Source organism: Marinobacter alexandrii, from assembly GCA_039984955.1.
In the GTDB taxonomy this organism is placed as follows: Bacteria; Bacteroidota; Bacteroidia; order Cytophagales; family Cyclobacteriaceae; genus Ekhidna.
The window spans coordinates 230,687-288,357 of the sequence record JBDWTN010000005.1 but is presented as its reverse complement, the minus strand read 5'-3'; the positions used below and the strand labels follow the sequence as shown (position 1 = coordinate 288,357).

33 protein-coding genes (2 of these 33 running past the window's edge) are annotated in these 57,671 nt (G+C 38.8%); 27 read left to right on the top strand and 6 right to left on the bottom strand.

What is annotated here, in order from left to right:
• The 23 genes from ABJQ32_02000 to ABJQ32_01890 all read left to right on the top strand — a co-directional run.
• Window positions 1-18 carry the 3' end of a serine hydrolase gene (locus ABJQ32_02000; protein MEP5288391.1) on the top strand. Its footprint begins 1,266 nt before the window's first position, so 18 of the gene's 1,284 nt are visible here — the last part of the coding sequence; the start codon falls outside the window, past its left edge; its stop codon occupies window positions 16-18.
• Window positions 19-211: 193 nt separating this feature from the next.
• Complete coding sequence (locus ABJQ32_01995) at window positions 212-1,468, top strand: cytochrome c3 family protein (GenBank protein MEP5288390.1); 1,257 nt, start codon at window positions 212-214, stop codon at window positions 1,466-1,468.
• A gap of 28 nt (window positions 1,469-1,496) precedes the next feature.
• Complete coding sequence (locus ABJQ32_01990) at window positions 1,497-4,595, top strand: TAT-variant-translocated molybdopterin oxidoreductase (GenBank protein MEP5288389.1); 3,099 nt, start codon at window positions 1,497-1,499, stop codon at window positions 4,593-4,595.
• Entirely contained in the window at window positions 4,595-5,977 is a 1,383-nt protein-coding gene (gene nrfD / locus ABJQ32_01985; GenBank protein MEP5288388.1) for an NrfD/PsrC family molybdoenzyme membrane anchor subunit, read from the top strand. The genes ABJQ32_01990 and nrfD overlap by 1 nt, the downstream gene beginning before the upstream one ends.
• A 3-nt stretch (window positions 5,978-5,980) precedes the next feature.
• Window positions 5,981-6,508 carry a DUF3341 domain-containing protein gene (locus tag ABJQ32_01980; GenBank protein ID MEP5288387.1) on the top strand — a complete coding sequence of 176 codons (528 nt, stop codon included), beginning with the start codon at window positions 5,981-5,983 and terminating at the stop codon, window positions 6,506-6,508.
• 2 nt (window positions 6,509-6,510) lie between these two features.
• Window positions 6,511-7,137: a cytochrome c gene (locus ABJQ32_01975; GenBank protein MEP5288386.1), complete on the top strand. Its 627-nt coding sequence runs from the start codon at window positions 6,511-6,513 to the stop codon at window positions 7,135-7,137.
• 9 nt (window positions 7,138-7,146) lie between these two features.
• Window positions 7,147-8,493: a hypothetical protein gene (locus ABJQ32_01970; GenBank protein MEP5288385.1), complete on the top strand. Its 1,347-nt coding sequence runs from the start codon at window positions 7,147-7,149 to the stop codon at window positions 8,491-8,493.
• 19 nt (window positions 8,494-8,512) lie between these two features.
• Window positions 8,513-9,601, top strand: coding sequence for a cytochrome c oxidase subunit II (locus ABJQ32_01965; GenBank protein ID MEP5288384.1), 1,089 nt, complete (start codon window positions 8,513-8,515; stop codon window positions 9,599-9,601).
• 6 nt (window positions 9,602-9,607) lie between these two features.
• Window positions 9,608-11,473 (top strand): cbb3-type cytochrome c oxidase subunit I, encoded by a 1,866-nt coding sequence (locus ABJQ32_01960; protein ID MEP5288383.1) that lies wholly within the window; start codon window positions 9,608-9,610, stop codon window positions 11,471-11,473.
• Window positions 11,457-12,476, top strand: a complete 1,020-nt coding sequence (locus ABJQ32_01955) for a COX15/CtaA family protein (GenBank protein ID MEP5288382.1) — start codon at window positions 11,457-11,459, stop codon at window positions 12,474-12,476. The genes ABJQ32_01960 and ABJQ32_01955 overlap by 17 nt, the downstream gene beginning before the upstream one ends.
• A complete protein-coding gene (gene cyoE, locus ABJQ32_01950) occupies window positions 12,473-13,363 on the top strand; it encodes a heme o synthase (GenBank protein MEP5288381.1) in 891 nt (296 codons plus the stop codon). The genes ABJQ32_01955 and cyoE overlap by 4 nt, the downstream gene beginning before the upstream one ends.
• A complete protein-coding gene (locus tag ABJQ32_01945) occupies window positions 13,360-13,929 on the top strand; it encodes a cytochrome c oxidase subunit 3 (GenBank protein MEP5288380.1) in 570 nt (189 codons plus the stop codon). Before cyoE ends, ABJQ32_01945 begins: the two co-directional genes overlap by 4 nt.
• Window positions 13,930-13,948: 19 nt before the next feature.
• Window positions 13,949-14,695 (top strand): cytochrome c oxidase subunit 3, encoded by a 747-nt coding sequence (locus tag ABJQ32_01940; protein MEP5288379.1) that lies wholly within the window; start codon window positions 13,949-13,951, stop codon window positions 14,693-14,695.
• 20 nt (window positions 14,696-14,715) lie between these two features.
• Complete coding sequence (locus ABJQ32_01935) at window positions 14,716-15,045, top strand: cytochrome C oxidase subunit IV family protein (GenBank protein ID MEP5288378.1); 330 nt, start codon at window positions 14,716-14,718, stop codon at window positions 15,043-15,045.
• Between the two features lie 206 nt (window positions 15,046-15,251).
• On the top strand, window positions 15,252-15,476 hold the full coding sequence (locus tag ABJQ32_01930) for a hypothetical protein (protein MEP5288377.1): 225 nt from the start codon (window positions 15,252-15,254) through the stop codon (window positions 15,474-15,476).
• Window positions 15,454-16,035 carry a DUF420 domain-containing protein gene (locus ABJQ32_01925; protein ID MEP5288376.1) on the top strand — a complete coding sequence of 194 codons (582 nt, stop codon included), beginning with the start codon at window positions 15,454-15,456 and terminating at the stop codon, window positions 16,033-16,035. Before ABJQ32_01930 ends, ABJQ32_01925 begins: the two co-directional genes overlap by 23 nt.
• A gap of 5 nt (window positions 16,036-16,040) precedes the next feature.
• Window positions 16,041-16,295: a hypothetical protein gene (locus tag ABJQ32_01920; GenBank protein ID MEP5288375.1), complete on the top strand. Its 255-nt coding sequence runs from the start codon at window positions 16,041-16,043 to the stop codon at window positions 16,293-16,295.
• Between the two features lie 358 nt (window positions 16,296-16,653).
• Window positions 16,654-20,070: a HAMP domain-containing sensor histidine kinase gene (locus tag ABJQ32_01915; GenBank protein MEP5288374.1), complete on the top strand. Its 3,417-nt coding sequence runs from the start codon at window positions 16,654-16,656 to the stop codon at window positions 20,068-20,070.
• A complete protein-coding gene (locus tag ABJQ32_01910) occupies window positions 20,024-23,452 on the top strand; it encodes a hypothetical protein (GenBank protein MEP5288373.1) in 3,429 nt (1,142 codons plus the stop codon). The genes ABJQ32_01915 and ABJQ32_01910 overlap by 47 nt, the downstream gene beginning before the upstream one ends.
• 274 nt (window positions 23,453-23,726) lie before the next feature.
• Window positions 23,727-34,427: a DUF6443 domain-containing protein gene (locus ABJQ32_01905; protein ID MEP5288372.1), complete on the top strand. Its 10,701-nt coding sequence runs from the start codon at window positions 23,727-23,729 to the stop codon at window positions 34,425-34,427.
• Window positions 34,428-34,859, top strand: coding sequence for a hypothetical protein (locus ABJQ32_01900; protein MEP5288371.1), 432 nt, complete (start codon window positions 34,428-34,430; stop codon window positions 34,857-34,859).
• 38 nt (window positions 34,860-34,897) lie between these two features.
• Complete coding sequence (locus ABJQ32_01895) at window positions 34,898-38,725, top strand: hypothetical protein (GenBank protein ID MEP5288370.1); 3,828 nt, start codon at window positions 34,898-34,900, stop codon at window positions 38,723-38,725.
• A 13-nt stretch (window positions 38,726-38,738) separates the two neighbouring features.
• Window positions 38,739-39,971, top strand: a complete 1,233-nt coding sequence (locus tag ABJQ32_01890; protein MEP5288369.1) for a hypothetical protein — start codon at window positions 38,739-38,741, stop codon at window positions 39,969-39,971.
• Between the two features lie 52 nt (window positions 39,972-40,023).
• On the opposite strand, the gene ABJQ32_01885 is transcribed toward ABJQ32_01890, so the two are convergent.
• The 5 genes from ABJQ32_01885 to ABJQ32_01865 all read right to left on the bottom strand — a co-directional run bounded on the left by ABJQ32_01885 (window position 40,024) and on the right by ABJQ32_01865 (window position 49,101).
• Window positions 40,024-41,055, bottom strand: coding sequence for a PorP/SprF family type IX secretion system membrane protein (locus tag ABJQ32_01885; protein ID MEP5288368.1), 1,032 nt, complete (start codon window positions 41,053-41,055; stop codon window positions 40,024-40,026).
• A complete protein-coding gene (locus ABJQ32_01880) occupies window positions 41,055-44,906 on the bottom strand; it encodes a PKD domain-containing protein (GenBank protein ID MEP5288367.1) in 3,852 nt (1,283 codons plus the stop codon). The genes ABJQ32_01885 and ABJQ32_01880 overlap by 1 nt, the downstream gene beginning before the upstream one ends.
• A 130-nt stretch (window positions 44,907-45,036) precedes the next feature.
• Entirely contained in the window at window positions 45,037-47,499 is a 2,463-nt protein-coding gene (locus tag ABJQ32_01875; GenBank protein ID MEP5288366.1) for an ABC transporter permease, read from the bottom strand.
• Between the two features lie 112 nt (window positions 47,500-47,611).
• Window positions 47,612-48,361, bottom strand: coding sequence for an ATP-binding cassette domain-containing protein (locus tag ABJQ32_01870; GenBank protein ID MEP5288365.1), 750 nt, complete (start codon window positions 48,359-48,361; stop codon window positions 47,612-47,614).
• Window positions 48,358-49,101 carry an ABC transporter permease gene (locus ABJQ32_01865; protein MEP5288364.1) on the bottom strand — a complete coding sequence of 248 codons (744 nt, stop codon included), beginning with the start codon at window positions 49,099-49,101 and terminating at the stop codon, window positions 48,358-48,360. Before ABJQ32_01865 ends, ABJQ32_01870 begins: the two co-directional genes overlap by 4 nt.
• Before the next feature lie 168 nt (window positions 49,102-49,269).
• On the opposite strand from ABJQ32_01865, the gene ABJQ32_01860 reads away from it, so the two are divergent.
• The 4 genes from ABJQ32_01860 (at window position 49,270) to ABJQ32_01845 (ending at window position 54,128) form a co-directional block, all read left to right on the top strand.
• Window positions 49,270-49,983: an SDR family oxidoreductase gene (locus ABJQ32_01860; GenBank protein ID MEP5288363.1), complete on the top strand. Its 714-nt coding sequence runs from the start codon at window positions 49,270-49,272 to the stop codon at window positions 49,981-49,983.
• Window positions 49,980-51,926, top strand: coding sequence for a (E)-4-hydroxy-3-methylbut-2-enyl-diphosphate synthase (gene ispG / locus ABJQ32_01855; GenBank protein ID MEP5288362.1), 1,947 nt, complete (start codon window positions 49,980-49,982; stop codon window positions 51,924-51,926). The genes ABJQ32_01860 and ispG overlap by 4 nt, the downstream gene beginning before the upstream one ends.
• A 139-nt stretch (window positions 51,927-52,065) precedes the next feature.
• Entirely contained in the window at window positions 52,066-52,818 is a 753-nt protein-coding gene (locus ABJQ32_01850; protein ID MEP5288361.1) for a hypothetical protein, read from the top strand.
• Between the two features lie 134 nt (window positions 52,819-52,952).
• Window positions 52,953-54,128 carry a hypothetical protein gene (locus ABJQ32_01845; protein ID MEP5288360.1) on the top strand — a complete coding sequence of 392 codons (1,176 nt, stop codon included), beginning with the start codon at window positions 52,953-52,955 and terminating at the stop codon, window positions 54,126-54,128.
• A gap of 21 nt (window positions 54,129-54,149) precedes the next feature.
• On the opposite strand, the gene ABJQ32_01840 is transcribed toward ABJQ32_01845, so the two are convergent.
• Window positions 54,150-57,671 carry the 3' portion of a LamG-like jellyroll fold domain-containing protein gene (locus tag ABJQ32_01840; GenBank protein MEP5288359.1) on the bottom strand. 1,326 nt of this gene lie beyond the right edge of the window, so the window shows 3,522 of its 4,848 coding nt (coding positions 1,327-4,848); its start codon lies beyond the right edge, outside the window — the gene reads right to left on this strand; the stop codon is at window positions 54,150-54,152.

Here is a 57,671-nt window from a genome sequence, read left to right as displayed (position 1 = left end):
GTCGAAAACACCAAATAAACAATGACATATAATTATTTAAAATCATTCTAAATAAGACTATTTTTGGCTTTTTAAATAATTGTAATTAGTTGATAAACTGATACTTACGAATGTTTTGGGTAGGGGTAGGAATTAGTTCATTAGCTACCTTTGAAAAACAACAACCCAATGTTACTTTTGTACGCGTTTGATCTCAAGCCCATCGGAATACATGTTTAAAACAACACCGAAACTAACCAGAATACTACTAAGCTTAGCGCTAGCTGTATTCGCCACTCTGAGTCTAAAAGCTCAGGAAATTCCCACAGACGAAAGCGTTATATCCGCTGGAGAGTCTACATTCAAAGCCAACTGTACTCAATGTCATCAGATATGGGAAGTACGAATAGGGCCTGCGCTGAACAACGTATATGAGCGTCGTTCTGTTGAATGGATAACATCATGGATTAAAAATTCTCAAGCGATGATTGCCTCAGGAGATGAGCAAGCAGTTGCACTTTGGGAAGAATACGATAAAACGGTCATGGCGGCTTACCCATTCTCAGATGGTGAGATAATGGAACTGTTAGCTTACATCCAAGCAGAAACTGTTGCTGGACCACCGAAACCTCCTACTCCCGAACCAGGAGTGACTGGTGAAGCACAAGGAGACTCGATATCTTCTTCTTACTTAATGGCAGTGATCATCATATTGGTTGTTGTTTTACTGTTAGCTGTTATAGCGCTGATTATAGCTGCAAAAACATTGGTTAAGCATCTCAAGGATGTTAAGGGACTGAATGAAGCAGAGCAAGAAGTGGTATCACAGCAATTTGATGTTGCTGCATTTTTGAAGAGCAACAATTTCGTTGGCTTGGTGATTTTCATCTTTACTGTAGTTGTATTGAAGACATTGATAGATGGAGCCTTTACCATAGGTGTTCAGCAAGGATATCAACCTACTCAACCGATTGCCTTTTCGCACGAGATTCATGCAGGACAGTATGAGATAGACTGTCAATATTGTCATACTGGAGTAAGAAAATCTAAATCTGCTAACATTCCTTCGCCTAACATATGTATGAATTGTCATACACAGGTAAAGACAGAATCAGAAGAAATTCAGAAAATATATGCTGCGATCGATTATGATCCAGACACAAAAACTTACGGTACAAATACTAAACCTATTGAGTGGGTAAGAATTCATAATCTTCCTGATTTAGCATACTTCAATCATTCTCAGCATGTAAAAGTTGCAGAATTAGAATGTGAAACTTGTCATGGACCTATCAAGGAAATGGAAGTGGTATATCAATACTCAAGCTTAACAATGGGATGGTGTATTAATTGCCATAGAGAAACCGATGTAAATACAAAAGGAAACGAATATTATGACAAACTTGTAAAGCTTCATTCAGAGCAAAGCAAGGAGCCAATGAAAGTTGAAGACATTGGAGGGTTGGAATGTGCTAAATGTCACTATTAATATTCGAAACAGCTGATCTAAAAGTATAATGAAAGAAACCAAGAAATACTGGAAAGGGTTAGAGCAACTGGAAAACACTCCTGATTTCCAGACTAGAGCTTCAAAAGAATTTCCTGAGTATCTGCCAATAAACGGTGGAGAAAATGGAGAGCCATCACGTAGAGATTTTCTTAAATTGATGGGCTTTGGTGTTGCTGCAGTTTCATTGGCAGCATGTGAAGCGCCTGTTAGAAAGGCAATTCCATATGTAAATAAACCAGTAGATATAGACCCAGGCGTAGCTAACTATTATGCTTCTACCTATGCAATGGGCAATGATGTCGCATCTGTAGTAGTAAAAACGCGAGAAGGTAGACCAATTAAAATAGAGGGTAATGATCTTTCTATGATTAGTCAGGGAGGAACGACCACACAGGTTGAATCTTCAGTTCTCTCCTTGTATGATGGAGAAAGACTTCAGAACCCTAAGATAGGAGGAGAGGATACAGATTGGGATACTATAGATAATAGAATCAAAACTGAACTTGCTGCAAATGGAGGTAAAATTTCAATTGTATCATATTCTAATTGTAGTCCAAGTACAAGAAGGGCGGTTCAGGTACTAGCTGATAAATATGGAGAAGTAGAGCATATTCAGTACGACCCAGTCTCGATGAGTGGTTTGTTGGATGCTTATGGAGAGGCTACTGGTACGCGAAGCTTCCCGATGCATGATTTCTCAAAAGCAAGTACAATCGTTTCGATTACAGCAGATTTCCTTGGGACTTGGCCAAATCAGGCTTTGAACAATAAGCAATTTGCCGCAACTAGAAAATTGGGTCCAGACAAGAAAGAGATGTCCAGACTTTATTCTTTTGAGTCCAACCTTTCATTAACAGGATCAAATGCGGATTATAGACAACCTATCAAGCCTTCGCAAGAAGGATTGTATGTTGCCAATCTTTATAACTTGATTTCTCAGAAAGCAGGAGCTGCTTCGATTGGCGTTGGCAGATTAGAGGATTCTGTTACACTTGAAAAAGCTGCAAATGACCTCTGGAAGTCTAGAGGTAAATCTTTAGTGGTTAGTGGATCAAATGATAAGAATGTACAGTTATTGGTAATCGCTATCAACGACTTGCTTCAAAGTTTTGGTACAACAATCAATCTTGATAAAAGTATAAATACACGTCAAGGAAGCGATTCAGCCTTCGCTAAATTGGTAGATGATGTGAAAGGTGGAAGTGTAGGAACCGTATTATTCTACAATTGCAACCCTGCATATGATCATGTAATGGGACAACAATTGGTCAGCTCATTGGGAAAGGTTAAAACAACCATTTCTACTTCTGATAGAATGGATGAGACCAATAGTTCTGTTAAGTACATTGCTCCAGATCATCACTATCTGGAATCTTGGAATGATTTTGAGCCAGTTACCGGCCATATAACTCTTTCACAGCCGACGATAAACAATATATTTAATACCAGACAAGCTCAGGAATCTTTCCTGAAATGGTCTGATAATCCAGTAGCATACTACGATTTTCTTAGAGAAGGATGGCAGTCATTCGCTTCTGGGGATTTCAGCGGCTTCTTCGATAAGTGTCTTCATGATGGTTTTTATAACATAGAAGAAACTGGTGATCAGAAAGCTGTATCAGTTGATGCGGTAGTTGTAGCTGGAAACTTGAAAGGCTACTCTGCAAAATCTGATGGACTTGAACTAGTTCTGTATACAAACTATTCAGTTGGAGATGGAACACAAGCCAATAATCCTTGGCTTCAGGAGATGCCGGATCCAATCACAAAAGCATGTTGGGATAACTACTTCACTGTATCTCCACGTCAGGCCAGAGAGAATGATTGGTTTGTCAAAGATGGAGATATGGACTACCAAGTTGCGACAATGACTGTCAATGGTAAATCCGTAATAGCTCCAATTATCCCTCAACCAGGTCAAGCCTATGGAACTGTTGGATTGGCCATGGGATACGGTCGAACAAACGCCGGTCAAGTTGCTAATGGCGTTGGTGTAAATGCTTATCCATTGATTGCTAGTACAGCTAATGGATTAAGATTCACCGCGAAAGCCACGCTTGAGCTAAATGGAGAAGAACGTAAGGTTGCACAAACTCAGACAGCACAAACCTATGCAGGTAGAGAGACGGTAATTCAAGAGTCCACACTAGGCGAGTATCAAAAAGATCCTCAAGCAGGAAGAAGCTTCCCGATGATCTCAAAGGCTGACGGAACAAAAGTCAGACCTCATGCGGTATCTCTTTGGAAAGGGCATGAATATCCAAATCACCATTGGGGAATGATTGTGGATCTTAATTCATGTACAGGTTGTGGGACATGTACAGTAGCATGTCAGACTGAAAATAATATTCCTGTAGTAGGTAGAGAGGAAGTTCTGAATAGAAGGGAAATGCACTGGATCCGTATTGATAGATATTACAGTAGCAGAGAAGAGAGTGAAATAACGGAAAAAGATTTAGACTCAAATATTGTGAGTAAAGCTGAAGTTGCTTCGGATAATCCTGAAGTCACTTTCCAGCCAATGATGTGTCAGCAGTGCAATAATGCGCCATGCGAAACAGTATGTCCTGTGGCTGCAACAACACACAGTACTGAGGGATTGAATCAAATGACTTATAACAGGTGTATTGGTACAAGATATTGTGCTAACAACTGCCCTTATAAAGTGCGTAGGTTCAACTGGTTTAAGTACCATGACAATGCACAGTTTGATAAGAACACAGCAATGAATAACGATCTTGGTAAGATGGTATTGAATCCGGATGTAACTGTGAGAGCAAGAGGGGTTATGGAAAAATGTACGTTCTGTGTGCAGCGTATTCAGTCAGGAAAACTTGATGCTAAGAAAGAAGGAAGAAGACCTGTAGATGGTGAAATTCAAACAGCTTGTGCAAAATCATGTCCTACAGATGCATTAGTGTTTGGAGATATGAAAGATCCTGAAAGTAAGATTTCTCAAACTTTGAAACTTAGGTATAGTGATAAGAGCGTGGAAGCTACAGAAGATAGAGCTTATCATGTACTTGAGGAGCTTAGAGTTATGCCAAATGTTTGGTACTTGACCAAAATCAGAAATAAAGACAAAAACGATAAATTAGACGCATAATGCACGCAGAATCAGAAGTAAGAGTACCCCTCATTACTGGTGGCAAGACGCTCCATGATGTTTCTGAGGATATTGCTGGAAGAGTAGAGCAGAAACCTACGGTAACATGGATGTTGGCAATGGCTGTCTCTTTAGCACTTCTTCTTGCTGGAGGGTATGCAGTAGCAATCACTCTTTGGGATGGAATCGGAATGTGGGGACTTAATAAAACTGTTGGTTGGGCATGGGATATTACCAATTTTGTTTGGTGGGTAGGTATTGGTCATGCAGGTACGTTGATATCTGCAGTTCTTCTACTTTTCCGTCAGCGTTGGAGAATGTCTATCAACCGTGCGTCTGAGGCGATGACAATATTTGCTGTAATCTGTGCAGCAATGTTTCCAGTGCTTCACATGGGGCGTCCTTGGTTAGGTTTTTACTGGGCATTACCGCTTCCAAATACATTTGGCTCTTTGTGGGTGAATTTTAACTCACCGCTACTTTGGGATGTTTTTGCTATTTCAACTTATTTCTCAGTCTCGCTAGTATTTTGGTACATTGGGTTGATTCCTGATTTTGCCACAATCCGTGACAGAGCAAAGAATAAAATTTCTAGAGCCATTTACGGAGCTTTAAGCTTTGGATGGACTGGTGGAGCCAAAACATGGGCTCATTATGAGACCGTATCATTGGTATTGGCAGGTTTGGCAACACCGCTTGTACTTTCTGTACACACCATTGTATCATTTGACTTTGCCACATCGGTAATCCCCGGATGGCATACGACAATTTTTCCTCCATATTTTGTGGCTGGAGCAATCTTCTCAGGATTTGCTATGGTATTAACACTTCTACTTGTGACCAGGAAAGTTTACAAGCTTGAAGATTATATCACAATTCAACATGTCGAGTTGATGAACATTGTCATTATTGTGACTGGGTCAATCGTTGGGATTGCATATATAACAGAGTTTTTTATTGCATGGTATTCAGGCGTGGAAGCTGAACAATATGCATTCATAAATAGAGCAACTGGTCCTTACTGGTGGGCATATTGGTCAATGATGACTTGTAATGTGATCTCACCTCAGCTTTTCTGGTTTAAGAAAATTAGAACGAACCTGGCGGCTACTTTCGTCATTTCTATTATTGTAAATATTGGAATGTGGTTTGAGCGATTTGTAATTATTGTTACTTCCCTTCATAGGGATTATTTGCCGTCTAGTTGGGCAATGTTCTACCCTACGATGTACGATATAGGAGTTTATGTCTTCACTTTTGGATTGTTCTTTACAGCATTCTTCCTTTTTGCGAAGTTTTTCCCTGTGATTAATATGGCCGAAGTGAAAAGTATTATTAAAGCAACTGGAGAAAAGCCGGCACAGTCGGAAATAAAAAAATAGATTATGTCTCAAGGAACGAATTACGTACTGGGCGTCTATGAAGATGAAGATGTTTTGATGGACGCTATCAAAACAGTAAGGGAGTCAGGTGTAAAAATCGAAGAGGTTTATTCACCATTTCCTGTACACGGACTCGAAGATGCATTAGGGTATAAACGAAGCTGGCTATCCATAGCCGCATTCCTTTTTGGTATTACCGGTACCACGCTTGCATTAACTATGCAAATTGGTATGATGGGTGTTGATTGGCCAATGATCATTGGAGGTAAGGATCACATTCCTTTTCCTTCTTTCGTACCAGTGACGTTTGAACTCACTGTTCTACTAGCTTCATTTGGAATGGTAGGCACCTTTTTAGGTATTTCAAATCTTAAGCCATGGGGTAAGCCAAGAATCTACGATATCCGGATTACTGATGATAAACATGTGATGGCTATTGATTTAGATAGCAATGACAAAACTGAAGCGGATATAAAAAGCGTATTGAACGGTAGTGGAGCCACTGAGGTGAATAACAAAAAGTTTGATTGATAATGAAACTAAAGACATTAAGATATTTAGGGATTATCACATTAGGGACATTAGTTGCCTCTTGTGCAGCTGGTGTTGATGACACAGGACTGGAGTATGCTCCTCAAATGTATCATTCTACTCCTTATGAGCCATTAACACAGATTACCAATGAAGATGCTGGTACTTGGCTAGATTCCAATGATGAGGATGAACATGGAGAGTTTTATAACTCTAATCCATATAACCAATTCAAAATGAATATGCGTAAGCCTGTGGCTAATACAGTTAGAAGAGGTCAACCACTACCTGTTCGTTTGACAAAAGATGAATTAGAAATTGCTGCTACCACTTTGGTAAGCCCATTTGCCTTAGATGCTGAAGGGGTAGTGAAAGATGGAAAAGCACTATATGATAGCTATTGTCAACATTGTCATGGTGAAAAGGGAAATGCAGATGGAAAAGTAGCTGAAGCTTATGCAGGAGTTGCCAATCTAAATGGAGCGGCCTACTTAGAAGTTACAGAAGGCCATATATTTCATGTTATCACTTATGGTAAAGGACTGATGGGAGCACATGGATCTCAGGTAAGTTCCCAAGATCGTTGGAGGATAGCTCGATACGTTAAAGAATTGCAAAAGAAGAATTAAAATCTACTCATGGTATCAGAAGAAAGATTTGAATTTACTGCCACTGCAAAGAAGCGCTTGCTAATAACCTTAGTTGTAGGTTTAGTGCTTTCTGCTGTAGGATATTTTACATTAGGATCAGGAGATCACGGGGAAGACCATGGAGGTGATCACTCGGAAGTAGTGTCTGATGGTCACGGAGAGGAGCCATACGGTGAAGAAGATCATGCAGAAGAAGGTCATGGTGAAGAAACTCATCATGGAAGTAGCTCTTCTGTCAAAAGACTTTTATCTAACCTATGGATTAACAATGTGTTTTTTGCTGGTCTAGCGGTTATTGGCGTATTCTTCTTTGCTATCCAATATGCAGCTCAGGCGGGCTGGACAGCAGGAGTAAAACGAATACCTCTGGCTTTTGGTAACTGGCTCCCAATCGCATTTGTTCTAATGTTGGTTGTCTTCTTTTTTGGAGCTGGTGATATCTTCCATTGGACCCATCATGATTTATATGGAGAGAATGGTGACGAAATAATAAAAGGTAAAGCTCCATATTTTTTCTGGCCTTTAGAAGGAGGCTCGATACCTGTATTTTGGATAGGGAGAATGGTTGTTTTCTTCGGTGTATGGTATCTATTATTTAGAAAATTGAGATCTCTGGCATTCGCTGAAGATTTAGAGGGAGGTACTGCAAAATGGTATCAGATGAGAAAGACATCTGCTGTCTTCCTTATATTCTTCGCAGTTTCTTCATCTATGTCAGCTTGGGATTGGATCATGTCAATTGATGTTCATTGGTTTAGTACCATGTTTGGTTGGTATGCATTCGCTAGTTGGTGGGTAGCCGGTTTGGCATTGACATTGTTCATTGTAGTAATGCTCAAGGATAAAGGATATCTAGCCGTGGTTAATGAAAACCACATTCATGATCTAGGAAAATTTGTTTTTGCTTTTAGTATTTTCTGGACGTATATATGGTTCTCTCAATTCCTTCTAATATACTATGCACATATTCCTGAGGAAACAGTGTATTTCTTGGAACGATGGAAGGATGACCACTATGCTCCAGTGTTTTATATCAATTTAATTTTAAACTTCTTCTTTCCTTTCTTGTTTCTTATGACAAGAGATGCGAAGAGACATACACGGATTTTAAAAGTTGTTTGTCCTGCTGTTGTATTTGGTCATTGGCTAGACTTTTATATGATGGTTTCACCAGGTACGGTAGGAGACAATGGAGGTTTTGGATTCCTTGAGATAGGGTTAATTCTTGTATATGTTGGTGCTTTCTTATATGTGACTTTAAATGCACTATCAAAGGCGCCTTTGTTCGGGAAAAATCACCCAATGTTAAAAGAAAGTTTGCATCATCATATTTAATAAGTGAGGGATAGAGATTATGCTTAATTTAATCATTGTTGTAGCGGTCGTTTTAATCATAGCTGTGATATTCATAGCATACCGTGTTACTACGTTAGTTGATGTTGTAAAGAAGGACAAGAAGAAGACTCATGTGCCATCTGGTAATAATTTTCAAGGTTTGCTAATGATGGTATTCCTGATTGCAGGAATTGCGGGATTCTTTTACTTTTCGATGACTGAGTACAACACTTACAATTTGCCAATTGCATCTGAGCATGCTGTAGTTACTGAAAATTTATTTTGGATTACAATGGCGGTTACCGTTTTTGTATTCATTGTTACTCAGATTTTCTTATTCGGTTTTGGTTGGAAGTATCGTTATAAAGAAACGAACAAAGCCCACTATTATCCACACAATAATAAGTTGGAGATGATTTGGACAATTGTTCCAGCAGTCGTTCTGGCATGGTTGATTATTTCTGGTTTGAAGCAATGGAATTTAGTTACAGGCCCAGCTCCGGAAAATTCTGAGGTCATAGAGGTAATGGGATATCAGTACGCTTGGGCATTCAGATATCCTGGAAAAGATGGAGCATTAGGAAAATATGATTTTAGAAAAATCGATGCAATTAATTCAATGGGTATCGATTTAGAAGATCAAAGTGGTCATGACGATTTTATGCCTACTCAACTTGTCTTACCAAAAGGCAAGCCAGTGCATCTTCAAATTCGTGGTAGAGATGTAATACATAGTGTTTATAATCCACACTTCAGAATGCAGATGAATGCAGTTCCTGGAATGCCTACACGTTTTTGGTTTACACCTACTGTAAGTACAGAGGAGATGCGAGAAATAACTGGAAACCCTGATTTCAATTATGAACTTGTATGCAATAAAATTTGCGGTAAGAGTCATTATGGTATGAAAGGAATTATCACGGTACTTGAACAAGATGAATATGATTCATGGTATAAGGAAAGTCAGGAAAATACTTTCCTTAAACAAAATCCAAGTTATATAAGTCAGGTTCCGGAAGATTTGAAAGAAGCTGCAAAAATTGCTGCGGGAATCGAAAACATTGAGAGTCAACAAAAAGTTACAACTGCTGCGAGTAGTTCAAAATAATTCAATATGTCAGTAACAGATATACAACTTCAAGAAGATTTGGCACATGATGATCACCATGACGATGAACATCACGAACAGGGGTTTATAAGCAAGTATATATTCACGACTGATCACAAGACAATCGCGAAGCAATTCTTGATTACAGGTATTTTCTGGGCATTGATAGGAGGCGGACTCTCTATCATATTCAGACTTCAGTTGGGATTTCCGGAAATGAGCTTAGAGTGGCTAAGACCTCTATTAGGGCAATGGATTACTGAAACAGGCAAATTAGATGCTGAATTTTATTTGGCTCTGGTTACTATGCATGGTACCATTATGGTATTTTTCGTGCTGACAGCTGGCTTAAGTGGTACATTCTCTAATTTCTTAATTCCGTTACAGATTGGAGCAAGGGACATGGCTTCAGGCTTCATGAATTTGCTGTCTTACTGGTTCTTTTTTGCATCCAGTGTTGTTATGTTCATTTCTCTTTTTATCGAAACTGGACCAGCCGGCGGTGGATGGACTGTCTATCCGCCATTGAGCGCACTACCTCAAGCAATTCAAGGATCAGGCCTTGGAATGACCTTATGGTTGGTTTCAATGGCATTATTCATCGCTTCTTCTCTCTTAGGTGGTATTAATTATATCACTACTATCATCAATATGAGAACACAAGGGATGTCGTTTGCACGAATGCCTTTAACTATTTGGGCATTTTTTATTACAGCAATCTTAGGATTGTTGTCATTCCCAGTTTTATTATCGGCAGCATTGCTCTTGATATTTGACCGATCCTTCGGTACTAGTTTCTATTTATCAGAAATCTATATACAAGGTGAGGCTTTGCCTAATGTAGGTGGAAGTCCAATTTTATACCAGCATTTGTTTTGGTTCCTGGGACACCCTGAAGTATACATTGTAATACTTCCAGCACTGGGTATTACATCAGAAATTATTGCAACCAATTCACGGAAACCAATATTTGGCTATAAGGCAATGATTGGCTCAATGTTAGGAATTGGCTTCTTATCGTTTATTGTATGGGCTCACCACATGTTTGTGACTGGCATGAATCCATTTTTAGGTTCAGTATTTACCATATTGACATTGGTGATAGCAGTTCCATCCGCTATTAAGGCATTTAATTATATCACGACATTGTGGAAAGGCAATATCATATTCACTCCAGCCATGTTGTTTTCGATAGGTTTAGTGTCTTTCTTCATATCAGGAGGATTGACAGGTATTTTCCTTGGGAACTCAGTTCTTGATATTAATCTTCATGACACATATTTCGTTGTTGCTCATTTTCACCTTGTAATGGGGAGCGCATCGTTTTTTGGTCTTTTGGCTGGTGTGTATCATTGGTTCCCTAAGATGTTCGGAAGAATGATGAATGATAAGCTAGGCAAGTTGCATTTTTGGCTATCTTTTGTAGGTATCTATCTGGTGTTTTTCCCATTACACTATATAGGAATAGCAGGCTTTCCGAGAAGATATTATTCATTCACTTCATTTGAAACGTTTAGTATTTATGGAGATTTGAATGCACTGGTAAGTATTGCAGCTATTTTGACCTTTGCAGCTCAGTTTATATTCCTATTTAACTTCTTCTATTCTATATATAGAGGCAAATTAGCACCTGCTAATCCATGGAAGTCAACAACGCTTGAATGGACGACACCTCGATTCCCAGGACATGGTAATTGGATAGGAGCAATACCTAAGGTATTTAGATGGCCTTATGATTACAGTAAGCCAGAAGCGAAAGATGATTTCATTCCTCAAACGGTACCTTACTCGCACACTTCTGAATCTAACCTTGAGCACGAAAATGAGCTAACTAAGGATGAAGATTTGACTGGAGTTGAGAAGAATAATTAATCAAAAGAATTTTCTAAGAATAAATGCAATTACACTAGTATCAGTATTTGTACTGATACTAGTGGGTAGCATTGTTCGCGTAATGGGTGCTGGAATGGGCTGCCCGGATTGGCCTAAATGCTTCGGTTCATACATTCCTCCAACCACTTCTGAAGTTTTACCAGATAATTATCAAGATATATTTCTTGAGCAAAGGATTGCTAAAAATAAGCGTCTTGCTAAGATGTTTAGCCGCCTTGGATACAACGATTTGAGTAATAAAATCACCAATGATCCGGCAGTTCTTGTTGAACAGGAATTTGATGTAACCAAGGCCTGGATTGAATACATCAATAGATTAGTTGGTGTATTGATTGGATTATTTGTTTTTTTTAATATGATTTTCTCATTCGCTTTCAAGAAAAAATCGATATGGATTCCTATTGTCGGTGTGATGATTTTTATTTTAACAGGATTCCAAGGATGGGTAGGATCACTGGTTGTCTCTACAAATCTTCTACATGGTTTTATCACGTTCCATATGCTGTTGGCTTTGGTGATCGTAGCTATGTTAATATGGATGAACGTAAAAGTTCGAGAGCTTCCAATCTATAGACATAATCCGCTTTTTATAGTCGGTTTAGTGACTACATTATTATTTATACCTCAAATAGTACTTGGAACAGAAGTACGTGGTGTAATTGATGATTTATTGATATCTCCAATAGGAAAAGAAGACTGGAGTACACATCTATCGACTTCTTTTTTTATTCATAGATCTTATTCATGGTTGATTCTTATTGGGTCTGTTTTAATAGCATATTATGCTAGAAAGACTAAACAAGTCTGGATCATCAATACCTCTGTGAGATTGGTTTTTCTAGTTTTTCTAGCAATGATAGCAGGAATAGGAATGACTCGATTTGCGTTTCCTTTTTGGTTACAGCCACTTCATTTAATTCTTGGTGTTAGCATTTTTAGCATGCTCTTTTACTTAACTTTACGTCTCAAACTAGTCAGGTGAACTCTTCTGTATCTCATATCGATATTAATACCGCAACAAAAGTTAAGGCGTATTATGAATTGCTCAAACCAAGACTGTCTTTTCTAGTAGTATTCTCCTCTGGATTTGGTTATGCATTGGCAAATCAATCATCCATTAATTGGATTAATTTCTTTTTCTTTTTAGTCGCTGGTTTTTTAGTTTCAGGATCTTCTGTAACGATCAATCAGGTCATCGAGCAGAAGTATGACGCGATTATGAAAAGGACTAAGAACAGACCTCTTCCATCGAGTAGAATAACTGAGACTGAGGCTATTTGGTTTAGTCTTTTGACTGGTATAGCTGGATTAGGGTTAATGCTCGTTGCTGCAAATTTTTTAGCCACAGCTTTATCACTTTTATCTTTAATTCTATATGCTTTTGTATACACACCATTGAAGCGTGTAGGTTCTATTGCCGTTTTTGTTGGTGCTATTCCTGGAGCTTTGCCTCCATTAATTGGATGGGCAGCTGCTAGTGGGTTACTTACTTATGAGGCTATGATCATCTTCGGAATCCAATTTATCTGGCAGTTTCCACATTTTTGGGCCATTGCTTGGGTATCCGATGAAGACTATAAAAAGGCTGGTTTTAAACTATTACCAGGAGGGGGAGCAAAAGACCTTAATACCGCTATAAACATAATGGTGTATACATTGTTTTTATTACCGTTAGGTCTGTTGCCAACTTATTTTGGTTTGACAGGTCTTACTAGTGGGGTGGTAGCTACTGTTTGCGGAACACTCTTTCTTGCGCAGACTTTTAGTTTGATGAAAGATACTTCAAATCAAAAGGCACGGCGGATCATGTTTGGATCTTTTATCTATTTACCAATTGTGCAAATAACTTTTTTAATAGATAAGCTATGACAGGAGAATTAGAAGCGAATAAAGTACGATCAATGCATCCTAAAAAGTTTGCAATGTGGTTGTTTCTTGTTTCTGTAGTAATGGTATTTGTCTCATTATCAAGTGCCTATATCGTTAAGAAATCAGTTGGTGATTGGGTTTATATCGATTTTCCGCCACTGTTCAAGTTTACTACAGGGATCATAATACTAAGTAGTGTGACGATGCATCTCGCTTATATTTTTGCTAAAAGGGATGACATTAATAAAATACGCATTGCTCTGACATTAACTGCGATATTAGCAATCGTATTCATAGTAGGTCAAATTCAAGCTTGGGGTCAGCTAGTTGAGGGAGGGTTTCACTTTGTTGGAAACCCGGCAAGTTCTTTCATTTATGTATTTACAGGACTACATATAGCACACCTAATCGGAGCGATTGTTTTCCTATTGATTGTTCTGAATAAAGCATTTAGATATCAAGTTCATTCGAAGAGTTTAGTTCGAATAGAGATGTGTACCACATTCTGGCATTTTCTTGGTGGACTTTGGTTGTATTTATACTTATTTTTGATTCTCAATAATTAACCTACAAAACTGATAAAGTATGGCTAACACGGCTGTAATAGTTGACGAAGAAAAGAAGAACATCTGGGGCGGTGGAGTATCACCGATGAAATCCAGTTATGGAAAGTTGATGATGTGGTTCTTCTTGTTATCTGATGCCTTCACTTTTTCTGCTCTACTAATCACGTATGGCTTAATAAGATTCAGTCATCCAGCTTATGCCGGTACAGTTGCCGACTTTAAATTCTCCCAAGAATACTGGCCAATACCTGAAAAAGTTTTTGAAGCAGTTCCATTCTTACATGGAGTTGAGTTGCCTTTGGTGTTTGTAGGAATTATGACATTTATTTTGATCATTAGTTCTGTTACAATGGTTTTGGCAGTTGAAGCTGGTGAGCGTATGGATAGAAAAGCGGTTGAGAAGTGGATGCTTTGGACGCTTCTTGGTGGTATTACGTTCCTCGGATGTCAAGCATGGGAGTGGAGTCATTTTATCCATGGGGCTGATATGTCCATGAATGAAGTTGGTAATTTTTTCCAAGGAGCAGGACTCTCTTCTAATCAATATGGCCCTCCAAACTTTGCTGCGCTATTCTTCTTTATTACTGGATTTCATGGATTCCACGTTTTTAGTGGAGTCTTAATAAATTTTATCATATTCTATCAAGCGACTGTCGGTATCTTTGAAAAGAGGGGACATTATGAAATGGTGGAAAAAGTTGGTCTATACTGGCACTTTGTCGATTTGGTATGGGTCTTTGTATTTACATTCTTCTATTTAGTATAATCGCATAATTATCAAGTAAAATGGATCAACAAACTCCACAAATTGAAGTAAAGCCTGTAGATAAGGCGAAGGTTAAGAATTTTCTTAAGGTGATGTGGTACTTGGCCTTGATAACTGCAATAGAATTTGGAATTGCTTTTACCGTGCCTCACGAGCATAAATGGATCAGGATAGTTGTTTTTATCGCCTTGACCATTGTAAAAGCGTATTACATAGTGGCGGAATTCATGCACTTAGGCCATGAAAAAAAATCACTTAGGATGTCAATTGTACTTCCCATGCTGTTCGTTGTATTCTTCATCTTCATTATGATTTATCAAGGTGGGGCGATTTTAAATGCGCTTAGCTAGGTCTATTGCAAAGTAAGGGACTCAAAAGATTCTTAATTTTCGTAGTATTTCTGATACCTGTTGCCTGGTATCTATTCTTACAGTTATTCGGGAGTAATAATTTCTCACTGACTTTGCTAGGAGAGGTATCTTCCGCGTGTGGGAATTATTCTGAAATAACAATTGTATCGAAAAACGACTCACTATCCTTAGTTGAAACAAACTATATGAATAGAGTCATTTATGCTACTGATAAACGTGGTGCTAATCTTGTATATGAATCCTCCGATTTTTTTGAATGTATTGATCAACCTAATACCAATTTAATTTTGGTTAATGAAGAAGGACTTTGGGGAGCCTATGATCTAACCAGAGATGGTGTAGATCAGTTATTAACTGAATTGGATATTCTATTGCTGCAAAAGTCATATGGAAAAGGAACGAGCAGATAACAAGACTTACTTAAGAATCATTTATTTGATTTCTATACTTATCCCGCTTGTGGTTGCTTTCTTAATATTTTTTCCCTCTAAATTAGGTATAGCAGGAGATTGGGTTAAAATTTTACCAGCAGTACATGCCACAATTAATTCATTGACCGTCTTTACCTTAGGAGCAGCGCTCGTTTCGGTTAAAAAAGGGAATGTGGGAATGCATAGATCCTTCATGCTTGCTTCATTGTTTCTTGGGATTCTTTTCCTTATTTCCTATATCCTTTATCATTCTAGTGTAGACTCTGTGAAGTTTGGAGATTTGAATTATGATGGAGAATTGAATGAAAGTGAGTTGTTGGAGGTAGGAACCAATCGGGTCGTTTATTTGGTTATTCTAGCAAGTCATATTTTACTTTCTATTTTGGTAGTTCCGTTTGTCTTGTTTGCGTTCTATTTTGCACTCACAGGTCAGATTGCTCGACACAAGAAGATGGTGAAATTTACTTATCCGGTTTGGATGTATGTTTCGATCACAGGAGTGATTGTCTATTTTATGATCAAACCGTATTACTTCTAATAAGGATGAAGAAAATACTCATAGCATTATCTTTCATTTCAGCCCCTTTGATCAATTGGGCTCAATGCGCAATGTGCAGAACTCAAATAAAAAACAATGTAAGTGCTGGAGAAACTTCGATGGCTGAGGGTTTGAATAATGGTATTATGTTTCTATTCTTTACTCCATACATCGTTGTATTCCTTTTGATTTTTCTTTGGTACAGATATAGTAGTAAATCCACAACACGTGTCAGTCTTAACGAGCGTTTTAAAAGCTAAATGTCCCAGATGTAGGGAAGGGGAGGTTTTCACCGATTCAGTTTTGAATCTCAAGAAAATGTCTTCGATGCATGCAAATTGCCCCAATTGTAACCTAAGATATGAAAAGGAACCTGGTAATTTTTATGGAGCGATGTACGTTAGTTATGGATTCTCTACGGCTATATTTCTGATTACCGCATTTATACTTTACTATGTTTTTGATGACCCGGAGCTTAATGTCTATCTCATTTCTATTTTAGTTGTAGCGGCGGTTTTGTTTCCATTCAATTTCCGTTATTCTCGTGTCATATTCCTGTATCTGATTTGGAAGAGCTAGTAGGTCTCTAAAGGCCTGATTATTGTATCTTTCGCTATTGTGAATCACAAACTATCCATTGTTTCTTTAATAGGTGGCATTCTGCTGCTGTTAGGCAATCACTTTATTGTCGACTGGGAAGGTCGTTCACGAGAAAAAGTTGAAACAAACTTTGATGCAATCATTGCTGAACAATATGAAGATCTGAAAGCATGGAGTAGAGGAAACTCCATAAATGATAAATTTAGAAAACGGACAATATGTAAGGGTAGACTTGAAGAATGGAGTGATAATAAACCATTTGTATCCAATCAATTTGATGATTCTATTCGTGTCATTAGCAACGAACTTGGAATTTTTCTGCTTCAGCAATTTGAAAATGAAACATGTACGTATTTATCGTGCTTACAATTGCTAGAGACCTATAGTATAAAAAATCAGTATTTGACCGAAGGGAGAAGCATTGAACTCTCTGAAAGTATTGATTACCTATCAACGAATAGTGGAGAATATGAATACAGAGATTTAATTCACTATAGCATAAATGGTATGCCAGATGGACTGATTGATGCGATCTTATCTATTGTAATTCTATTGGTTCTGCTGATCGAATATTGGAAATATTGTCAGATAAATATTAAATCTTTTTGGATAGCAACAGCTATACTGTTTTTCCTAAGGTACCTAACCCTTGAGTTTGAGGCATTCAGATTTCTTTTTAGGTATGAATTATTTAATCCAATTAAGTACACTTCTTCTATTGTAAACCCTACCCTTGGGGATTTATTTATCAATTGCTTGTTGTTGCTATTGATAATTATTTCTAGTGCAAAGTATGTTTTGATGCTCAAAAGATCTGTTAGAGGAGTTATAGTTATGAGCGCCATCAATACTATTCTTTCGGGGGTTGTGCTCCATGTAGCCTGGAGTATAATTAGTAATTCACAACTTTCTCTCGATGTAGGTCAGTCGATTCAATTTGATTTGCTGAGAATATCAGCCTACGCATGTATTCTACTCGCATGTATTAGTTACTTCTATTTTACCTACCTGACACTGAAATTGATGAGAAGAAGCACACAGGTTAGTCAGACCATCATTGGAGCTTTAATGGCGGCATGTTTGATGGGAATGTTGGATCTTTTGTCTATTACATTTAGTGTTGTTCACATTGCGATTCTTTTGGTATCAACTCGCTATAGATGGGGTAAATCATTTAAAGAATTCACCTATTCAAACCTACTTTTTATCCTCATGGTGAGTTTGGGAATATCTGCTGTTCTAGCTTTTTGCATATACAAATATGAAGAAGGTGCAGAACTGGATTCAAAAAAGAAGTTCGCAAACTATTTATTGCTTAAGCGTGATGTATTGGGTGAATTCTATCTGGATCAAACAATTAAAAAACTTTCTGAAGATGATAACCTGGCCATGGTGGCAAGTGAGAGAAGTAGGTCGGTTTTAGAGGATCGTATTCGAAGCGAGTTTTTGACCCCATACTTTAATAAGTATGACTTGGAGATCGTTTTTCAAGATTATCAAAAACTACAACTGAACACACGATTTACAAGAGAGTACAGTCTACTATCATTAGACAATCAATCTGATTATGAGAATATCTATTTTATAGATGAAGGAACAAACTTCAAGTATATCTGCAAAATCAATGTCGGTGAGCTAGTGGGGTTAATAATTTTGAAAATCAAGAAGAGAGTCCCCTCCAGTGTTTACCCAGCTTTACTGACTGACAATAAATACTTCTCCGTTACAAATGATTTTGATTATGCCGTATTTGCAGGAGACGATATACTATTTCATCGTAGCAAATTCGGACAAGGTGAATGGCCACAAAGGGAAGACTTTGAAATAGAAGCTTTATATATCCGTGGGATTGAAAAAAATGGAAAGCATTACTACGGCGTTAAAACAAATGACGGAAGAACAATCCTAATCATTTCTAAAAAATATGAAGCCAGAGACAGACTCACTAATTTTTCATTTTTCTTCTTGCTACTACTTTTTGCTTTGGGCACTTTTAGCATTGTTAGTTCTATAATAGAATTTGGATTAAAGTTGAATTTCACAAGTAAGATTCAACTTTATCTAAGCATGGCGTTCATGATACCTCTTTTGATTGCGGGATTTGCTCTTCTAAACACGTTGAATACTTCTTATCGTGAAGAAATCAATCGGAGCTATCTAAAGCAGGCACTTTATATTTCTGAGATACTCTCAAATGAGATTGATGAAATTAACAATGAAACGGCTGCAAGAAGACTAGCTGAAATAAGTAGCTATATCCAATCTGACTTAAGTTTCTATAATGAGTCTGGTTATTTAATAGCTACAAGTCAACCTGAGATTTTCAATTTGGATTTACAGAGTAGCCTGATCAATCCATTAGTTTTTGAAGAGTTAATTGCGAAAGAAAACCAAAGCTTTATTGCAGATGAGTCGGTTGGCAATCTGGATTATAAAGTTTGCTATGCTGTAGTAAATACGATAGATAACCAAATTTCTGGCTTTATCGCTATGCCATTTTTCGACTCAAAAAATCACCTCAGGAGACAACAAATAGAGGTATTTGGAAACCTAATAACCATTTTTGGATTTATATTCATAGTAGCAATTGTGTTTGGAAACACAGTACTTAATAATCTTTTGCAGCCACTTAGGATGGTCGCAGACAAAATTAGAAGAATTACTTTGCAGGAAGTAAATAAGCCCATTGAATACGAATCGACTGATGAGATTGGTTCTTTGGTAAAAGACTATAATCAAATGCTGTTGAAGTTAGAAGACAGTAAACTTGCCTTAGCAAAAAGTCAGAAAGAAACGGCTTGGAAAGAAATTGCTAAGCAGGTTGCTCATGAGATCAAGAACCCATTAACTCCCATGCAGCTAAAAATCCAGCAAATGCTTAGAAGGCATCAGTCTGGTTCCAAAGAGCATGAAACGCTTACTTCTCTTCTCACTCAAGTGGATACGTTGAGTCAAATCGCAGAATCATTTTCAGCATTTGCGGAGATGCCAGCACCAGATAATCAATTGTTTGATTGGGGACAGCTGGTCAAGGAAGTTGCAGAACTCTATAGGGCAGAGGGAGTAGATATATCTTTAGAAATGGATGGTGCGCCGAATATTGATGCAGACAAAGATATTTTTAGAAGGATTCTCAATAATATTGTTTTAAATGCTATTCAGTCTGTAAATAAAGATTTGGCGCACATTGAAATTAAACTTCAAACAAAAGCAGGAAAAGGGATACTATCTGTAAAGGATAATGGAAAAGGTGTACCTGAAGAACTTAAGGATAAGATATTCCTGAACTATTTTAGTACTAAAACAACAGGAAGTGGAATAGGGCTTGCTTTGGCAAAAAAAGGAATTGAAAACGCGGGAGGTAACATATGGTTTGAATCTAAACAAGGTGAAGGAACCACGTTCTTTATTTCAATGCCAGTGGCTGATCGTTAGTCTTTTGTTCCTTATTGCAGGGACTTCTTATGCTCAAAACCTGAGGTGTAAGAGAATACCATCGAATAGACCAATTCAACTAGATACACTCCTTATAGAGCCTGGATCTATAGATGTATCATCTGACTTTTTTTGGAATGATTCCACACAAGCTATTATTGTTAATGATGAAAAGGATAGTGTCGAAGTATGCTACCGTGTCATTTCATCAGTATTAACAAAGTCGTATCAAAACAGAAGTTTATCTACTTATGATGATTCTGGAGATCCTCGCATCGTGATTCAAAACAGTCCTCCTATTGAAAAAGAGGAGTTGTTTGAATTTGGGGGAGTTGATAAATATGGAGCAATTACAAGAGGAGTCTCTTTTGGCAATCGTCAAAACCTCTTTGTCAACTCTAGTCTGAACCTTCAGATGGAAGGAAAATTAGATGAGAACCTTAATATATCTGCTGTGATTACAGATCAAAATGTTCCCTATCAACCAGAAGGAAATACGCAGCAGATTAGAGATTTTGACAATGTCTTTATCAAGCTTTACAATGACAAGTTCGATTTGACTGTGGGAGATATTGTTTTAAGACAGCCTGATTATTCGGGGTACTTCTTACGATACCTTAAGAATGTTCAAGGACTACAAGCAAGCTATAGGAGTAGCTCAGATAAGTGGAAATACGAATCAAGAATATCAGGTGCTTTATCAAAAGGGAAGTTCAACTCTGCGATTGTAACTCCAATAGATGGATTATCCGGCCCTTATAAACTTAGAGGTCCCAATGGAGAACGTTTTATTATCGTACTAGCAAATTCAGAAAAGGTATTTGTCGATGGTAAGTTGATGGAGCGTGGATTTGATCGTGACTATGTTATTGATTACAACCTTGGTGAGATTACTTTTAATAATCACATCATCATCACTCAGTTCACCATTATACGAGTTGATTTCGAATATGCAGAGCAATTTTACAGTCGATCCAACTTGTCAGCTTATCAAAGTATATCAAATGAAAAAGTTAAGTTGTTTGCTAACTATTACCGTGAGAAAGACAATCCCAATTCTAGTTTCGGTTTCAATTTGAGTGATGATGATTTAAATCAACTAAGAGGAATAGGAGATAATATTGATCAGGCATTCATCACAGGTTTTGACTCAGTCCGATTTTCGGAGAACAGAATTCTATATATCAAAAAAGATACCGTCGACCTTGATGGCAATACACAATCCATCTTTGAATCATCGAGTAACTCAGATGAAGAATTGTTTAATGCTACTTTTTCAGATGTAGGATTTGGGAATGGAGATTATGTCTTAAGTCAAACGACAGCAAATGGAAGAGTGTATGAATGGGTTTCTCCGCAGGGTAGTGAATCTCAGGGCAACTATGAGCCAGGTGCATTTATTCCACTTCCAAATAGTAGACAGATGATAACACTAGGAGGAGAGGTGAAATTATCAGTATATGAAACAGCTAGTATAGAGGTAGCTTTTTCAGACACAGACAATAATCTTTACTCTACACTTGACGATGGGGATAACATTAGCCGAGCTTATTCTACATCTTTAACTACGCAAGGAAGAGAATCTATTTTTGAAGGATATCAGTGGGTTGGAGGAGTTTCTATGGAATATGACCAATCGAATTTCACTTTTATAGATAGATATAGACCTATCCTCTTTGATCGAGATTGGAATTTTGATCTGAGCAATTCTGAAAGTTCTGAAGATTTATTACTATTTGTTAAAGGAGGAATCAGAAAGGATCAAAACAATCGATTTGAAGCTTCTCTCAATAGAAGAAAGAGGTCTTCTATGATTGACGGCTGGCAACAGCAAGTGGACTTTAATGAAGAATTTGGAGACGTTAGATTAACATCATCGCATTTTAGGCTTTCAAATAATCAACAAGCATCAGAAACCATTTGGATTCGATCAAAGTCTGACCTTAGCTATAGGAAATGGAGAGTGGCGCCAGGTTACATATATGAAATTGATCAAAACAAGGTATCTCTACAAGATAGCGTGATCACATCTTTGATGAACTTTAAATCGCATGAAGTGTATTTGGCTAGTACAGATTCTTCAAAATCTACTTATCGAATAGGCTATAAAATAAGAAGGGATAAATTGCCTGTAGAAGGGGAGTTGAGGGACTATCTACTTTCGAAAAATTTTAATGCTTCTTTTGAATCTAGAGGAGATAAAGGAAGTGTGTCTGGAGATTTTAATTACCGAAAAGTGGATGATAAACTTGGCTTGAATATAGGTCAAGATGAAGTGATAAACGGTCGAGTTAACTGGATTCAATCTTTTTTTAACCGCAACTTGAGATCGAATTTTTCTCTTTCAACTGGTAATAGCCGCGAGTTAAGAAGGGAGTTTATCTATCTACCAGTAAGTACAGGAGAAGGGACGCATACATGGAGGGATACGAATGAAGATGGAATTCAAGACTTGAATGAGTTTTTTGAAGCTATAAATCCAGACGAAAGAAATTTTGTTAAAATATTCACTCCTACAGACGACTATATTACCTCATTTCAAACTTTTTATTTACATACAATTGATGCAAGAATGCCACGGAGTTGGAGCAGTCAAGGAGCGGTTAAAAAATTTGCATCAAGGCTTTCTGCTAACATCAACTTCAATGTCAATTTTAAAACGACTTCTGAGTTGTATCAAAATCGATTAAACCCTTTTGGCTTAAGATTATCCGACGAGGATTTGATTTCTTCTCAGGATGGTAAACGATACACACTGTTTTTTAATCGCAATGGTAGAGGATTTGCAGGTGATTTCACATATCAAGAATCGGACAATAAGCAGTTGCTCGTTCAAGGTTTTGAAACTCGAGAAAAAGATGAGTGGATTGCAAATGCAAAGGTTGATTTGTCAAGTGAATATACGTTTAGACTTACATCAACCATCGGAAGTTTGCTAAATAGATCTGACTTTCTTGATTCAAGAAATTTTGAAATTATCATTGACTCATATCGCCCTCAGCTAATATGGCAGCCTTCTAATGTCATTCGGGTGATTGGCAGTTTTGAAAGAAAGAGTAAAAGAAATCAATTTAGTGAAGCATCTGAAGAATCATCAGTATCTCAAATATATAAGACAGAACTTACTTGGAATCAAGCAGGAAGAGGATCTCTCCGTGGCGCTTTTTCCGTATTGAAGATTGATTTTAATGGAGACCCTGCATCTTATCTGGGATATTTACTCTTAGATGCTCTGCAGCCTGGTACCAACCAAACATGGCAAATAAATTGGCAACAAAAGGTATCTAAGGGAATGCAACTTTCACTTCTCTACAATGGAAGAAAGTCTGAAAATGCTCCATCTATTCATACAGGAAGTGTGCAGGTGACAGCTTTCTTTTAATGGCTCGTTTTTAAGTTCATTCGTCAATCATTAAAAACAGCTTGTCTTTCAGATCATAGCATTCATTCATTGGATTATAGATTTCTTTTATCTATCGGTTTTTCATGTAATCTTCAACAAGTGAGAATTGAATACGCAGCACGGCTTTTTATGAAAATCTGAGTATGAATTTCGTTTTTAATTTTATCATACTTATTTTTAGTGGTGGTAGCCCAGTGATTTATTGCATTAAAGTCATTGAGTTATTAGAAAAATAACCTAACCGATCTCGCCAATGAACCACCAGATATCAGGACCTTTATCTAAGGTAAAGTATGCAATCACTTTTGCATGTTTGATACTAATCGGATTTAATGGATACGCCCAGAGAAGACCAATTATTGGTGATGATGATGATTTTCCTGTCAGTACTTCCGTGACAATTACAGGCTCAGCGAGTGCATCAGTTAATAGTACTAAAACGTATACTGTTAGAGCCAACGGAGGGTTTCATTCCTCTTCTAACTATCAGGTATCCGGTGGTACTATCACTTCACAGAATAAAACATCAGTTTCTGTACGGTGGACATCAGCAGGTTCAGGTCGATGGATACGAGTAAACGCAAATGTTAGTGGACAATTGAGATCAGCAACAAAATATGTCTCTGTCACAGCACCTTTGGCTGGAGGTAATATTTCTGCTTCCACAGCTACTTCCATATGCAGTGGTACCGATCCTGGCACGATCAATAATTCATCCTCTGCATCAGGAGGAAGCGGATCTTTTAGCTATCAATGGCAAATTCTTTCAAGCGGAGGGCCGGGTTTAATTGAAAACGATGGCTTGCCAATAGATGGTGGAGGAGGACAACTCACATGGACAAATGTAAATGGAGCCAGAAGTTCCAGCTATAATCCCCCCAAGCTATACGCAGCTACTTCTTATCGTAGAAGAGTGACCTCAGGTGGGCAAACATCCTACAGCAATACCATTTCTTATAGCATATCCGAAGTTACTGCTGGAAGCATAAGTTATAGCGGAGGTAATGTTAATGCCGGTGGTAATCCAAGTAAAATCACTGGTACTACAGTAAGTGGAGCTAGTTATCAATGGCAAAGAAAGACGACTGGAGGTTATTCGAACATTTCAGGAGCTACAGGTCGAGAATATGATCCAGGAACACAGAATGTAACTACGCGATACCGAAGACGAGTTATTAAATGCGGGCAGACAAAGTACTCGAATGAGATCATGATACGTGTGAATCTGCATGCAGGAGCCATTGCAGTTTCTACAGCCACGACAATTTGCTATAGTGGTAATCCAGGTACGATAAATAATAGTACTTCCCCAAAGGGAGGCACAGGCTCCTTCAGCTATCAGTGGCAACAAAGTGTGTATTCAGGCGGATCTTACGGATCATTTACAAATATTTCTGGAGCAACAAGCTCCACATATAATCCTCCAGCCCTGAATGCTAATCGTAGGTATCGTCGCAGAGTACAATCCGATGGGCAGACGAAGTATACAAGTTACATTACGTACACTGTCAGGTCAAACTTGAATCAAGGTTCTATTTCGTATTTAGGCGGGACGACTATTAGTCCTGGTAGTAATCCTTCCACCATTTCAGGCTCTACACCCGCAGGAGGTACCGGGTCCTATACCTATCAATGGGAGAAGAAAACAACAGGAGGATACTCAAATATTAGTGGAGCTACGGGTAAGAGCTATGACCCAGGTTCTCTAAATGTTACCACTACATTTAGAAGAAGAGTAGCTTCTTGTCAAACGAAATATACGAATGAGATCAAGTTTACGGTTTCATTAACGGGTGGAACGATAACAGCATCAACCGGAACATCTATATGTAGTGGTTCAGATCCTGGAGCAATTAATAACTCTGTATCACCAAAAGGAGGCACAGGATCATATAGTTATCAATGGCAGCAGCTTTCATCGTTGACATTGGATGGACCATCAGGCGGAGAAGAGACAATAGATGGAGGATTGGGAGGTAACGGGTGGACTAATGTTTCAGGAGCTACAGGCAGTACGTATAACCCACCTTCCGTGTCTCAGGCAAAAAGTTACAGACGAAAAGTTACTTCAGGTGGACAGACTGCTTATAGCAATACTGTCTCCTACAGTATTTCAGCAGTAAGCGCTGGAAGTATTAGCTACAGTGGTGGTAATATCAATCATGGGGGTAATCCAAGTAAGATTACTGGTACTACAGTAAGTGGAGCTAGTTATCAATGGCAAAGAAAGACGACTGGAGGTTATTCGAACATTTCAGGAGCTACAGGTCGAGAATATGATCCAGGAACACAGAATGTAACGACACGCTATCGAAGAAGAGTAGTTAAATGTAGCCAGACAAAGTATTCAAATGAGATCACGATACGAGTTAACCTACATGCGGGGGCTATTACTGCATCTACTGCAACAACGATTTGTTATAATGGTAATCCGAGTACGATAAGTAATGGCACATCTCCAAAAGGAGGGACCGGCTCATTCAGTTATCAGTGGCAACATAGAGTTTACAGTAATGGGGCATACGGAGGTTGGTCTAATGTCAGTGGAGCAACAGGATCCGCATACAATCCACCTGCATTGACATCCCATAGAAAATATCGACGTAGAGTTCAATCAGATGGTCAGTCAAAGTATACGGGTGAGATTACTTATACGGTCAGGTCTAACTTGAATCAAGGTTCTATCTCTTATTCTGGAAGTAGAGCAATTAATCCTGGAGGCAATCCATCTACTATTTCAGGCTCAACACCCACAGGAGGTACAGGTTCTTACAGTTATCAATGGGAGAAGAAAACAACAGGAGGATATACAAGTGTTAGTGGAGCTACCGGCAAGAGCTACGACCCAGGCTCTCTGAACGTTACCACCACATATAGAAGAAGAGTAGCTTCTTGCCAAACAAAATACACAAATGAGATCAAGTTTACAGTTAATCTAATTGGTGGTACCGTTACAGCATCTACTGGAACATCCATATGCAGTGGTTCAGATCCAGGAATAATTAATAGTACCGCTTCAGGAGCAGGAGGAGTTGGATCTCATAGCTATCAATGGCAGTACTTAGTAGGAGAGGGCATTGAACCAACAGACCAAACCATTGACCAAATTGATGATGGAGATGGCTTAGGTCCTATAGGTTTTAATTGGCAAAATATAACAGGGGCAACTTCAGCAACATTTAATCCGCCAGCATTAACCACAAATAAAACCTATAGAAGAAAGGTGTCCTCTGGATCAGAAGAAGCTTACAGTAATGTCATTAACTATACGATAGCTGCAGCTGTTAACAAGGGCTCAATTAGCTACAGTGGTAGTGCGGTTAACCCTGGATCTACTCCAACAAAAATTTCAGGGACAAGTGCAACAGGCGGAACTGGAATATCATACAGATGGCAGTGGAAAAGAGGCACAGAAACTTCGTTCACTAATATTCCATCAGATTTAGGGTCCAGCGTAACATCACGAGACTATCAGCCGCAAGGTTTAAATACCAATACCATCTTTAGAAGAAGAGTTTCATCATGTGGACAAAATCACTATACCAATCAGGTTGTAGTTAATGTAAACTTAATTGCAGGATCCATCAGTGGTAATCAAACCATATGCGCTGGTTCTGATCCATCTAATATTTCAAGTTCTTCATTAGCATCTGGAGGAAATGGAAGTTATAACTACAAGTGGGAAAAACGTGAATACAAACCCACTCAGATTTCTCCTATTGATTCAGGTCCTGGAGATCAAGAAATCATCGATGATGGCAATGGAGGCGGAATTGATTCTCCTATTGATACAGAAATAGTATATGTCTGGACAGGTTGGACGGAAACAGCATCTGGAACAAGCCATAATCCAGGTCCGATATCCTATAAAACTGAATATCGTAGAAAAGTGACTTCAAATGGAATATCTAGAAACACATCAACGGTCACAAAAAACGTGTATGATCTCATAGATCCTACCACGATCTCTTACCCAGGAGGATCTATAAACTCGGGCGGGACTCCAGCTAAGATATCAGGAGAAGCTGCAACAGGCGGAACATCGATTAGCTATCAGTGGATAAAAAGAACAACCGGTGGCTATTCCAATATCATTGGAGCAACGAATCGAGAACATCAGCCTGCACCACTCATAAATACAACCACCTTCCAGCGTTTAGCCATAAGTAATTGTGGAGATACAAAAGCATCTAATGAGGTGACTATTACAGTCAACCTTCATCCAGGGACAATAGCTTCGGGAAGTGAAACTATCTGTAGAGCTTCAGATCCGACAGTTATTAACAGCATGTCTCCAGCAAGCGGGGGATTAGGAAATTATAATTATCAATGGCAAGTACGGACTGAGTTAGGGCCAGATTCAGATGGTGGTCCTCAAACGTTGGATGATGGTATAGATGGGGAGTTGACCGGAGATAGCTGGTTTGATATTCCAGGTGAAACAAATGAAACATTTGACCCTTCCATTCTATACACAAATACAACCTATAGACGTAGAGTAAAGGCGGGTAGTGCAGAGGCATTTACGGCTGCTAAAATGTACACAGTTGCAGATCCGCTTGCTGCAGGCTCAATAAACTATTCAGGAGGAGTAGTAAATGCAAATGGAAATCCACCTTCAATTACAGGAACTTCAGCAACAGGGGGCATATCACCAGATTATCAATGGCAAAGGAAGGTTGGCAATGCAGCTAACTTCAGTAATATTTCTGGAGCCACAAACAGAGACTATAATCCACCATCAGGCATACAATTTACAACTGTTTACAAACGAAGAGTTAAATCCTGTGGAGAAACCAAATACACATCACCAGTTACAATCAATGTAAACTTCAGCGCAGGATCTATCAGTGGTAATCAGGTGATTTGTGTTGGTGGTGATCCAGATATAATTTCCAGTACTTCTGCTGCTAAAGGCGGTATGGGTGGTTTTGATTATCAATGGCAGAGAAATGTATATCAACCAGTGGATATTGGACCAATCGAACAAACTGGTGATAGTGAAACGATAGAAGGTGGAGGGAGTACAATTGCGATCGATTCTCCAATAGAATATCAATGGTCAGGGTGGCAGAATATTGCAGGTCAAAAGAGTGTTTCACTCAACCTTTCTACACAGACCTTTGTAACGCAATATAGAAGGAGAGTTGTTTCTGGCGGTGTGACCAAGCAGAGTAACGTGGTGACAATTGATATCGAAGAATTACCTGAGCCAGGCACTATTACATACTCTGGCGGGACAATCACTGCTGGCACCAATGCGGCACAAATTGTAGGTTCTGATGTTACTTCTGTGTTCAATATACAGTACAAATGGATGAAGAAAGTGAACGGCGGATTTGTAGTTGTTCCAAACTCAAATACACGTAACCTGAATCCAGGACAGCTTGACTTTTCAACCACCTATATCCGATTAATTGAAAATGATTGTGGTCAAGTCGTCGAGTCAAATACAGTAAAGGTTCCAGTAAGACTTGTAGCCGGCAATACATCAACCACCAGTTTCAATGTGTGTCATGATTGCGCAAGACCAACTTTAAGCCCTGCAGGTTCAATAGGTGGAAGTGGCCAGTATTCGTACCAATGGCAAATCGAAGGTTCAGTACTTATTGAGAGCAATAATCAAACGATTGAGGATGTGAACCAACTTCCGATTCCCGTTGGAGAAACAGAATTTACTGATATAGGATTTGCTAAGGATGCTGAATATAAACCTGAAATGTTGTGGATTGGAACACGCACTTTTAGAAGAAAAGTAACATCTGATGGACAAGTTTCTTATTCTCAGCCAATATCAATTACTATTTATCCTGCGCTAAACCCTGGAATTATTACATATAACTCAGCCGACCCATGTCAGGGTAACAATGTTGGAACTATTTCTGGAGCAAGCGCTTCTGGAGGAAATGACAATTACGAATTTCAGTGGCAGTATTATAATGGATCTGGATGGATCACATTTAGTAATTCCGATTCAGAGTCTTTCAATCCAGATTTCACTTTGAATTCTGATACAAAATTTAGGAGAAGAGTCAGATCAGCAGGCAGTACATGGAAAAAATCAAATGAGATAACAATATCAATTTATGATATCATAACCAATATTGGCTCTTTAAGTGCAACTACTGATATGATATGCGATGGCTCAATCGTTAATTTTTCTTATTCTCCAGCGGAGAATGTAGATACGGATAAAACAAGGCTCTATGGTAGCAAAGAGGGCGTTGAGAAAGACTTTGGTGTAATCAAATCAGTTTTATCCATCCGAGTAAATCAAGGATATAATTACTATGTCAAATATTTACAACGTTGCACACCAACGAGATACCAATCAAACAACGTTTCTCTCAATTATTTCGAAAACTGTAATCTTCCTCCTTCACTTGATCAAAACTTTGTTCGAGTTGAAGTGCCAAAAGTACCTATTAAGCTAGAGCATGAATTGGGTGCGTTAGGTCCGCAAGATCGATCAGTTACCTATTCCTATAACGATGGATTAGGAAGACCTACCATGACCGTGGCAGTTCAAGCTGGACAAGATTATGAAGATCTCATTCAATTCAATGAATTTGATGATAATGGGAGGATTACGAAAAACTATATGCCTTATTATACCAAGTCTGAAAATCCAGGTGAATTTTTAGAACTTGATCAGAATAAAGGTTTACAAAAAACATTTTATGAAGATTCGAAATATGGAGCTGACTCTTATGCGTACTCCTTAAGCAGTTTTGATGAAAGAGGAAGAGTAATATCTGTGGTTGCTCCTGGCGAAAATTATCAAGGTAAAAGCACTGAAACTTTTACAGATATCTATGATCCTTCGTTATTTGACGAAACGGATGATTCTAAGTTGCTTCATGATTTAGTCGGACATTGGGCTATTCAAGATGGTAAACCTGTGAATGATGGCGCGTATGAAGCAAAAGAGCTTACTGTTTCAATGGTTAAAGACCTTGAGGGTAAACTAACAAGACAAGTAACGGATGGAAGAGGGTTGTCTATCACCTCACAATTATATGATTCAGACTTACAAAAGTGGATAGGGTCATATAATGTATATGACAAATTGGGAAGACTAAGGTTTATCGTTCCACCTGTCATAACTCAAAATCTTAATAATAGAGAACCCATAAGAATTTCAAATGAAGAATTCCAAGAACTTATTTTTGAATACACCTATGATAATAGAGGAAGACTATTCAAAGAACGGGCTCCAGGTTCAGGATGGACTTACTACTTATATGACAAATGGGATAGAGTAGTCCTTAAGCGACATGATGAACAAGTTAAGGTAATTGATGAATCTAGTACTTTACCAGCATGGACTTTTTATAAGTACGATGCTTTAAATAGATTGGTTATTTCTGGCCAATTTGGCACTCAACTTTCACTTAGTGAGCTAAGCGAAAAAGCAAAGACTTCAGGTATTCGATATGAGACAACCTCAGATGGATCAATTGGCTATACTGTTACTCGTTCATTCCCAGAATTTGGGTCTAGAGGTTTAGGGAATAACTATCTTCTTGAGACTATTAACTATTATGATAACTACAATTTCATTACTTCTGGATGGGGGAATAGTGATCTATCCCTAAATGTGCCAGATGATTTTGATGGATTTGGATGGGCACCACCTAACTATACGTTAGTAACGGAAAATTTGGTAATTGAAAATAAAGGACTGATATCAATAGAAGGTGAAGAAGGGCCAACTGGCACTTTGACTGTTAATGGTAAATATGCTACTAGACCCGGAGTAACGGTTACACTTGGCCAAAACGTAGTAGCAGGACCAGAATTTGAAGTCATTGATGCAAACGAACCTTTCACTCAAGTAGTTGATCTTACAACTGGCAGTAAAGTACGAGTTCTCGGAACGGATGATTGGTTACATTCTGTGATCTATTATGATGAAAGAGGAAGAGTGATACAAAGTGTAGGAGAAAACCATAAAGAAGGCGTAGACAGAATTTCTAGTGAAATTGACTGGAAAGGAGAGTTACAAAAAATGTTACTCGAGCATTCAAGCTACGAAGGAGATTCGTTCGATGAAGGAGTTCAGGTGCTTAGTGAGTATCAATACGCTCACAATGGGCAGGTTGAGGAAGTTTATCAAACTATTAATAAAACTAATCAAAATGGGGTAGAAACTGTTAGTGGGGATAGAGTTCTTGTTGCTGACTATAATTATAATGTTCTTGGAGAACTCATAGAGAAAAACCTACACTCTGAAGATGGTGTTAGCTTTCTTCAGTCTGTCGATTACAGCTATAACCTCCAAAGATCATTAACCAAAATCAATGATCCGAATAAGCTGGGAGGTTTAGATAATGACCTCTTCGGAATGAAATATTATTATGAAGAAGGAATCGATGTAGAAGGTGTAAGCGTTGAAGGTAGATACGATGGCATGGTCAGCGCCATTGAATGGAAAGCTTCCAATGCAACACCTACTATAGTGCCTACTGATGGACCGAAGGGCACGAATAAATATGCCATACTGTTTGATTACGATCAAAGAAACAGGTTAAACGCTACTAACTATGCATCGGCACCTACGGGCCAAAGATTAGCTCCTGATAGTGATCAATTTAATATTAGTGTAGATCAATATGATGACAATGGGAACATCATGAAATTAAGTAGGGAGGAAGAAGGGAATAAGATCGATGATCTGACTTACGATTATTATTCCAATTCGAATAAGCTGCGGAGAGTGACAGATGCCGAGGATTCCGAAAAAGGATTTAAGGATAAGCAGTCATCTGCGACCGATTGGGAATATCAATACAATGATATGGGTAATATGACAGCAGACCTTAACAAGGGGATTGCGTCAATTGAGTACAACCACTTACAGCTTGTCACCCAAATTGAGTTTGATGATGAAGTCAAGATTAAATACACCTATGATGCGGTTGGTAACAGACTTTCCAAAGCTGTAATAGATGCTGATGAAAACGAAATTGCTCGTGTAGATTATATGGGACTGATTGAATATTTAGATGATGATATAAATCAAATATTCACAGAAGAAGGTCGAGCCTATGCTCAAAATGGTGAATTCCATTATGAGTATTTCATCAAAGATATTCAGGGTAATAATCGCATGGCGTTCGGTGAGTTGCCTGATCGAAATATCTATACAGCTTCCATGGAAGCTAAGAATAAATCCTATGAAGAAAGTGAATTTGCATTCCCGAATCAGGCGATTCGAACAGATAGGGAAAATCATACGCCTCTTGGAGATAGCAGTATCTATTTAAATGGAACTGTAGGGAATCGAAGATTAGGTTTAGCTAAGGTGCTATCCATTGAGTCGGGAGACGAGGTTGAAATAGAAGCCTGGGCAAAATACACGCCGGCAACTGGATCTGGCCCACCACTTGGTGATATTGTAAACACGGTAATGACTGCATTTGGTGCTGTGCCAAGCGATGGCGGCAGTGGTGAAGCATTATCAAATGCAATAGCAGAGGGTGGACCTGGAGCATATTTACCTATAAGTGATCCAGGCGATCCTAATGATGCTCCGGATGCCTACATCGCTTACTTGTTTTTTAATGAGAACAATGAGTTTGTACCTGCCTATTCCAGTTTTATTCCAGTAGGTGATGATTCATTTGAGCGATTCAGTAAGCTCGAAATGGATTCGAAGATGAGAATAAATCAACAAGGTAGTCTACTGATTTATATGGCTAATGAGACCGATGAAAATCAAGAAGTGTATTTTGACGACTTGAAGATTATTCATAGTTCTGGGGAGCAAAGCTTTAGAGTTTCACAGGTCAATGATTACTATCCGTTTGGAATGGCGACTTCTGCGTCATGGAAAGCCAAAGGCTATATAGACCCGGGACTATTGTATCAAAGCTCTTTCAGCACGCTCGATAGCTTAACTGGTTATTACGATTTCTTGAGTAGAAACTATGATCCGGCATTGGGACGATTCTTTGCAGTGGATCCGGCAGCATCAGTGATGCCGTACAATTCACCATATGCAGGTATGATGAATGCCCCTAATGTCTATGTCGATCCAAATGGTGAGTGTCCTGTTTGTTGGGCTGTTGGTACAGCGATCGTTGGTGCGTTAGTTCCTGCTGCAACACAAGCACTAGTTCAAACTTTAAACGGAGAAGGTTCCTTTAGTGATAATCTCATAAATAATGGGATAAGCTTTGGTGGCGGGTTTACTCCTGGATCTTCTTTTAGTAACGGTGGATATATTGCAGGTGGAACACTTGCAACTGGAGGTCCAGGCTATGGATATAGCGGCTTAGACCTAAATCCAATACCTAATGTATATGAAATGGATGGGTCAATAAGGGATCCTTCTATCTATAGTCCATGGGCAGGTGAATGGGTCTCAGCATCAGAAGTTGTTGCTTGGGATCCAACCAATCAGAGAAGTTCGTATAGACAAGAAGCAGTAGATGCTTTATATCAGTATAATAATGATGAATGGGATTACTCTTCATTTGCTTCCGCAACGGCTTTTAGTCTAATTCTTTTAGGAGATGATGTTACAGGTGTTGGTGTGGTCGATGATGTATTAATACCAGTTGCATATGCTGCTGCTGCAGTTTGGTTTACTTATGAAAACCGTGATTTAATTGCTAAAAAGACGAGGGAAGTAGAGAGAATACTTGCCAAAGCGGCTGGTCCTCCTGGATTTCAATATTCATTAAGAGCTACTGTGCCAGGATATTATCCTGATGTAAGAACTGGCGTTAAATGGCTTGATACTGGAGAAGTTTGGAAATATGGAGAAACTACTCAGGGTATGACTAGATATTCTCAAAGCTATTTAGATGGAATTGGAGCAGGTGTCACCATGGTTCCTGAATTTTTCGGAACTCAAGTGGAAATTAAAGTTGCAGAGAAGACCAAGATATATGGGTATTATTTCAGAAACGGTACCTTGCCTCCAGGTAATAAAATATTTAGATAGATGAAATTTTCCATCACACAAGAGTCGAACTTAGATCAGAGTAAGGTTACTCAAATACATTCAATAGGTATTGAGATTGATAATTATATAAAAAATGAAAATTTTGGATCTTCTATTGAAAAAATCATTATTGGAGTCGTCTGTGTAAAGCCTGAATTTGAACAGTTTTTTAAGGTAAGAAAGCCAAAATATGTAAAGGAGAAGACGGAAACACATAGTGGAACTTCAGTGTCAATTTCCAAGGTCTTTACTTTTGATGTTAAACTTGATTACAATAGTTATTTAGCTCTTGACGGAGATGACTTAAGGAATAGCCTATTAAAAAAAATAATTGAATCATTATCTAATTTGAATAACCTGCCAAAGCAAATAGTAGATTTTAATAAAGTGGATTTTATAGAGAAGTTGAAAGGTTTATCTGGTATTAATTGAAAGATTTTTGAAGTGCTACTGACAATAGAAATATTAAGATGAAATTAATTAAGTTTTTTTTACCTCTCCTGGTTTTTATTAGTGTTACTGCTAGTGCCCAAATAGCTCCATCACCTGATGCGACTTCATATATGCATAATAACACTGCGGAGGATTTATATCGTGGATATATTACAGAGTCCATTCCTCTATGCAATGTGGAGGCCAATAATAGTTATAATGTACCTATAGTACTGAGTTATCAAACAAGAGGAATTAAAGTAAGGGACATTGCTTCTTCGGTGGGCTTAGGCTGGGATCTTAGCGCCGGAGGTGCCATTACACGTGTAATGAGAAGTCAACCAGATGATAATTCACTCTTTTATAATGAACTCAATTCATCAATTGTTAAAGAAGCGATTGATAATTCTAAAAAGGGATATGACTTTGAGAAGGATATTTTCTACTACAGCTTTCCCGGAGGTTCTGGAAAATTTGTGAATCTAAGTAATTCTATGGGGTATGCTGGAGCTCCTACTGCTACCCTTTTTTATGGCCTTCCCTATACAGATAATAAAATCGAGTTCAATTACGGAGGAACCACCGCTTCAAGTTGGGTAATTACGGACACGAAAGGAATAAAATACTACTTTGGGACAACTGAAGAATCTAGAGAGATAACTCATTCCATGTCCTATGAAGAAGGAAAGTCACCAAAGGCGAATGCAGATCTTACGTATATCTCCACCTGGTACCTAACAAAGATTGAATTTCCGGATCTTCCATCAACTGATGATATCACATTCATATATGAAAGAAATGAAGAGAAACTAATAAGCTCGGAAACATCCATTACAAAAACGTATGATTTAGTTGAAGATCATGTTGTAGTAAGAACTTGGAAAACTGATCAAACAAGGGATTTCACCTTTGAGGCTCTTGTTCATGATGAATATGGAAGCACAGCGTTGGATATTTATGGATGGTTTACACTTTCTATTTGGTCGTCTATTGATCTAAGTGGGGGATCCAGCGGGCCAACTGTGGGTTACCCTTATGTTAACGGAGGTTGGTCAAAAGACGAAACTATTTTAGAAAGCCCGTGTTCTGAGGTATATCCTTGTGATCAAAGAGCAAAGCAACTCATTGCACCGTATTCTGGAGTATCTTACTATAGAGATTTTCGAATTCGTGACTTTGCAACAGTAGGTGACTTTCAGGTACGATCACATCAAATTTATCGCAAACCAGATAGTCCGGTTACTAAAAAATTTATTTCTGATTTAGAAATGACGACTTCACGTATTTCTACGATAAAGTCAAAAAAGAGTAAAGTCAATTTCTTATGGGGATATAGGCAAGATTTTAATGAAAAATTGGATCAAATACAGGTATTAGATCATTCTAACGAAATTGTCCATACATTTCAAATGTCTTATGATTATTTCCAATCTAGTACCTGTACTGGAGATTATCAGAATTGTAAAAGGTTGAAACTTACCTCGGTTTCTAAGAATGGGGCAAACCTTGCATCTTTTGGGTATTTGGATGAGGAGTCTTCAAGCTATAACCTTCCTGAAAGGACATCCAGTAAACTTGATAAGTACGGATATTACAATAGTTCTGTAGGAGGCTTGTTTCCTGGAATTTCATTCAGCACTATTCAAAAAATTGAATATGATCCAAAGTCCCCAAATTACAATGCTGCCTTATTAAATTATCCACCTGCTAAAATAAATATTGGTGGAAGTACTAGAAATGAAAGTGATAAGGCAAAAGCTAATATTTTGTGGAAAATCAATCTACCACAAGGTGGTAAGAAGGAGTTTACCTATTCAGCTAGATCTGGTGGTGGAGTTAAGATTGATAATGTTTCTATTTACGATGAAGCTAATAACTTAGTAACCAGCAAAAGTTACACTTTTGAGTCTCCTAAAAGGCCTTCAGCAGCATTGAATTCACCATTATTTGGTATTTCAGTCACCTTATACTCTCATTCACCATATTTATATTATGATTATGCCGAAAATACCGGGTATGGCAAGGTTACTATTACAGATGATATTCTTGGATCTCAAATCATTCATGAATCATATTCGGGATCCTTTAAGGATTATAGTAGAAAATCTCTTAGGAAAAGCAATTGGGAAAAAGAAGAGGACCTTAAGGAGTCTGTTTTTCCTTATTTGCCACCTGTTTTCGATCCAAGGTTTGGATTGCCCAAAATGACTACCTATAAGGATGAATCTGGGAAAACCTATAAAGAGGATGTGTATAGCTACGAATTTGGAGAATCAGACTATACGTACAATGAACACAGTGTTTTCAGGGCAGACAATGGCAAATACGCCATGGCTCAGTCAACCCAACAATTGAGACCGTTTTACCTTAGGACTGTAAAGAATACTTCAATCGAAAATGGTGTAACTAAAAGCTCAAAGACAGAATTTGGATATCATGATACTCATAAAACATTACTTTCTTCTAAAGAGACATATGAAATTGATGAGGAGGATAATAAGGTTGACAGACAAGAAATCAATAGTTCCTTGGTAAAATACTATTATCCAATGGATAAGACATTCTTAAAAAGAATTTATAGCCAAAGTGTCCTGAATGAGATGGTTTCCGAGAATATTATTGGTGCTCCCATTCAAACGGTAAATGCCGTTAAGTATCCAGGAAAGTTAGTGTTCGATATGGTTGGTGCAAGTGTGACTACCTTTAGAAAGCAGCATACGTTCATAAAGCCATATGAAGTTTATGAACCTGTAATAACAGCCCCACAAAATATAGTTCTTTGGGGTAATGATCTGGATTTGGTGAATACGTTAGGATATAACGAGCAAGGTCTATTGGCAAACGAAAAGAGGCGAAATGAGATTGAAGTAATTTATGATTATGACTCTAAGGGATATTTGAAGACCACAACTATTGATCCAGGACCTGATGCATTAATGAGAGAGACAAAATATACCTATAAAAATCTTGTTGGCTTGAAATCAATAACCCATCCAAATGGAAGAAAGATGTATTACGAATATGATTCAAGAAACAGGTTACATCTCACTAAGGATAACGAAAAGAATATCATCAAGCGATACCGATACAATCTTGCTTCTGAAGAAAATGATGGTAATCTAAGAGCAAGTATTGCAACTTATGACGGCTTTAATCTTGTTAATCAATCTATTTCACTAAAAGCCATTGTTTATGGAAATTCCTATGGAACTCCAGGCTATAAGTGGGATAATGGTCAAACAGGAGAATCAGCTTCATACCGATTTTACTCGCCAGGAGAATATACGGTCTCTGTAAAAGTCACTAACCCAGATCATCCAGATATTGAAACAACAGCAACGAGGGTTGTTACAGTGTATGATGTAAAAGCTTCATACGCTATTTCCGCACCTAATGAGGTTGAACTTTGCACATCTGGTGGTATAGGAGAGTTTGATGATTTCACACCAACAGAGCAGCAAGATGACATTACGCAAACTGTAGATGGAAGCAATGGCACCTATCCATATGTTTGGGTAACCATCAATTCTGATGGTACGGGTGCTGTGTGTCAAGAACCTGGCTACAGAAATGCTAAGCTTGAATACAAAAACTACGCAGGACAATGGATTGAATTTAGCAACTCAAGATCAGGTGAGCTGCCAGAGGATGCATTTAGATATCAAGGAACACCATTTAACATTGAGATACGTGGCGAATACACAGATAACTGCAGTACATTCCTTTACACTCCCACCAAGTCAATTAGTATAATTAGTTGCAGCTCCTCCAATGGAGGAGGAACAGGAGGTGATGGAGATGGAAATGGAGGTGATGGAACAATCGATGATACATTTGATACTGGAAATGGTGGAGGAATGAATTAACTATCATTGTATAATGCTCAGAATTGGATGTTTGTGTGTCATTCTTGTTCTTTTTCAAAGAGACCTTATCGCTCAGATCAAATTTGATGTGAACGTCTCTGAAAAGCACCTGAAAAAAGTAGAAAGATCCAAGGACGCTCGCTCAAAACTCAAGAACTACAAGGAGCTTTATTCAAAAGACAGTCTAAGAGTAGCCAAGAAGGCTTGGAGGACTTATAGAAAAGAGAATAAAGACAGTCTGAAGTCTGTCGGTAAGTGGAAGGAAGCTAAGGCGCACCAAAGAGAAATTCTTCTAGGCGAATATCAAATCAAGGAGCCGAAGGAGTACGCAATAGACTATACGAAATTTGAGCCTCCAATAGATTCAGTTGACTGGGCATTGCAGGAACTCTCCAGGAGAGGAGATTTTGAACAAGTTCAAATAATCTACGAAGCTTACGCGCAGTATGACTCTTCCTATATCGATCAGTTCCACCCAGACTCTACTAGTCTGGACAGCCTTATTTTATCAGATCGGTTCAAAATGAAAGAACGATTGGAATCGTACTTACCACCAGAACTAGCTCAGGAGAGTGACAAGAAGATTGAACAGCAACTATTGTATGGTGAAATGGATGAATATGGCCAATTGAAGAAAATTGATCGCTCAGGAGTTTCAGATTTCTTCAAAAAGATATCTCCGGAGGAGTTTACTAAATCACAGCTTTCGCTAAAAGCCGCTAAGGAAAAATATTCAACCATTCCAGATCTGAGCAAAGAAGAGGAGGGAATAAAGCGCAAATCGCTTAAGGGGGCTCCTCTAAAAGAACGATTGTTCCTCAATGGAAACATTGCGATTCAATCAACGGACCCTGTCATTCTAGATACAAATATTCAATTAGGTTTTCAATGGAATAAGTCCTTTTCAACAGGGCTAGGGCTTTTGCTAAGGGAACAGCTCAATGATCGGGATTCATCAGCCTTAACTGGTGACGCCCATGGGTTTAGCTTCTTTGCGAATTATGATATTCTAAAAGGCTTTTTTCTTTATGGAGAATACCAGTTAGTCAAAAACAAGTCGCTCTTCCAGGAGACTATCAGACCTGCATCTTGGCAATATGCCGCACTTTTAGGCGCAGGGAGACGATTCAGTATATCCAAGAAAGTCAGCTTGAGCGTGTCATTGCTTTATGACTTTAACTACAAGAAAAACACGCTGAATCAAAGACCATTGGTTCCAAGGATTGGGTACAATTTTTCTTTTTGATAAATCTAAAGCTCGCTCAATCAAAAAAAAGCAGATTCGTTGCTGCTTCCTTTTAGTGATTCAATTTATGCACGAAGGTCGGGCAACTTAGCTTTTTCCTATTGTTAGGAGTCTTGTATGGGTCTTTTGGCATCTTAAAATTGTATACCAAAGAAAATTCATGTGCACCACCACCGCTCACAGGATCTAATTTCGAGAGGTTGAGGTCGAAGCTATAGTTAAATTCAAAGTTGTAATACTCAACTCCAGTGACTAAGATGATTGCGTCTTGATTTAGTCTTCCAAAATCATTTTTAAGCAAAGGCATACCTCTATAATACAATCCAATGATGATTGGCTGCAGATGTACCGAAGCGCCTGCATCAATTTGCTGAAATTGACCCTGTCTCCTGTAAAGAATACTTGGTGCAATACTTGGCACAATCGTCCCGATGTTTACAAGTTTCTGTAATGGATACCTACTTCCAATGTGAAATGAGTATCGTATAGGCAAGTTGTCTTCACCTTCTAGAAGAGACCTATTAGGGCGTGTTAAGTGATCGATACCTACTCCAAACCAATTTTTCTTTGTATATATCAAGATGCCTGTTCCGATATCCCAATGATTTTTTAGGCGGATGGAATTAATTTGAGGGTCTTGAGATGGAGTTCCATCGACTCCAAAATCTACTTGATCCCCAAGGACAAGTTTGCTTCTATCAATGTCTCTAAATGAATAACCAAACTTTATTGCTGGCCGAACGACAACTTTATTATTAAGATTTGCTTCATACGAGTAAATAAAGGCGGCAGTTGTATTTCTTAAACCTGCAGTTCCTTCTTGTTCTGAACTCACGATTGCTCCAAACCCACTATTGATGTTGCCAGCATTATAATCTATTGAAGCAGTGGAATTCGAAAAAGCTTGTGGTAAATTGGGCCATTGGATGCGATGAATAAACACAGCTCTTGTATCCGGAGCAGTTCCCGCGAAAGCTGGATTAAGATAGATCGGATTTGAGTAGAACTGAGAATACTGAGCATCTTGTGCACCGGAAATAAGTGCATAGGTCATGCAAGAGATGTAAATCCAAAGATTCTTCATTAACGTATCAGGGTCACATCGCCCACTTTTATAATATCCTTACCGTCCGAGAACCTCAGCTCTAATTTATATACATAGACTCCTGAAGGAGCCAACTTGTTTCGATAATACCCATCCCATCCTTTGCTCTGACTACTACTCTCAAAAATTAATTCTCCCCATTTATTATAAATGAACATTCTAAATCTTTCTACTCCTTCAAGGCGGGGGAGAAATACGTCATTGATTCTGGATGGATCAGTCCCAGAACCGACTTCTCCACCTGTAGCACCGTTTAAACTAGGAGTAAATGCGTTTGGGGTATTTACCTGACCACCAGAAATAGCTTCTACTTCGGCTGAGCGAAAGAGCGTATCCACACATCCGAAATCATTTCTAGCAATTAGGGTGATGTCATAAAACCCTTCTTCAGTGTATGCATGGCGAGGATCCGAATCAGTTGATGTAACACCGTCTCCGAAATCCCAAAAAAAGGAAGTTGCATTGTCACTTAGGTTCTTAAATACTGCTTCCTGATCGGGAATAAAAACGACTCTGGTTGATACAAGAAAATCAGCAAATGGTCTTTCAAAGACTGAAATATATTGTTCTTTCTCTATTTCTGAATTTTCACCTACCTCATTTTGTCCTCTAAGTCTTACCGTAAAATTTCCCCCAGCAAAGAACGTGTGTGTAGGATTATCAGATCGAGAGATGCTTCCATCTCCAAATTCCCACAAGAACTCTCCAGGTACTGCGAACTGCGAAAGGTTGGTGAATTGAACGGTCAAAGCAGCACAACCTTCCAAAATATCAGCTTCAAAATCAAGAATAGGAGCTGTTGGAATTACAGTAACTGTTTGTGAACTTTCAACAGTGCAGAAATCATCTGTTACAGCTAAGGTAATTTCATAGGTGCCAAATCGATCATAATCGTGAGATACTGCATCAAACCCTGAGAATGTACTACCATCTCCAAAACTCCATTCATACGTAAGTCCCGCTCCAATGGAACTATTATTTGTAATGATTACTGTATTATCAGGAAGCTGAAGTGTTGTGGTAGATAATATGAAATTCGATACCAGATCTGGACGTTGTTTTTCAATGGTTTCATTTAAAACTTCTGGATCACTTTGACATGAAGCAAGATTGGTGGTAATTAAAGAAAGCTGAGCATTGATGTCATTTCCCGTATTTGGCTCTCGATTGTACGAAATCATTATTTCATCATTGTTATCAACAATGATGTCAGGAGCAGGGTTAAAGCTCCAATCATAGTCGGCTAGACCCTTTTGTACCGCTTCAAGTGTGAAATTCACCCGTTCGCAATCTTCTTCGCGCTCTAGGCTATAAGTTGAGATTGGTTGTGGGCTTATTTGAATATTAACCGTATCATTGGCTATACAGACACCTGTTCTTTCTGCTTCCAAAACCATTCGATAGTTAACAATGGTGGCAGAAGTATTAATGATTTCATAGTCCAATTCATGAAAGTCTGCATCACCACTATTCTTTGTTATTGGATATCCTAAAAGTAAAGCATCATCAGGATCTAGGAGAGACCATCGATATAGGTCTGCCGTCAAACTTTGAGTTGCGGGATCAACAAACACGGTACTTGTCCAAGGAGAACAGTTCGTGTTGAACACATTATATGCAGGATCATCAAATTGAGCTTCTTCATCAGGAGAAACTCTTATACTTTCAATCGTACTAAAAGTCACACAACCATCAGTGGATTCAGCTCTTAATTGAATGAAATAAGTCCTTGTTGTATCGTCAGGATTTATGAAAGTAAAATCAAGTGTGGGTGACGGGAATAGTGTGTTCGATATAAACCCAGAAGGAGGATGGCTTACGTCCAATCGATAAGAAGATGGCAATCCTGGATTGTTTGATAGGTTAGTAAAAGTGATTTCGTCTCCAGGACAAATATCTCCAATAGCATTATTCGATACCTGAGCTACAGGGTTGGGGTTGATTGTCACTGGTTGACTTATAATGTCAGAACAGCCACCCTTCATTGTAGTCATCCTGAGTGCAACCGTGTAAGTGCCTGCGACAGAGGTTATGGGCTCAACACCGGTAGCGATATCCATTCCATTTAGAAACCAATCAAAGTTTGCATTATTGGTTCTTGTCAGTTCCACATTAAATGTGCCATCAAAACTAAAGTCCCATTCGTATAAGTCCACTTCATCGTCATCGACTTGTGTAGTTAGACTCAGAATAGGATCGGCAATAGCTGAAAAAGTTGTTCTAGCATCTTCGCAAGCTTCGTTTGAATCAAAACTGGGTTGTGGTCTGCCATAGACAAAAACAGTGTCTTGATCTACGCTTCCGCATAGCGTAGATGTATTTCTAGCCACTAAGCGAACAATCGTATATTCTTCGGCAGAGAAAGTTCTGGTAAAATCAGGTACAGGGTCTACTAAAAAAGAGCCATCAGTAGGTTGAGTGCTTATAAGTATGTCATTCTCGTCATAAAATTCATATCTAAATTCTGTGTTAGGCTGATCGATTGTGTTATCTCTGAAACCAACAGTAAATACGTCTGCGCCTGTTTGACAAAAGTCAGGGTTGATAGGGGCAGCAAAAGCACCATCATAAAAATCAAAATCAGCTACTGCATCAGGAGAGAGATTGACAAAATCATCATACTCAACAACACAAACCCCATCTGCATTAGGATCAGTTGCAATAAGTCGAACCAATTTTTGTCCACCATTTTCAAATGAAAAAGTGGGGTTGACATCAGTGGAAAAATCTAAAAAAGGATCTGTATCCGCAGGACCATCATAAAACTCCCAACGAAAATTGTATGGGCCACCTGGAGTATTATTATCAAAATAGATATCTGAGTTGATACAAAACTCAGTAAGAATAGCTCCTCCAGGGCCACCATCTCTAGCATCATAATCAGGAACAGGTGGGGGAATTACCTGAATAACCAGTGTTTCTGTAACCGCATCTACATAATTTGGATTGGCTTGGTCGCCATTAAATGGATTGCATGTATTCCAGTTGTACAGTGTGATTTCAAATGTGGTACCTATCAGATTTGCTGCATTTGCAGGTGCTGATATAGGAAATGTAGAATGGATAGGAACATCAGCAGGAAACGGAACTTCTTCAACGAGCCCAAAATGACCTCCCGTAACCATAAGCCCGGCTGTACCTCTAGTCTGAGGAGCTGTTAATGATCCATCTGGCTGAGTTACCGTGACAGGACCTCCGTCAACGAGTGTCAAGTCTCTAAATCTACCAACAGCAGGTACTGGATCTGTTCCGTACACAAACTGCACCCATCTGGAAATTTGATTTGGGTTATCTGGATTGTCATTTATGTTGCAATTAAAAGTAGAAGCATCATCAAATACCACATTAGTAAGTGCTGTATTTAGGCAGATGTCATATCCACCTGGGTCAAAAGCAATGACTCCTCCATTTTCATCGTCTACATTCCATGAGGGAACAATTTGGGTTTGTTCTGAAGTCTCACAGATATCGCCAGCAACAATAATAAAAGCCTGAGCTTCAAAAAAACACTCTGGCCCGGTATCAGGGTAAGGAAATGGCGTAGCTGTTGCTTGAAAAGTCCTATTTGCATTCGAGACAGTAAGTCCTAGGCCTGAAATAGTTTCTGTTGTGTTTGCAGGATCATTCCATGTGAATTCTATTTCAATGTCTGCAGGATTCTGCGCTACATTGAAAGTATAGGTTACGGTAAAAGTGTTTACGGTAACAGGAGCGCATGTACCGTCGGCACTGAAGTCGACGCTGATGGTTGTACTTAAAAGACTGCATTGACCAAAACCTACAAGAAAGGCCAGGACCAGCGAAAAGGTGAGATAAAGCCGGGTGATCATGTATGGAAATAGAAATATTCAAAGATCAAATGTACTCATTTGAATATTTCTATAATGCTAAAATTCAGGAAATATTGTGCAAATACAACAATATGTTTACCCTTAATGAATAGAGTACGTTTCAAGCTGGTTATTCATATTTCAATGTCTTTGCGGGATCAAGCTGGGCAGTCTTAAAAGTATGAAAACTGACTGTCAAAAAAGCAATCAACAATACGATGAAAGCGGCTAATCCAAAGAATAGGAAATTGATGGATACATGGTAAGGATAATTCTCTAACCATCCACTCAAGAAATACCATGCAGTAGGCCAGGCAATCAAATTTGCAATCCCGATAAGAATTAGAAAATCTCTGAACATCAATTGGATGATGCCAGAAGTAGATGAACCTAGTACTTTCCGTATTCCGATTTCCTTGGTTTTTTGAACGGCGGTATATGATGAAAGCCCGAAAAGCCCAAGGCAACCAATTACGATCGCAAGGATGGTGAAAATTAAAAACAGATCTCTGAAACTCTTTTCAGATTGATAGTAGCTATCAAAGTAACTATCGAGGAAGAAGAATTCAAACGGATTCCCGGCAAAACTCTGATCCCATTGTGCTTTTACAACGCCTACCGTTTCTTCAATATTGCTAGTACTCATTTTCACCATCATATATTCATGATTGTATTGTTGTAGAAAAAACCCAAGTGGCTGCATAGCTTCTTGTAGGGACTCGTTGTGGATATTTTTTAGTACCCCAACAACCTGCGGTTTCCATTGGAATCGATCTATTGAAACATATTTGCCTACAATCTCTTCTGGGGCATATCCTAAAGCTCTGGCACCATATTCGTTAATAACAATGGCTGTGTCAGGATCTTTGATGAAATCTCTTGAGAAGTTTCTTCCTGCCAACATCTCCATGCTCATCAGATCAAAGAGCTCATAATCCATGCTGCTGAATGCGAAGGTGGTAGCTTGCTCAGGATCTTGATCTAGTTTTCTAACCTGAGTTTTAAAACGAAGTTTCTTGCCGGGAAGCATTCCCGACCCTGCAACATCCGAAATTGCGGGCTGGTCTGCTAGGCTGTTCTTAAAAGACATGTAATCATTTTCAGCTTGTACATTCGATGTATCCCGAGTCGCAGGACGCTCAACAACCATTATCTGTTCTGTGCTATAGCCCAGATCCTGATTTTGCATGAAAGACATCTGCTCGTATACGATGAGTGTGCCAATTATCAAAGCAACTGAAGTAGTGAATTGCATCACCACTAATGCCTTTCTAAGCAGTATTCCTTCACCTTTTCCCTTAAATTGACCTTTAAGCACTTCGACCGGTCGGAATGATGATAATACCATGGCTGGATAAAATCCAGTAAGCAATGATCCTCCCACCCAGAAAATTACAGCACTTACCCAAAACCAGGGTTGGGCCCAGATAATGAAGGAAGATGGTGTGCCGCCGATATTGTTGAAAAGGGGAGTTATCACAACTATCAGAGTGAAAGCAATCAGAATAGATAAGAAAAAAACAATACTTGACTCAATTAAAAAATGAATGATGAGTTGAGACTTTTGTGAGCCTACAACCTTTCGCAACCCAACTTCTTTTGCTCTTTCTACAGACTTAGCAGTGCTTAGGTTTACATAATTGATGCAGGCGATAATAATTATAAACCATGCGATGATGGATAGATATCCAACCGCATCACCATTCCCATTTATCTCTGCCTCATCGGTTAATCTGGATGTAAGGTGTATATCTTTAACTGGTTGTAGAAGCAAAACGTTTTCACCATTTTGCTCCTGTAATTCAGGTTTGTATTTTCTTACTAAATCCACAAGTTTATATTCCAACTGCTTTGGGTCAGTTCCTTGTTCTAACTGAACATATGTATAATAATCCTTTCTACCCCAACCTATTTTGTAGCGCTCTATAGCTCCATCATATCTTCCGTAGATCGTCGAGAATGAGATGAGGACATCAAACTTCAGATGCGTATTGGTAGGGTGATCTTTGAATACTCCTGTGACAATACATGGTTCATCGTTGAAGTCATCATCCTCTAATCTTAGCGTTTTGCCAATTGGGTCTTCATCTCCGAAGTAGTTCCTAGCCATAGTTTCAGAAATTACCATAGTAAATGGGGCTTCAAGCGCCTTTTCACGATCTCCATGAACCATTTCGTAGGAAAAAAGACTGAGAATGGAAGCGTCGGCGTATAAGAATTTTTGCTGCTTGAAAACGATGGGGCCGTTTGGCGCTTGTTCCCATGTGATAATTACATTGTTTTTGGAGCCCATGTTATACAGACGAGCATAATCCACTACTTCGGGGAGTTCTTCTTTCATTGCAGCTCCTACACCAGCATAATTTTCCGAACTTTTATAGATAAGCTCACCATTTCTATAAACATCTAACTGTACACGATAGATATCATCACCATTTTCCATGAAGTTCTCATAACTTTTCTCATAAGCCACATAATGGCTAATTAGCCAAAAAGCGCACAAGCCAATAGCTAAGCCCAAAACGTTTAGAGAAGTGAAAAATCGCTGCTTGAGCAGGTGACGAAATGAGGTTAAGAAGTAGTTCTTTATCATGTTAGCAGAGTCTGTGTACCAGAATAACTTACTGAGGCACAACTTAATGGTTACATGCTAGATGTAAAGAATCAAGAATAAGTTTCAAATTGACGTTCAGATGGATGAATTACTACTTGCCTTTCAATACCTTCATCATTCTGCTGGCAAACACAAAATCGTTCAGCTCTTCAACATCTGAGTTTGCAATTTCATCACTAGAGCCTTCCCAAAGCTTTTTGCCTTTATATAGGAAGCTGACCTTATCTCCAATCTCCAATACTGAATTCATATCATGTGTGACTACCACAGTAGTGGTCTGATATTCGTCAGTAATATCTTTAATGAGATTATCAATTCGAATGGATGTTTGAGGATCCAATCCAGAGTTAGGTTCATCACAAAAAAGGTAGTTGGGGTTAGTTACAATGGCTCGTGCAATTCCGACTCTCTTTTTCATTCCTCCGGAGATTTCTGAGGGCATCTTTTTGTTTACATTTTCCAGTCCGACACGTTCCAAACAAAAGTTTACTCGCTCTAGCTTTTCTTCCATGGACTGCTTTGTGAGTACATTTAGAGGAAACATGACGTTTTCCTCCACATTACTACTATCGAATAATGCACCTCCTTGAAACAACATGCCCATTTCGCGGCGCACTTCTGTCTGTACATCTTTGTTTGCGTTGGCAAAATCTCGATTATCAAAGGTGACACTTCCTTGATCAGGTTTTACCAAGCCAACGATACATTTAAGAAGAACACTTTTCCCAGTTCCACTTGCTCCAATAATAAGATTGGTTTTGCCTTTATCGAAAGTCACAGAAATTCCACTTAGAATCTGTTTATCAGCAAAAGACTTATGGATATTGGTAACTTCAATCATGATGTTAGAAGAGGAGCTAGTAAATAAGCTAGAAGTAAATTGGCTGCTAAGATGGCAATACAGCTTTCTGTAACAGCTTTTGTAGAAGATTGACCTACTTCCAATGCGCCTCCGGAAGTAAAGAATCCTTTAAATGATGAAATGGCAGCTACTAAAAATCCGTAAACCACAGCTTTAATGATTGCAAATACCACCTGAAACGGTACAAACTCTATTTGAATACCAGTTATGTAATCAGTAGTGGAGATTACACCAGTCAGCATTGAAACGATATACCCTCCCGTGATTGCAACAAAGGCTGCAATTATTACCAAAACTGGAAACATAAAAACGGAGGCAATAATTTTTGGCAACACCAGATATGATGTTGAGTTTATTCCCATGACTTCAAGAGCATCAATTTGTTCAGAAATCCGCATGGTTCCTAGTTCTCCTGCGATATTAGAGCCAACCTTACCTGCATAGACAATGGCAGTTATAGTAGGAGCGAGTTCTAATAAAGTCATATCTCTTACTACCCACGCTATAGTCGTATCGGGAATTAATGGTGAGATTAAATTGTAAGCAGTCTGAACTGTTGTAACTGCTCCCATAAATCCGGAAACAAGAACAACAAGGAAAACAGAATTATAACCTACTTTAATACTTTCATCAACTACCCGGCTTACGTAAGTTCCAAAGGATTCCCTTCGAACAAACAACTGACCTAGAAACAAAACAAATTTCCCTAAACTCTCCATTTAATTGCGTGAGCTAAGATTGTTAGCTTTGTCAAACATAACACCTTAAGGAATAACCAGAAAGCTAAATATGAAATCGTTGTTAAAATTCCAGGCAATTTTCCAATATTGATAAATTGAATTTTGATATCAGATTCTACACAAACTTTGACTCAATAAAATAATAGTATGAATATTTCAGAAAGATTGGTCGTAATAACAGGAGGAACGAAGGGAATAGGTAAAGCATTGGTGCATCGATTTGCTTCAGAAGGATGGCCTGTTGCAACATGTGCCCGAAATGAAGGAGACCTAAGTAAATTGAGAAAAGAAATTCATGAGCAATATGATGTGCTTATACATACGTTTGCCGCAGATCTTTCAAAGAAGGAAGGTGTAGTTGAATTTATAGAATTTGTTCGAATGACAACAAAAACGGTAGAGATATTGATCAATAACACAGGTGTATTCATCCCTGGTCTGGTACATGAAGAAGAAGAAGGAACTTTAGAGAAGATGATCAACACCAACCTCTACAGTGCTTATCATATGTCCAGAGCTATCATTCCTCAAATGAAACAAGGAAATAGTGGTCATATCTTCAACTTGTGCTCAGTAGCTAGTCTAAAGGCTTATCCTAATGGGGGTTCTTATTCAATTTCAAAATTCGCCTTGTATGGCCTGTCCCAAGCATTACGGGAAGAACTTAAGGAATTCGGCATTCGAGTGACTTCTATATTGGCAGGTGCCGTCAAAACCCCTAGTTGGGATGGAGTAGAACTGCCTGATGAAAGATTTATGAAGCCTGAAGATATTGCTGAAACCATCCATGCAACTTATCGGTTGAGTGAACGAACTGTAATAGAAGACATTGTTTTAAGACCACAACTAGGAGATATATGATCCAGAAATACTGTAACAGTCTTACTCAGTATTCACGACGAAAGACCAGAGAAGTTTATATAGGAGAAGTACCATTAGGAGGTGACAATCCTATACGTGTTCAATCGATGACCACTGTAGATACCATGGATACTATGGGTTCGGTGGAACAAACTCTTAGAATGGTTGAATCTGGATGTGAATATGTACGTATCACTGCACCCAGTATCAAAGAGGCACAAAATCTAGAAAACATAAAGAATGAACTTCGAAAGAGAGGCTGTAATGTGCCTTTGGTAGCAGATATTCATTTCACGCCCAATGCAGCTGAACTAGCTGCAACCATCGTTGAAAAAGTGCGAGTGAACCCTGGAAATTACGCTGATAAAAAGAAATTCGAGCAAATTGAATATACCGATCAAGCTTATGCAGATGAGCTTAGACGTATTGAGGATAAGTTTTCTCCATTGGTTGAAATCTGCAAAGTGAATAATACGACTATTCGAATCGGTACGAATCACGGTTCGCTTTCAGATCGAATCATGAGTAGGTATGGAGATACGCCCCTTGGCATGGTTGAGTCGGCGCTTGAGTTTATTCGCATCTGCGAAGCAATGGACTATAAAGACCTGGTGGTTTCTATGAAGAGTAGCAACCCGCAAGTCATGGTCCAAGCATATCGTCTGTTGGTAAATAAACTAGACGAGGAAGGGTTGGAGCCATACCCACTTCACCTTGGGGTTACCGAAGCAGGAGAGGCAGAAGATGGACGGATTAAATCGGCTGTAGGAATAGGCACTTTGTTGGAAGATGGATTGGGAGATACTGTTCGAGTGTCGTTGACGGAGGAGCCAGAAGTGGAAGCTCCGGTTGCGAAAATCATGGTGGATAGATTGCTTAAAAAATCAAACCAATCCAAAATTGAATCTATTGAAAATTATCCGGTAAACCCATTTGAATATCACCGAAGAGAAACGGAAGAAGTGCTCAACTTTGGACATGAAAATGTACCAAGAGTGATTGCGGATTTCTCTAAAAAGGAGAAGGTGGAAGTGAAAGATCTGAAGGCGATCGGTCATTCTTACCTACCTGAACTAGACAAATGGGGCATGAATGATTTGGGGGCAGACTACATCTATACTGGTTCGAATCCTGTTGAGTTTATGCTACCTAATGGACTCAAAGAGGTCATAGATTATAAAACCTGGCAATCAGGTAGTGATCAAATAAATAGATTCCCATTAATATCTGACTTGCAGGAAGTTAATCATATTCATAATAAGTTAAACTTCATACTGATAGATGCAAATGATTATGACCAAATAATATTTGGTTTTGTTAAGAAAAGTGCTAATACAGTGCTTATACTGCACTCTGAGCAAGCACATGCCACAGCAAGCATCCGTAGATTCGTTGTTGAACTCATGAACCAAAATATTCATGTTCCCGTGGTTTTACGGCAAACCTATTCAGAGCTTTCAGAAGACGAACTCATGATCTACGCCTCTACTGACGCAGGTGCTTTGTACATCGATGGTGTTGGAGATGGCATCATGCTTTCTCCTGAAAAGACATCATCTGTTGACCAACTAAAATTATACAATAATACGGCCTTTGGAATTCTTCAGGCAGCTCGAACTCGCATCACCAAAACAGAATATATCTCATGTCCATCATGCGGAAGAACGCTGTTTGATTTGCAAGAAACTACGGCGATGATTCGTAAGCGTACCGATCACCTCAAAGGCGTGAAGATTGGAATTATGGGATGCATTGTGAATGGACCTGGAGAGATGGCAGATGCGGACTTTGGCTATGTAGGTTCAGGTAAAGGCAAGATCACCTTGTACAAAGGGCAAGAAGTTGTGAAGCGAAGTGTTCCATCCGAAAATGCGCTCGATGAGCTTATTGAACTAATCAAAGAAAACGGTAAATGGGTAGAGCCGGAGGGAGTGGAAGTTTAATAGGATCTACCAAATTGAAGGGCATCAGATATTTCTTTTTCTAGGATCACACTTGCTTTGAGCTCAGAGAAGAAAACCCTGATAATCAATGTAATTAAAGTTTAGTTTGTAGGTCCAATTAGCTGATCGTTTCAACGCAATGAAAATAAGAACTCAGGCATATCTATTGTTAGCTGTTATTGCTTTGTCATGTAAGCAAAAAGAGGATATAGGTGTCATATATCGGGATGATTTCGAATCTTATTCAATAGGTACTTTTCCTGCAAGTCCATGGCAGAAAGAGGGAGAAGGAAAGATATTTGTAGACGATACTCGATCTGTGAGTGGAACAAATTCTGTACACTTTATTACTGGAGAAGGATATTCTGAAAGAGGATTTTTGAAGCTTCCAGTCAATCAATTTTTTAGGTCAGAGGAAAATGAGTATTACGGTAGTGTCAATTTCTGGGTAAACAAAGCCTCACCTGATGGAATACACTGGACCATGATTGAGAACATCGGTAAAGTCTCTGGTCAGGAATTTTCAGCAATGGTACGATATGGAGGACAACATGCCGGGCGTTTTATGGCCAACTACGATACTGATGGTATCAGCACAGATTGCTGGCAACACTCTCAAACTAAACTACCGGAGAAAGAATGGTTCAACATCAAGTGGTATTTCAATGGTAAAGAGAACCTGATGAAGTTTTGGTTGAACGATCAATTAATTGAGGACTTGACTGTAAAGTCAATCGGAGAAGGTTGTGCTAAGGATGAAAACAATGGTTTATGGTCATTTCCAATTGTCGAAGAGGTCCTGATAGGGTGGGTGGATTACCAAACTGGAGGAGGAGCGAGAGAACTTTGGGTTGACGACTTTATTCTTTCAAGAAGACCTATTATAAAGTGATTTGTTGGCAACAAAAGTCGTTCATGTTTACTATTCCGCACTCTGGCAATAGATAAGTATAGGTTTATTAATTGCAGGTAACATATTCCTGGGTTAAGCAATTAATCAGTAAGGTTTCTTTTAATTTTGAGTACATGCGCTTCACAATGATTTTCTGTTGTCTGTTTTGTTTCTGTTTCCTATCCGAAGCACAAGTAAAAGTTGATGGAAAAGCAACGGGCAAACATGCTAAGGTTATCAATCAGACTAAGGGAGCGAGGCAGACAGCTAAAGAACGAAGAGCTCAAGCAAAGAAACTGAAGGAACAAGCTGAAGCTCGAAAGTTGTATAAACTGAAATATGATAGCATTGAAAGCTATCGAAGAGATTCATTGAGTATTGAAGTAATTTCCAAAGAAGACTCAATTCAGATAGCAGAAGATATTTTAGCTGAAACAAATTTCCCCTTAGAATACAAAGAACTAATACTGAATCCAATAGTACTTAATCCAACCATCAATACCGAGGGTGCAGATAGTGTTGCTTTAGCCAAATCAACGGCATTGTTAGAGAATGAAGCAAAAGAGTTTCTTCCAGAAGAATTGAATACAGTAGAAGACCCCATGAGTGGATTGACCAATCCAGCTGATGGACTTAACTCCCCAGAAGAAGGGCTTACAATTCCATCTAAACCAAACCCTAATCTTGTTAAACCAGAAAAAGCGCAAGAGCTATTTAAGAAAATTGACCCGGAGCAATTTCAAGAAGCTCAGGCTGATATTCAGAAGCTGAAGAAGAAATACAGTGAGCTGCCAGACACACGCTATCCTGAGGAGGGGACAAAGAGGAACTCATTGGAAGATGCACCTTTCAAGAATCGTATCTATTTTGGAGGGAATCTTACCGTACAATCCACTGATCCTTTCATCCTAGACTCTAACCTTCAGTTGGGTTATTGGATAAATAAAAAATGGCTTGGTGGTGTTGGTATAACTTTAAGAGAGCAGTTTAACAATGAAGACTCTACCTCTCTTTTAACAGGAGATGGTCATGGTTATAGTTTATTTACTCGTTACGATATTCCTAAAGGATTCTTTGCATGGGCAGAAGTAGAAAGACAGGTGAATCGTTCTTTCTTTGGTGCCGAAAACCCAACTCCTGCTCAGTGGCAATCTGCCTATATGGTTGGAGTAGGAAGGGAGTTTAAGATAGGTTTCGTTCAGATGATCTCGATGATTTTGTATGACTTTAACTATCGAAATAACGATCTAAATGCAAGACCACTGGTTTTTAAGTTTGGCGTACGTTTTACAAAGAAGCCAGGGGATTGATTTCAGTAATACATCAAATTATTACCTCTTCACAATCTTGCTTGTATAATCACCATTGTTGGACTTCACGTTCAAAATATAGATGCCAGATCGAAGATTATTGGTGTCCATCGTAAAGAAGTTTAGTCCACGTATCAGTGTTTCTTTGTTTGATAGAACAAGCTGACCATTCAAGTTCGTAAGTTGAATTACCAGATCTCCAGCAGTAGGTATATCAAGCTGGATTTCCAAATCATCAATTACCGGATTTGGATACGCTGTTACTAGTAGATCTTCTGAATATGTGATTTCGATGTATTCTATTGGACTCAATGCGACCGTACCATCAAAATCAATTTGTTTGAGTCTGTAATACATATTCCCAGCTGTGGAAGGCTCATTGTCTATGAATGAATAGTTGAGTGTCTCATTGCTATTTCCAGATTCAACTTTGGATTTTACTATTCCAATTACTTCCCAGGCTTTTTCATCGTTGCTACGCAATACCTCAAAACGATCATTATTAATCTCTGATGCTGTAGACCAATTCAATAGATTTGAACTATTTACTCGCTGAGCCGAGAACGAGATCAAGTCCACAGGTAGTGGAGTGGTGCCAGTTCCTAAAGCTGTCTGACTAAATGAGGTGATTCCGTTGAAGGTTGCTGTTCCTGTACCAGGATTAGCTGAGTTTGCGGCGATGATGGTATTCCATGAAGCATTTGACTTACTTGATCGTTTAAACAGGTATACGTTGGATGGATCGGTTTCAGTAAAAACACCTGCGCCATAGGTATAGGTGAGATTAGCGCTCGTAAACGTTCCAGCTCCATAAGTTTCAATAATCCAATAAGGATTATAAATAGTTTCATCTAATGTATTCTCATCTTCTGGCAAAATCCCGATAGGACTATTATCGATTTCGAAAGCGACAACATCAAACGAGCCTGATACTCCGGTAAATTCGATAGATAAGCCAGTTCCAAGAGCAGTTGTTCCATCTCCACTGATAGTAGCTGAATAACTATCCCCTTTGCCAACAGGGGCTGAAGAAGTGGCCCATGTGGCCCCAGATAATGTTCCAATGTTGCTTGTAATGATGTTTTCAGTTGACGTTCCTGTATTTTCATTGAATTGCCAGTAGCCCACTAGATTGGTATCTAACCCATCTTGAATTAGGAAATTGTTTTCTCTTATTTCACTCTCTGTACGTACCGTATTCCATAGTCTAAGTTCATCAACTGTACCTCCAAAGTAATCTGATGGCGTAGCTACTCCATCCCAATCTTGTCCAATGACCCAATCCAATCCATCTGGATCTCCCAAAACTTCAGTAATCGTATTTTGAAATTCTTCGATTCCATCTTTATATACAGTGATTTGTGAAGTGGTTACAGTAAGCTTATTCACTGTTACGGCAATGTGTTGGAGGCCTGTTTCTTTCGTGCCACCCAAAGTTGTAGTTCCTCGCAGGTCAACTTCAATTCCTCCAGCATTAAATCCGATTTTAAAAATATCATTTCCAGTAGCATCATGTTTGGCTAAGAAAGTTTGTCCATCATCTGTAGAAGAAGGAGATATCCATATTTCTGCAGTGAATGATTCATTGATCGCAAGGTTGGATAATGTAGTGTAATCAGTGGTTCCATTAAAAGATAGATGTGTTCCCGGATCATTTTCTGTGACATTTATATTTGCTTCGTTGGTAGGCCCTGAAATCTCAAAATCATCTACCATAAAGCCATCAACTTGATATCCAGCTGCACTGTATCCAGCTGCTGCGTATAAGACAAACCTAAAAGCTACTGTTCCATTTCCTGATAGAAATGAAACATCGTATTCGGTATTTTGATCGGTATAGAAATTCGAGAAACCGTACCTATCGAAAATAACATCTGTTTCCATGCTGAACATAGAATTAGGGCCTCTTTCATACCAGTTAGTTCCGCTGGTGTCATCACCTAATCGTGTCCAATTCTCACCATTATCTGTGGAATATTGAACTTGAACACCAATAGGGGCATTGGCAAAAGCTACTTCCATGCTTTTTCTAAAGCTCATGGTATAAGTGCCGGCCTCTGTAAAATTGAAATTAGGAGAGAACAGAGCACATGAATAATCAGCTTCGGTAATGTCTAATGAAAGAGCAGTTTTCCATCCATTTGTGCCTGAACTTAGTGTGGTTATTGCATTTCCAGGTGTACCTCTTTCCCAGAGATTGATTCCTCCGGCTAGGTCATCAGATCCAAAGTAGTTTTCGTTAGTTTCAAAATCTCCTCCATCTGCAACAGTGAATGGAACTGCTACATTCGGCAGTACATGAATAAACCCTGACTTTGTTTGTGAGTCCCCACCACCATTGATCGTGAGCGTTACATCATAAACCCCGGATCTCTTGTAGGTATGTGATGGGTTTTCTTCGGTAGAGACTCCACCATCACCAAAATCCCACTCCCATGAAGCTGCTTTATAAGAAGCATCCGTGAAATTGATGCTAGCTTCAGCATAGATAGTGTTTTTATCCGAAGTAAAGTCTGCATGTTCAGCCGTGAAAATATCTGAAGTGAAGATGCCTCTGCCATGCGTAGCGGCCACTACCAGGTTATCAGAAGATCGTATCTGCAACATATCAGTTCTTACATTAGCCAGTCCATTGTTTGAAGCTTCCCAAATAGTAGATGTTCCATCGAGATCATCGGTTGACCAAACACCTAGTTCTGTAGCAATTAGGGCCTGATCACTATTGTTTGGATTAAATAGTGCCCATCTCACTGGCATGTCAGGAAGATTTCCTTCTACTGCAGTCCAGTTCGTTCCACCATCAGTTGTTTCCCAGACGCTTGTGACTCCATAGTTTGAAAAAGTAACGAGAAGATGATTATCATCGCCATCTTCTACTGCGACACATGAAATAGATCCGGTAGGAAAACTTGCTCCAGAGATATCACCACCCGCAGGGGAAGAAGCTGCATTGTCTATTTGAAGAATACTACCGTTATTAGTTCCAAAGAATACTCTTTGCGCGGTATTTTGAGATGCAGTGACTGATGTGACTTCAACACTACCAAATCCGGTTACTGAACTAACCGCTGTTAAAGAAGAAGCATTTGCGATGTAATAGTATCCACCTGTCTGCCCACAGTAATAATTATCAGTTGCATCTTCATAGTCAGAAGGATTAATGAAAGCACCATTCGGTTGATTCATGATCAAATCAAATGTTAACCCTCCATCTGTCGACCTGGAAAGAGTTGCTCCTGTAAAGGCAGTAAACTGAAAATTAGAATTATCCTGATCTATGTGTGCAAAACCACCATCACCACCGGTCACTTCCACAATGGAAGCCACCCCAAGGTTGGTTACTTTGGCTGACCCATTGTCTTGTGTTCCACCAATAAATCCAGGATTAAAGGCTGCTGGCTCCATAGCAATGGAATAGAATTGTGAGGTGTTATAACCAAATTCCTTTCTGGTAAAAGTTGGAGTGGTGGCACTTCCATCCTGAGTGGAATAAATTCCACCATCATTGCCGAAATAGATTACATCGGAGCTCCCAGGTTGATA

What these genes read in the sequence shown, in the direction of transcription:
- ABJQ32_01995 (MEP5288390.1), top strand. Translation starts at nt 212, where the DNA reads ATGTTTAAAACAACACCGAAACTAACCAGAATACTACTAAGCTTAGCG.
- ABJQ32_01990 (MEP5288389.1), top strand. Translation starts at nt 1,497, where the DNA reads ATGAAAGAAACCAAGAAATACTGGAAAGGGTTAGAGCAACTGGAAAAC.
- nrfD (MEP5288388.1), top strand. Translation starts at nt 4,595, where the DNA reads ATGCACGCAGAATCAGAAGTAAGAGTACCCCTCATTACTGGTGGCAAG.
- ABJQ32_01980 (MEP5288387.1), top strand. Translation starts at nt 5,981, where the DNA reads ATGTCTCAAGGAACGAATTACGTACTGGGCGTCTATGAAGATGAAGAT.
- ABJQ32_01975 (MEP5288386.1), top strand. Translation starts at nt 6,511, where the DNA reads ATGAAACTAAAGACATTAAGATATTTAGGGATTATCACATTAGGGACA.
- ABJQ32_01970 (MEP5288385.1), top strand. Translation starts at nt 7,147, where the DNA reads ATGGTATCAGAAGAAAGATTTGAATTTACTGCCACTGCAAAGAAGCGC.
- ABJQ32_01965 (MEP5288384.1), top strand. Translation starts at nt 8,513, where the DNA reads ATGCTTAATTTAATCATTGTTGTAGCGGTCGTTTTAATCATAGCTGTG.
- ABJQ32_01960 (MEP5288383.1), top strand. Translation starts at nt 9,608, where the DNA reads ATGTCAGTAACAGATATACAACTTCAAGAAGATTTGGCACATGATGAT.
- ABJQ32_01945 (MEP5288380.1), top strand. Translation starts at nt 13,360, where the DNA reads ATGACAGGAGAATTAGAAGCGAATAAAGTACGATCAATGCATCCTAAA.
- ABJQ32_01940 (MEP5288379.1), top strand. Translation starts at nt 13,949, where the DNA reads ATGGCTAACACGGCTGTAATAGTTGACGAAGAAAAGAAGAACATCTGG.
- ABJQ32_01935 (MEP5288378.1), top strand. Translation starts at nt 14,716, where the DNA reads ATGGATCAACAAACTCCACAAATTGAAGTAAAGCCTGTAGATAAGGCG.
- ABJQ32_01930 (MEP5288377.1), top strand. Translation starts at nt 15,252, where the DNA reads ATGAATAGAGTCATTTATGCTACTGATAAACGTGGTGCTAATCTTGTA.
- ABJQ32_01925 (MEP5288376.1), top strand. Translation starts at nt 15,454, where the DNA reads ATGGAAAAGGAACGAGCAGATAACAAGACTTACTTAAGAATCATTTAT.
- ABJQ32_01920 (MEP5288375.1), top strand. Translation starts at nt 16,041, where the DNA reads ATGAAGAAAATACTCATAGCATTATCTTTCATTTCAGCCCCTTTGATC.
- ABJQ32_01905 (MEP5288372.1), top strand. Translation starts at nt 23,727, where the DNA reads ATGAACCACCAGATATCAGGACCTTTATCTAAGGTAAAGTATGCAATC.
- ABJQ32_01900 (MEP5288371.1), top strand. Translation starts at nt 34,428, where the DNA reads ATGAAATTTTCCATCACACAAGAGTCGAACTTAGATCAGAGTAAGGTT.
- ABJQ32_01895 (MEP5288370.1), top strand. Translation starts at nt 34,898, where the DNA reads ATGAAATTAATTAAGTTTTTTTTACCTCTCCTGGTTTTTATTAGTGTT.
- ABJQ32_01890 (MEP5288369.1), top strand. Translation starts at nt 38,739, where the DNA reads ATGCTCAGAATTGGATGTTTGTGTGTCATTCTTGTTCTTTTTCAAAGA.
- ABJQ32_01885 (MEP5288368.1), bottom strand. Translation starts at nt 41,055, where the DNA reads ATGAAGAATCTTTGGATTTACATCTCTTGCATGACCTATGCACTTATT.
- ABJQ32_01880 (MEP5288367.1), bottom strand. Translation starts at nt 44,906, where the DNA reads ATGATCACCCGGCTTTATCTCACCTTTTCGCTGGTCCTGGCCTTTCTT.
- ABJQ32_01875 (MEP5288366.1), bottom strand. Translation starts at nt 47,499, where the DNA reads ATGATAAAGAACTACTTCTTAACCTCATTTCGTCACCTGCTCAAGCAG.
- ABJQ32_01870 (MEP5288365.1), bottom strand. Translation starts at nt 48,361, where the DNA reads ATGATTGAAGTTACCAATATCCATAAGTCTTTTGCTGATAAACAGATT.
- ABJQ32_01865 (MEP5288364.1), bottom strand. Translation starts at nt 49,101, where the DNA reads ATGGAGAGTTTAGGGAAATTTGTTTTGTTTCTAGGTCAGTTGTTTGTT.
- ABJQ32_01860 (MEP5288363.1), top strand. Translation starts at nt 49,270, where the DNA reads ATGAATATTTCAGAAAGATTGGTCGTAATAACAGGAGGAACGAAGGGA.
- ispG (MEP5288362.1), top strand. Translation starts at nt 49,980, where the DNA reads ATGATCCAGAAATACTGTAACAGTCTTACTCAGTATTCACGACGAAAG.
- ABJQ32_01850 (MEP5288361.1), top strand. Translation starts at nt 52,066, where the DNA reads ATGAAAATAAGAACTCAGGCATATCTATTGTTAGCTGTTATTGCTTTG.
- ABJQ32_01845 (MEP5288360.1), top strand. Translation starts at nt 52,953, where the DNA reads ATGCGCTTCACAATGATTTTCTGTTGTCTGTTTTGTTTCTGTTTCCTA.